38 protein-coding genes are annotated in these 42,160 nt (G+C 71.5%); 18 read left to right on the top strand and 20 right to left on the bottom strand.

What is annotated here, in order from left to right; translation table 11 throughout:
- The 5 genes from ACFY0F_RS38490 to ACFY0F_RS38470 form a co-directional block, all read left to right on the top strand.
- Positions 1–434, top strand: a 434-nt coding sequence (locus tag ACFY0F_RS38490) for a DUF3459 domain-containing protein (RefSeq protein ID WP_388805654.1), incomplete at its 5' end; no start/stop codon positions are given.
- The gene (treS, locus tag ACFY0F_RS38485; RefSeq protein ID WP_388805651.1) at positions 431–2,149 is read left to right on the top strand and encodes a maltose alpha-D-glucosyltransferase; all 1,719 of its coding nucleotides are present in this window, start codon (positions 431–433) and stop codon (positions 2,147–2,149) included. The genes ACFY0F_RS38490 and treS, both read left to right, overlap by 4 nt.
- A gap of 29 nt (positions 2,150–2,178) precedes the next feature.
- A complete protein-coding gene (locus ACFY0F_RS38480; RefSeq protein WP_388805648.1) occupies positions 2,179–3,543 on the top strand; it encodes a maltokinase in 1,365 nt (454 codons plus the stop codon).
- 3 nt (positions 3,544–3,546) lie between these two features.
- On the top strand, positions 3,547–5,748 hold the full coding sequence (gene glgB / locus ACFY0F_RS38475) for a 1,4-alpha-glucan branching enzyme (RefSeq protein WP_388805645.1): 2,202 nt from the start codon (positions 3,547–3,549) through the stop codon (positions 5,746–5,748).
- Between the two features lie 94 nt (positions 5,749–5,842).
- Positions 5,843–6,931 carry a glutamate--cysteine ligase gene (locus ACFY0F_RS38470; RefSeq protein WP_388805643.1) on the top strand — a complete coding sequence of 363 codons (1,089 nt, stop codon included), beginning with the start codon at positions 5,843–5,845 and terminating at the stop codon, positions 6,929–6,931.
- A 21-nt stretch (positions 6,932–6,952) separates the two neighbouring features.
- On the opposite strand, the gene ACFY0F_RS38465 is transcribed toward ACFY0F_RS38470, so the two are convergent.
- On the bottom strand, positions 6,953–7,186 hold the full coding sequence (locus tag ACFY0F_RS38465) for a DUF6480 family protein (protein WP_388805640.1): 234 nt from the start codon (positions 7,184–7,186) through the stop codon (positions 6,953–6,955).
- Positions 7,187–7,338: 152 nt separating this feature from the next.
- Here ACFY0F_RS38465 and ACFY0F_RS38460 point away from each other — a divergent pair, with 152 nt between their 5' ends.
- The 4 genes from ACFY0F_RS38460 to ACFY0F_RS38445 all read left to right on the top strand — a co-directional run bounded on the left by ACFY0F_RS38460 (position 7,339) and on the right by ACFY0F_RS38445 (position 13,691).
- Positions 7,339–9,243 carry an AMP-dependent synthetase/ligase gene (locus tag ACFY0F_RS38460; protein ID WP_388805637.1) on the top strand — a complete coding sequence of 635 codons (1,905 nt, stop codon included), beginning with the start codon at positions 7,339–7,341 and terminating at the stop codon, positions 9,241–9,243.
- A gap of 126 nt (positions 9,244–9,369) precedes the next feature.
- On the top strand, positions 9,370–9,804 hold the full coding sequence (locus tag ACFY0F_RS38455; RefSeq protein ID WP_388805634.1) for an ATP-binding protein: 435 nt from the start codon (positions 9,370–9,372) through the stop codon (positions 9,802–9,804).
- 196 nt (positions 9,805–10,000) lie between these two features.
- Positions 10,001–11,383: an NAD(P)/FAD-dependent oxidoreductase gene (locus ACFY0F_RS38450; protein WP_388805663.1), complete on the top strand. Its 1,383-nt coding sequence runs from the start codon at positions 10,001–10,003 to the stop codon at positions 11,381–11,383.
- Between the two features lie 61 nt (positions 11,384–11,444).
- Positions 11,445–13,691 (top strand): FUSC family protein, encoded by a 2,247-nt coding sequence (locus ACFY0F_RS38445; protein WP_388805631.1) that lies wholly within the window; start codon positions 11,445–11,447, stop codon positions 13,689–13,691.
- Positions 13,692–13,962: 271 nt separating this feature from the next.
- Here the strand turns inward: ACFY0F_RS38445 and ACFY0F_RS38440 are convergent, their stop codons facing one another.
- The 4 genes from ACFY0F_RS38440 to ACFY0F_RS38425 form a co-directional block, all read right to left on the bottom strand.
- Entirely contained in the window at positions 13,963–14,796 is an 834-nt protein-coding gene (locus tag ACFY0F_RS38440; RefSeq protein WP_388805628.1) for a DUF1206 domain-containing protein, read from the bottom strand.
- Positions 14,797–14,924: 128 nt separating this feature from the next.
- Positions 14,925–15,173 (bottom strand): DUF5133 domain-containing protein, encoded by a 249-nt coding sequence (locus ACFY0F_RS38435; RefSeq protein ID WP_388805625.1) that lies wholly within the window; start codon positions 15,171–15,173, stop codon positions 14,925–14,927.
- Positions 15,174–15,234: 61 nt separating this feature from the next.
- On the bottom strand, positions 15,235–16,128 hold the full coding sequence (locus ACFY0F_RS38430; RefSeq protein WP_388805622.1) for a SigB/SigF/SigG family RNA polymerase sigma factor: 894 nt from the start codon (positions 16,126–16,128) through the stop codon (positions 15,235–15,237).
- Between the two features lie 210 nt (positions 16,129–16,338).
- Positions 16,339–16,773 (bottom strand): ATP-binding protein, encoded by a 435-nt coding sequence (locus ACFY0F_RS38425; protein ID WP_388805619.1) that lies wholly within the window; start codon positions 16,771–16,773, stop codon positions 16,339–16,341.
- Between the two features lie 151 nt (positions 16,774–16,924).
- On the opposite strand from ACFY0F_RS38425, the gene ACFY0F_RS38420 reads away from it, so the two are divergent.
- From ACFY0F_RS38420 to ACFY0F_RS38410, 3 genes are all read left to right on the top strand, one after another.
- A complete protein-coding gene (locus tag ACFY0F_RS38420; RefSeq protein ID WP_388805616.1) occupies positions 16,925–17,164 on the top strand; it encodes a hypothetical protein in 240 nt (79 codons plus the stop codon).
- Positions 17,165–17,196: 32 nt separating this feature from the next.
- Entirely contained in the window at positions 17,197–18,687 is a 1,491-nt protein-coding gene (locus tag ACFY0F_RS38415; RefSeq protein ID WP_388805613.1) for an aminotransferase class I/II-fold pyridoxal phosphate-dependent enzyme, read from the top strand.
- 270 nt (positions 18,688–18,957) lie between these two features.
- Positions 18,958–19,413 (top strand): cyclic nucleotide-binding domain-containing protein, encoded by a 456-nt coding sequence (locus ACFY0F_RS38410; RefSeq protein WP_388805610.1) that lies wholly within the window; start codon positions 18,958–18,960, stop codon positions 19,411–19,413.
- 1 nt (position 19,414) lies between these two features.
- On the opposite strand, the gene ACFY0F_RS38405 is transcribed toward ACFY0F_RS38410, so the two are convergent.
- Positions 19,415–20,719: an MFS transporter gene (locus tag ACFY0F_RS38405; protein ID WP_388805607.1), complete on the bottom strand. Its 1,305-nt coding sequence runs from the start codon at positions 20,717–20,719 to the stop codon at positions 19,415–19,417.
- Positions 20,720–20,822: 103 nt separating this feature from the next.
- Complete coding sequence (locus ACFY0F_RS38400; protein ID WP_388805605.1) at positions 20,823–21,437, bottom strand: LysE/ArgO family amino acid transporter; 615 nt, start codon at positions 21,435–21,437, stop codon at positions 20,823–20,825.
- Between the two features lie 107 nt (positions 21,438–21,544).
- Between ACFY0F_RS38400 and ACFY0F_RS38395 the strand changes: the two genes are divergently transcribed.
- Entirely contained in the window at positions 21,545–22,450 is a 906-nt protein-coding gene (locus ACFY0F_RS38395; RefSeq protein WP_388805602.1) for a LysR family transcriptional regulator ArgP, read from the top strand.
- 13 nt (positions 22,451–22,463) lie between these two features.
- On the opposite strand, the gene ACFY0F_RS38390 is transcribed toward ACFY0F_RS38395, so the two are convergent.
- A complete protein-coding gene (locus ACFY0F_RS38390) occupies positions 22,464–23,426 on the bottom strand; it encodes an alpha/beta fold hydrolase (RefSeq protein ID WP_388805599.1) in 963 nt (320 codons plus the stop codon).
- A gap of 259 nt (positions 23,427–23,685) precedes the next feature.
- Here ACFY0F_RS38390 and ACFY0F_RS38385 point away from each other — a divergent pair, with 259 nt between their 5' ends.
- Positions 23,686–23,937 (top strand): WhiB family transcriptional regulator, encoded by a 252-nt coding sequence (locus ACFY0F_RS38385; RefSeq protein ID WP_388805596.1) that lies wholly within the window; start codon positions 23,686–23,688, stop codon positions 23,935–23,937.
- A gap of 57 nt (positions 23,938–23,994) precedes the next feature.
- On the opposite strand, the gene ACFY0F_RS38380 is transcribed toward ACFY0F_RS38385, so the two are convergent.
- From ACFY0F_RS38380 to ACFY0F_RS38345, 8 genes are all read right to left on the bottom strand, one after another.
- On the bottom strand, positions 23,995–24,444 hold the full coding sequence (locus ACFY0F_RS38380; protein WP_388805593.1) for a DUF6098 family protein: 450 nt from the start codon (positions 24,442–24,444) through the stop codon (positions 23,995–23,997).
- 121 nt (positions 24,445–24,565) lie between these two features.
- Positions 24,566–26,383 carry a sensor histidine kinase gene (locus tag ACFY0F_RS38375; protein WP_388805590.1) on the bottom strand — a complete coding sequence of 606 codons (1,818 nt, stop codon included), beginning with the start codon at positions 26,381–26,383 and terminating at the stop codon, positions 24,566–24,568.
- An 86-nt stretch (positions 26,384–26,469) separates the two neighbouring features.
- Positions 26,470–27,168 (bottom strand): response regulator transcription factor, encoded by a 699-nt coding sequence (locus ACFY0F_RS38370; protein ID WP_388805587.1) that lies wholly within the window; start codon positions 27,166–27,168, stop codon positions 26,470–26,472.
- A 265-nt stretch (positions 27,169–27,433) separates the two neighbouring features.
- On the bottom strand, positions 27,434–29,008 hold the full coding sequence (locus ACFY0F_RS38365) for an MFS transporter (RefSeq protein ID WP_388805585.1): 1,575 nt from the start codon (positions 29,006–29,008) through the stop codon (positions 27,434–27,436).
- Complete coding sequence (locus ACFY0F_RS38360) at positions 29,005–29,184, bottom strand: hypothetical protein (RefSeq protein ID WP_388805582.1); 180 nt, start codon at positions 29,182–29,184, stop codon at positions 29,005–29,007. Before ACFY0F_RS38360 ends, ACFY0F_RS38365 begins: the two co-directional genes overlap by 4 nt.
- A gap of 41 nt (positions 29,185–29,225) precedes the next feature.
- Positions 29,226–30,641, bottom strand: a complete 1,416-nt coding sequence (locus ACFY0F_RS38355) for a cytochrome P450 (RefSeq protein ID WP_388805660.1) — start codon at positions 30,639–30,641, stop codon at positions 29,226–29,228.
- 38 nt (positions 30,642–30,679) lie between these two features.
- Positions 30,680–31,798 (bottom strand): alpha-hydroxy acid oxidase, encoded by a 1,119-nt coding sequence (locus tag ACFY0F_RS38350; RefSeq protein WP_388805579.1) that lies wholly within the window; start codon positions 31,796–31,798, stop codon positions 30,680–30,682.
- On the bottom strand, positions 31,795–33,420 hold the full coding sequence (locus ACFY0F_RS38345; protein ID WP_388805576.1) for an NAD(P)-binding domain-containing protein: 1,626 nt from the start codon (positions 33,418–33,420) through the stop codon (positions 31,795–31,797). The genes ACFY0F_RS38350 and ACFY0F_RS38345 overlap by 4 nt, the downstream gene beginning before the upstream one ends.
- Before the next feature lie 237 nt (positions 33,421–33,657).
- On the opposite strand from ACFY0F_RS38345, the gene ACFY0F_RS38340 reads away from it, so the two are divergent.
- Positions 33,658–35,181, top strand: a complete 1,524-nt coding sequence (locus tag ACFY0F_RS38340) for a class I adenylate-forming enzyme family protein (protein ID WP_388805573.1) — start codon at positions 33,658–33,660, stop codon at positions 35,179–35,181.
- A 68-nt stretch (positions 35,182–35,249) separates the two neighbouring features.
- Here the strand turns inward: ACFY0F_RS38340 and ACFY0F_RS38335 are convergent, their stop codons facing one another.
- Positions 35,250–35,984: a L,D-transpeptidase family protein gene (locus ACFY0F_RS38335; protein ID WP_388805570.1), complete on the bottom strand. Its 735-nt coding sequence runs from the start codon at positions 35,982–35,984 to the stop codon at positions 35,250–35,252.
- A gap of 42 nt (positions 35,985–36,026) precedes the next feature.
- Positions 36,027–37,382, bottom strand: coding sequence for a M1 family metallopeptidase (locus ACFY0F_RS38330; protein WP_388805657.1), 1,356 nt, complete (start codon positions 37,380–37,382; stop codon positions 36,027–36,029).
- 236 nt (positions 37,383–37,618) lie between these two features.
- Here ACFY0F_RS38330 and ACFY0F_RS38325 point away from each other — a divergent pair, with 236 nt between their 5' ends.
- Positions 37,619–37,969, top strand: a complete 351-nt coding sequence (locus tag ACFY0F_RS38325; protein WP_388805567.1) for a DUF488 domain-containing protein — start codon at positions 37,619–37,621, stop codon at positions 37,967–37,969.
- Between the two features lie 27 nt (positions 37,970–37,996).
- On the opposite strand, the gene ACFY0F_RS38320 is transcribed toward ACFY0F_RS38325, so the two are convergent.
- Positions 37,997–39,670: an FAD-binding dehydrogenase gene (locus ACFY0F_RS38320; RefSeq protein WP_388805564.1), complete on the bottom strand. Its 1,674-nt coding sequence runs from the start codon at positions 39,668–39,670 to the stop codon at positions 37,997–37,999.
- Positions 39,671–39,719: 49 nt separating this feature from the next.
- Positions 39,720–40,355: a TetR/AcrR family transcriptional regulator gene (locus tag ACFY0F_RS38315; protein WP_388805561.1), complete on the bottom strand. Its 636-nt coding sequence runs from the start codon at positions 40,353–40,355 to the stop codon at positions 39,720–39,722.
- 108 nt (positions 40,356–40,463) lie between these two features.
- Between ACFY0F_RS38315 and ACFY0F_RS38310 the strand changes: the two genes are divergently transcribed.
- Together ACFY0F_RS38310 and ACFY0F_RS38305 are read left to right on the top strand one after the other, a co-directional pair.
- The gene (locus ACFY0F_RS38310; protein ID WP_388805558.1) at positions 40,464–41,096 is read left to right on the top strand and encodes an alpha-ketoglutarate-dependent dioxygenase AlkB; all 633 of its coding nucleotides are present in this window, start codon (positions 40,464–40,466) and stop codon (positions 41,094–41,096) included.
- Between the two features lie 206 nt (positions 41,097–41,302).
- Positions 41,303–41,578 carry a hypothetical protein gene (locus ACFY0F_RS38305; protein WP_388805555.1) on the top strand — a complete coding sequence of 92 codons (276 nt, stop codon included), beginning with the start codon at positions 41,303–41,305 and terminating at the stop codon, positions 41,576–41,578.
- Positions 41,579–42,160 lie beyond the last annotated feature (582 nt).

Here is a 42,160-nt window from a genome sequence, read left to right as displayed (position 1 = left end):
AGAAGTACCAGCTCAAACCCCGCGACTGGGCCGCCGCCGAACGCGAGGGCCGCACCATCGCACCCCTGATCACCCAGCTCAACACCATCAGGCGCCGGCACCCCGCGCTGCGGCGCCTGAGGAACCTCCACTTCCATCCGACCGACAACGACGCCGTCATCGCGTACAGCAAGCGCACCGGCTCGGACACGGTTGTGGTGGTCGTCAACCTCGACCCGCACCGCGCCCAGGAGGCGACGGTCTCGTTGGACATGCCGCAACTCGGCCTGGACCAGCACGCATCCGTGTCCGTGCACGACGAACTGACCGGTGAGACCTATCACTGGGGCAGGGCCAACTACGTGCGCCTCGAACCCGGCCGGGCGCCGGCGCATGTGCTCCATGTCCGGCGACCGTCCGCCTCGCCCCAGATCGGAGGGCCCAGCGCGTCATGACTGTCAACAGCCCCGTCCCGGACACCTTCGAGGACACTCCGGCCAAGGACCGCGACCCGGAGTGGTTCAAGCGCGCCGTCTTCTACGAGGTCCTGGTCCGCTCCTTCCAGGACAGCAACGGCGACGGCGTCGGCGACCTCAAGGGCCTGACCGCCAAGCTGGACTATCTGCAGTGGCTGGGCGTGGACTGCCTGTGGCTGCCGCCGTTCTTCAAGTCACCGCTCAGGGACGGCGGCTACGACGTCTCCGACTACACCGCCGTGCTGCCCGAGTTCGGTGACCTCGCCGACTTCGTGGAGTTCGTCGACGCCGCCCACCAGCGCGGCATGCGCGTGATCATCGACTTCGTCATGAACCACACCAGCGACCAGCACCCCTGGTTCCAGGAGTCACGGAAGAACCCCGACGGGCCGTACGGGGACTATTACATGTGGGCCGACGACGACAAGCGGTACGAGGACGCGCGGATCATCTTCGTCGACACCGAGACCTCCAACTGGACCCACGACCCGGTACGCGACCAGTACTTCTTCCACCGCTTCTTCTCCCACCAGCCGGACCTGAACTACGAGAACCCGGCCGTCCAGGAGGAGATCCTGGCCGCCCTCCGCTTCTGGCTGGACCTGGGCATCGACGGGTTCCGGCTGGACGCCGTGCCGTACCTGTACGCGTGCGAGGGGACGAACTGCGAGAACCTGCCCGCCACGCACCAGTTCCTCAAACGGGTCCGTCGCGAGATCGACACGATGTACCCGGACACGGTGCTGCTGGCGGAGGCGAACCAGTGGCCGGAGGACGTCGTCGACTACTTCGGCGACTTCACCTCCGGCGGCGACGAGTGCCACATGGCGTTCCACTTCCCCGTCATGCCACGCATCTTCATGGCCGTGCGGCGCGAGTCCCGCTACCCGGTCTCGGAGATCCTCGCCAAGACCCCCGCCATCCCCTCCGGCTGCCAGTGGGGCATCTTCCTGCGCAACCACGACGAGCTGACCCTGGAGATGGTCACCGACGAGGAACGCGACTACATGTGGGCCGAGTACGCCAAGGACCCCCGCATGCGCGCCAACATCGGCATCCGCCGGCGCCTGGCCCCCCTCCTCGACAACGACCGCAACCAGATCGAGCTGTTCACCGCGCTGCTGCTGTCCCTGCCCGGCTCCCCGATCCTCTACTACGGCGACGAGATCGGCATGGGCGACAACATCTGGCTCGGCGACCGCGACGCCGTCCGCACCCCCATGCAGTGGACACCGGACCGCAACGCCGGCTTCTCCGCCTGCGACCCCGGACGTCTCTACCTGCCCGCGATCATGGACCCCGTCTACGGCTACCAGGTCACGAACGTCGAGGCGTCCATGGCCTCGCCGTCGTCCCTGCTCCACTGGACCCGCCGCATGATCGAGATCCGCAAGCAGAACCCTGCCTTCGGACTGGGGTCCTACACCGAACTGCAGTCCTCCAACCCCGCCGTCCTCGCCTTCCTCCGGGAGTACGAGGACGACCTGGTCCTCTGCGTCCACAACTTCTCCCGGTTCGCCCAGCCCACCGAACTCGACCTGCGGGCCTACGACGGACGGCACCCGGTGGAACTCATCGGCGGAGTGCGCTTCCCCGCCATCGGTGAACTGCCCTATCTCCTCACCCTCGCGGGCCACGGCTTCTACTGGTTCCGGCTCTCCCGAGTCGCATCCCGCATCGGCCGACGGCGCTGAGCTCGTCGCCGAGGAAAGGACGCGTCACCATGGCGAAGACCGCAATACTCCAGCCGAGAAGCACGGGCATCGAGCAGCGCCTGTCCTCGCTGTGCGAGCTGCTGCGCGACTGGCTGCCCCGGCAGCGCTGGTTCGCCGGCAAGGACCGGCCCGTCACCGAGCTCACCGTGCTCTCCGCGACGGAGATCTTCCCGGGCTGTCTGCACATACTGGTCGACGCCGGATGTTTTCCGGTCCCGGCGCCCGGCGGCGGCACTCCCCCACCCGGTGACTGCTACCAGCTGCTGCTCGGAGCGCGCGAGCACCTGTCGCCGCGCCTCGGCCCCGCCCTCGTCGGCCGGGTGCAGGACGGTCCGCTGGCCGGTCTCACGGTGTACGACGCACTGCACGACCCGCGCTCGGCGGCACTGCTCCTGGACCGGCTGAGGCGCCCCGGCACGGCGGGCCCGGTGCGTTTCGAGGCCGACCCGGCCGCCGAGCTCCCCACCGGACTCGCGCCGCGGCTGCTGGACGCCGAGCAGTCCAACTCGTCGCTGGTGTACGGCGACGCCTTCATCCTGAAGGTGTTCCGGCGCATACAGCCCGGCGTCAACCCGGACCTGGAGGTCCCCCGGGCGCTGGCCGCGCAGGGCTGCGGACGCGTCCCCGCCCCGGTGGCCTGGCTGCGCACGACCGAGCCGTGGGCGGCGACGCTCGGCGTGCTCCAGCCGTACCTGCGCGACGCCTCCGACGGCTGGACGCTGGCCCTGCGCGCGCTCGCCGCGGGCGGGGACTTCACCAAGGAGGCCTACGAACTGGGGCAGGCGACCGCCGACGTGCACCTCGCCCTGGCGTCCGCCTTCCCCGCCGGGACCCACGGCGACATGGCGTGCACCGCGGGGGCGATGACGGCCCGGCTGGAGGCCGCCGCCACGTGCGTCCCCGCGCTCCGGCCGTTCGTCCCCGGTCTGCGCACCGCCTTCGGCGCGCTCGCCACCTGCGACGCCGGGCCGCCCGCCCAGCGCATCCACGGCGACCTGCACCTGGGGCAGGTGCTGCGGGCGGGCCGGGAGTGGTTCGTCATCGACTTCGAGGGTGAGCCGTCCCGCCCGCTCGCCGAACGCCGCGAGGCCCAGTCCCCGGTGCGGGACGTCGCGGGCATGCTGCGCTCCTTCGACTACGCGGCCCGTCAGCGGCGTCCCTGGCGCCCGGAGTGGGCCCGGCGCTGCCGGGAGGCGTACTGCGCCGGCTACGCGGTCCGCGCCGGCTGGGACCCGCGAAAGAAGCACGCGCTGCTGCGCGCCTACGAGACCGACAGGGCGGTCTACGAAGTGCTGTACGAGGCCAGGCACCGCCCGGCCTGGCTGCCCGTCCCGATGGCGGCGATCGAACGACTGGCCGTACGAGGAGGATGAACCGTGGCACTGCGCGACGACTCACTGCCCGAGTCGGCCGGCCCCCGGCCGCTGCCGGCCCCCGCCCTGGACCCGGCCGACCGGGAACGCCTGCTGGCGGGCGCCCACCACGATCCGCACGCGCTGCTCGGCGCCCACCGGACATCCACCGGGGTCGTCTTCCGCACGCTCAGACCGTTCGCCCGCGCGGTGAGCGTCGTACTCGACGGCGAGCGCCACCGGTTGGCGTCCGAGGGGGACGGCCTCTTCACCGCCGTTCTGCCCCTGGACGCGGTCCCCGCGTACACCCTGCTGGTGGAGTACGCGGAGGGCGAGCAGGAGGTGCACGACCCCTACCGCTTCCTGCCGGCGCTGGGCGAGCTCGACCTGCACCTGATCGCTGAGGGGCGGCACGAAGAGCTGTGGCGGGCGCTGGGGGCCGAGCCGATGACCCACCAGGGTGTGGCCGGCACCCGTTTCACGGTGTGGGCGCCGAACGCGCGCGGGGTCCGGGTCGCCGGGGACTTCACCTTCTGGGACGGGACGGCGTTCCCGATGCGCTCCCTCGGCGCGTCGGGGGTGTGGGAGCTGTTCCTGCCCGGCATCGGGGAGGGCGCCACGTACAAGTTCGAGATCACCTCACGGTACGGGCACCGGTTCCTCAAGGCGGACCCGATGGCGCGGCGCACCGAGGTGCCGCCCGCCACGGCCTCCGTGGTGACGGCGTCGCACTACGAGTGGGGTGACGAGGAGTGGCTCGCGCGCCGGGCGAAGACCCCGGTGCACGAGGCGCCGTTCTCGGTGTACGAGGTCCATCTGCCGTCCTGGCGGCCGGGCCTCGGCTACCGGGAGCTGGCCGAGCAACTGCCCGCGTACGTCAAGGACCTGGGCTTCACCCACCTGGAGCTGATGCCGGTCGCCGAACACCCCTTCGGCGGCTCCTGGGGCTACCAGGTCACCTCGTACTACGCGCCGACCGCCCGGCTGGGCTCCCCCGACGACTTCCGGTACTTCGTCGACGCCTGCCATCGGGCGGGCATCGGCGTGATCATGGACTGGGTGCCGGCGCACTTCCCCAAGGACGACTGGGCCCTGGCCCGCTTCGACGGGGACCCGCTGTACGAACCGGGGGACGCACGGCGGGCGGAGCACCCGGACTGGGGGACGTACGAGTTCGACCACGCCCGCACCGAGGTGCGCAACTTCCTCGTGGCCAACGCCGTGTACTGGTGCGAGGAGTTCCACATCGACGGCCTGCGCGTGGACGCCGTCGCCTCCATGCTCTACCTGGACTACTCCCGGGAGCCGGGGCAGTGGGAGCCCAACGTGTACGGCGGCCGGGAGGACCTGGCGGCGATGGCGTTCCTGCAGGAGATGAACGCGACCGTCTACCGCCGGGTGCCCGGAGTGGTGACGATCGCGGAGGAGTCCACCGCGTGGGGCGGCGTCACCCGGCCCACGGACAGCGGCGGGCTCGGGTTCGGGCTGAAGTGGAACATGGGCTGGATGCACGACTCGCTGGAGTACGTCGCCCGGGAGCCGGTGCACCGCAGGTACCACCACCACGAGATGACGTTCTCGATGGTGTACGCCTACAGCGAGAACTACGTGCTGCCCATCTCGCACGACGAGGTGGTGCACGGCAAGCGGTCGCTGGTGTCGAAGATGCCCGGCGACTGGTGGCAGCGGCGGGCGGGTGTCCGCGCCTACCTGGGCTTCATGTGGGCGCATCCCGGCAAGCAGCTGCTGTTCATGGGGCAGGAGTTCGCCCAGGGCGCCGAGTGGTCCGCGGACCACGGACCGGAGTGGTGGCTGCTGGACCCCGGTTACTGCGCCGCGGGCGACCACCGGGGCGTACAGGACCTGGTCCGCGACCTGAACGCCGTCTACCGCTCCACCCCCGCCCTGTGGCAGCGCGACACCGACCCGGGCGGCTTCCGGTGGGTCGCCGTGGACGCGGCGGACGACAACGTCTTCGCCTTTGTGCGCTTCGACACCGCGGGCCGGCCGCTGCTGACGGTGTCGAACTTCTCCCCCGTCGTCCGTCACGACTACCGCCTCGACGTCCCAGCGGAGGTCCCCGCCTGGCAGGAGGTCCTCAACACGGACGCCCTGAGGTACGGCGGCAGCGACGTCACCATCCCGGATCCGGTCAAGAAGGAGGACGACGCGATCCGGCTCACGCTGCCGCCGCTGGCCACGGTCTGGCTGACACCGATGCCGTGAGAGGCCGCCCGAGGTGTCGACAGCTCTCCCAGGGGCATTCGGGGTCGTACCAGCCGCGGCGCCCGGCCGCGGCACGGCAGAGAGGCGGCCCCACGTGCGCACCGTCGGTGTGGAGGAAGAACTTCTTCTGGTCGACCCGGAGAGCGGTGACCCGAAGGCACTGTCGGCCGCGGTGCTCGCGCGTGCCTCCCTGGACGATCCCGGACAGGACGTCTTCGAGAAGGAGCTCTACGGGCAGATGCTGGAGTTCGCCACGCATCCGCAGACGGACATGGCGGATCTCGGCGCGGAGATCGTCCGCTGCCGCAAGGAGGCGGCCCGGCACGCCGGGGAGATCGGCTGCGCGGTCGCCGCGCTCGCCACGTCACCGCTTCCGGTGAGCCCCTCGATCAGCATGAACGACCGTTACCAGTGGATGGCGGAGCACTACGGCATCGCCACCCGGGAGCAGCTCGTCTGCGGATGTCATGTCCATGTGGCAGTGGAGTCCGACGAGGAGGGCGTCGCCGTCCTCGACCGCATCCGGCTCTGGCTGCCCGTGCTGTCGGCGATCAGCGCCAACTCACCGTTCTGGCAGGGCCACGACTCCGGGTACGACAGCTACCGCAGCCGGGTGTGGGGCCGTTGGCCGTCGGCCGGCCCGACGGAGCTGTTCGGGTCCGCGGAGCGCTACCACCGCCGGGTGTCCGACATGGTGGCCACCGGCGCCATCCTGGACGAGGGGATGGTCTACTTCGACGCGCGTCTGTCCAAGCGCTATCCGACGGTCGAGATCCGCGTCTCGGACGTCTGCCTGCACTCGGACACCCCGGTCCTCGTCGCCACGCTCGCGCGCGGCCTCGTGGAGACCGCGGCACGCGAGTGGCGGGCCGGCCGGGAGCCGGCCGATCACAGCGTGAGCGTGCTGCGGCTGGCCGCGTGGCAGGCGGCCCGGTCGGGCCTGGCCGGAGAGCTGCTCCACCCCTCCACCATGCGGCCGCAGCCGGCCCCGGAGGTGGTACGTGCCCTGCTGGGGCACACCGGCGACGCCCTCTCCGACATCGGCGACCTGGCCCGGGCCGAGGAGGCCGTGTCCGAGCTGCTGGAGCGCGGCAACGGGGCCCGCGTGCAGCGTGAGCTCATGGAGCGCACGGGCAGCCTGCGGGACGTCGTCACCGAGTGCGTGCGCCGTACCCAGTCCTGACGCGCCCCGCCCCGAGGACTCTCACAGGATCAGCACCAGGGCATACACCAGGAAGAAGGCCGCGACCAGCGCGACGAGCAGCAGAATCAGGGTGAGCGGGGCCTTCGCCCAGCCCTTGGTCGGGTTGTGCGTCTCCCGGGGCCCGGCCTCGGGCATGCTGCTCTCCGCGGGCGGCGTCTCGCCGGGCGGGACGCCGCCCCCGGGCTCCAGGCCGGTGGTGCGCTCGGGCTCCGGGTCAGGGTTCACATGCGTCATGTCCTCCGAGTCCCCAGCAGACGCCGAGATCATCAGTCGGGCACGACTTCTCCGTTCCCGGCACCAACCGCTCGCACCTGGGCTACATTCGAGCACCGCCGACGACGGGACTCGTCGGCAACATCACTCTCCGTACACACCAGGAGCAGCGCATGCGCGACCCCGCTCTCGGTCCGGCAGCCGCCCCGCCCCTCGTGGGCGGGCTGGCCGACGGCGTCTTCGAGACCGCGGCCCGGACTCCGGACCTGCCGGTGCTCGCCCGCCACCCGGACGGCGCCCCGACCTCCTGGGAGGAGGTCACGGCGGTCGAGCTGCGGGACGAAGTGGTCGACGTCGCCAAGGGACTGGTGGCCGCCGGGATCTCGCCCGGTCACCGGGTGGCCGTCATGGCGCGCACCCGTTACGAGTGGACGGTGCTGGCGCAGGCGCTGTGGGCGGTGGGCGCCGAGGTGGTCCCGATCCATCCGGCGTCCGCACGCGACCAGGTCGAGTTCATCCTTCGGGACGCCGGCTGCGTGGCCGTGGTGGTGGAGGACGAGCAGGGTGTCATGACGGTCGGCACGGTCTGCGCGGTGCTGCCCCGGCTCAAGCACGTGTGGCAGCTGGACGCCGGTGCGCTGGCGCAGCTGGCGAAGCAGGGCGCGTTCGTGTCGCTGACCACGGTGGAGTCCCTGCGCCGGATCGTCATGCCGGACTCCACCGCGGCCGTCGCCTACACCTCCGGCACCACGGGCCGTCCGCAGGGCTGCGCGCTGAGCCACCGGGGCATCGCCTATCCGTGCGACACGCTGCTCGCGGGCTGGGGGCACACGGCGGCGCGCCCGGGCGACCAGGCGTCGGTGCTGGCCTTCCTGCCGTTCTCCCATGTGTACGGGCTCATGATCCAGGTGATGTGCCTGCGCGGCGGGGTCCTCATGGGCCACGAGCCGGAGATGACCGAGGCGGCGCTCGCGTCGGCGCTGAACACGTTCCGGCCGACGTACCTCTACGGCGTGCCGTCCCTCTTCGAGAAGCTCTACAAGAATTTCCTGCGCACGGCGCAACAGGGGGGTCGCGGGGCTCTTTTCGAGCGGGCCGCGCAGACCGCGCGGGACTTCGCCGCGGCCGTGGAGCGGCAGCGGCTGGGCAGGGGAGCCGGGCCCGGGTTCGACCTTCGGCTGCAGCACGCCCTGTACGAACGGACGGTCTACCGGCGGCTGCGGGCGGCGCTGGGCGGCCGGGTGGTGCGGGCCACGTCCGGCGGTTCGTCGCTCAGTCGCGAGCTCTCCCTGTTCTTCGAGGGCATCGGCATCTACGTGCACGACGGGTACGGGCTGACGGAGAGCAGCGGCGGGATCACCATGCAGCCGCTGGGCAGGGAGAAGTCCGGGACCGTGGGACGGCCCCTGCCGGGTACGGAGCTGCGGGTGGCCGACGACGGGGAGATCCTGGTGCGCGGCCCCTCGGTGTTCCAGGGATATGTGGGCGACGAGGCGGCGACGCGGGCCGCGACGCGCGGCGGCTGGCTGGCCACCGGCGACATCGGGCAGCTCGACTCCGAGGGCTATCTGACCATCACGGGCCGCAAGAAGGACGTGATCGTCACCAGCAGCGGCAAGAGCGTGGCACCGGCCCCGCTCGAGGAGCGCCTGCGGATGCATCCGCTGGTCCACCAGGCGGTGGTGGTGGGCGACGACCGGCCCTGCGTGGGGGCCCTGCTCACCCTGGACCCGGATTTCCTGGCGCACTGGCGGACGGCGCTGGCCCTGCAGGGCGACACCCCTGTCCGGGACGTCCGCGAGGACAACGCGCTGCGCGAGGAACTGAACCGGGCCGTCGCCGCCGCCAACAGCTCGGTTTCGCGCGCCGAGTCCATCCGGGTCTACCGGGTGGTCACCGAGCCGTTCGCCCCGGCCAACGGGCTGCTGACGCCGTCGCTGAAGCTGCGCCGGGACGCGATCGTCGAGCACTACGCCGCGGAGATCGATGCGATGTACCTGGCGCGGAGCCGGGTCTCGACGCGGCCCGCACCGGCCGAACCCGCCGACTGGGACGACTCGGACAACGTGTTCCGGTGAGACGGCCCGCGGTGTGACGACCGCGACCGGACGAGGACGCGTACCCGGCCCGCCCCTGGGAACCCAAAGACATGGGAAAGCTGAGGAACGACGACAGCCGCGATGATCCGGGCTGAGGAAGATGTGATGGCTACGGAGCCACGTTGGGACGACACACCGGACTCGGAGGAGACCCACGAGCGCACGGTCTCCTTCGCCGGCGAGCTGCGCAATGTGACAGGTGCGCGGCTCGCCGCCGAAGAGTTCCTGGCTGCCCTGGCGCGGGCGGCGCCGCCGTCGGCCCCCGAGTCCTGGGACGACATCCTGCTGGTCGTGACGGAACTGGCGGCCAACGTCGTCCAGTACGCGCCGGGCCCGTTCGAGCTGCGGATGCGGCGCACGTTCGACGGCGTTCACCTCACGATGCACGACACCAGTACCACCCGGCCGGAGCCGCGCCCGTTCCACCCGAACACGGGCGGCGGCGGCATCGGCTGGCACCTCGTGCACACGCTGTGCGACCAGGTGAGCGTGGTGGTGACGGACACCGGAAAGGACATCCACGCGTTCCTGCCCTGGTGAGCCCCGCGCCGCAAAGTGACGCGGGACCCGGGTTACTCAGCCCGTACCGGGGCATGCTGGTGCCCACGCGTTCGTCTGCCTGCCGCACCTGGCTGGCGTGGCGGCTCGGGGCACGGTGGGATCGATGTGGTGCGAAGCAGCGATCCAGGGGCATGCGAACGGCGTCGACTCGAACCGCCTGGAGCCGCAGAAAGGGATGGACACCGTGACACGACCCAGGATCCTGGTGGTTGGCGCAGGCTTCGCCGGAGTGGAGTGCGTTCGCCGTCTGGAGCGCAAACTCGCCCCCGACGAGGCCGACGTCACCCTGGTGACACCGTTCGCCTACCAGCTCTACCTGCCCCTGCTGCCCCAGGTCGCCTCGGGTGTGCTGACACCCCAGTCGATCGCCGTCTCCCTGCGCCGCAGCAAGAAGTACCGCACCCGGATCATCCCGGGCGGCGCCATCGGTGTGGACCTGAAGGCCAAGGTCTGCGTCATCCGCACCATCACCGACGAGATCGTCAACGAAAGCTACGACTACATAGTCCTGGCACCCGGCAGCGTCACCCGGACCTTCGACATCCCCGGGCTGACCGAGCACGCCTTCGGTATGAAGACCCTCGCCGAGGCCGCCTACATCCGTGACCATGTGATCTCGCAGCTCGACCTCGCCGACGCCAGTCACGACCCGGAGGAGCGCGCCTCGCGGCTGCAGTTCGTGGTGGTCGGCGGCGGTTACGCGGGCACCGAGACCGCGGCCTGCCTGCAACGGCTGACGCACGCCGCCGTCAAGCGCTACCCGCGCCTCGACCCCAAGCTGATCAAGTGGCATCTGATCGACATCGCGCCCAAGTTGATGCCGGAGCTGGGCGACAAGCTCGGCCGCAGCGCGCAGGAGATCCTGCGGCGGCGCGGGATCGACATCTCCCTGGGCGTGTCCATCGACAAGGCGGGCCCGGAGGAGGTCACCTTCACCGACGGCCGCGTGGTGCCCACCCGCACCCTCATCTGGACGGCCGGTGTGGTCGCCAGCCCGCTGATCGCCACGCTGGGCGCGGAGACGGTCCGCGGCCGGCTCGCGGTCACCGCCGAGATGTGCCTGCCGGGCCACGACGGGGTCTTCGCGCTCGGCGACGCCGCCGCCGTCCCGGACAAGGCGAAGGACCAGGAGGGCGCGGTCTGCCCGCCGACCGCGCAGCACGCCATGCGCCAGGGGAAGGTGGTCGCCGACAACGTCATCGCGACCCTGCGCAACCAGCCGATGCAGCCGTACGTGCACAAGGACCTGGGGCTGGTCGTCGACCTCGGCGGCAAGGACGCGGTGTCCAAGCCGCTCGGCATCGAACTGCGCGGCGTGCCCGCCCAGGCCGTCGCGCGCGGCTATCACTGGTCGGCGCTGCGCACCAATGTGGCCAAGACCCGTGTGATGACGAACTGGCTGCTCAACGCGGTCGCGGGTGATGATTTCGTGCGTACCGGGTTCCAGGCCCGCAAACCGGCCAAGCTCAAGGACTTCGAGTACACCGACGCGTATCTGAACCCGGAGCAGGTACGGGCGCATGTGGAGGGCGGCCAGGATGTTCCTCCGCCGGCCTGACCGCCCGGCCTGACGGCAGAACACGGTCCGACGTCCGCGACACGGGAGAGAGCACGGCGGCGTGAGCACAACGGTACGTTCGGTGCGGGCGCGGGCGTGGGACCGGGTCGCGGCGTCCGATCCCGGGCTGCTCCGGCTCACCGCGGGGCTGCGGACCGTGTCCGCCATCGCACTCACGCTGCTCGTGCTGGGTCCGCTGCGGGTGGGTGTGACCCATCTGGTGGCCGGGGCGATGGCGGCGATGGCCGCCACCTTCGCCATCCGTGAGAAGCAGCCGGCCCGGCAGGCCGTCACCCTCGCGCTCGGCCTGCCGGTCGCGCTGGCCTCCGTGTCGCTGGGCGCGCTGCTCAACACGCGGGTGGTGACGGGCGACCTGTTCTTCGTCGCGCTCATCTTCTGCGCCGTGTACGGCCGCCGGTTCGGCGACCGTGGCACCGCGCTGGGGCTCATCGCCTTCCAGACCTATTTCGTCTCCCTGTTCGTGCGCGCGAGCCCCGGCGGACTGCCGGGGCTGTACGGCACGATCGCGGTGGCCTTCGCGTGCGCCGCGACCGCCCGGTTCGTGCTCGTACGGCAGACATCCGCGGGCATCCTGGACCGGCTGCGCCGGGCGTTCCGGGCCCGGCTGGCCCAACTGATCGACGCTCAGGTCGCGTTGCTTGACGCCGGCCCAGATGAGGTGGACAAGGCGCTGGACGCCGTCCGTACCGGGACCGCCCGGCTGCACGAGGCGGCTCTGATGATCCAGGGCCGGCTGGAGGACGGGACCTCCGACGAGGGCGTGGCCCGCATGGTGCAGCGCCGGATCGCGGACGCCGAGATCGCCGCCGAGCGGCTGGGCCTGCTGCTGCTCACCGCGCGCGCCGAGCGGCGGGCGGACACGCTCACCCTGCACCTCCCGGGCGCGGCCGTGCCCTTCACGGTGCGCGAGCCGGTACGGGACGTGGCGCTCGAGGGGTTGCGCCGGGACCTGACGGCGCTGCGCGTGCTGGTGCTCAGGTCGGCCGGCGGGAACAACGGGACGGGCGTGTCACAGGTGCGCAACCGGCTGCTCGGCTATCGGGAGGGCGAGAACCTGCCGCCCGCGCCGCCCGCCGTCCAGGACGTCTTCCGCGGCGTCGGGGAGGCGGCGCGGGCGGTCCTGGGGCTGCGCATCGCCCTGGACGGGCCGCAGGACGAGTCCGACGACAGCCCGGCCACGACCCGCTCGCGCGAGGAGCTGGACGCGGAGGACGCCGCCATCGCCGGCGGCGAGGACGAGCCGCGGGAGGAGGAACGGCAGGACGGACTGCGGCCGACCACACGGGCGGCGGTGCAGGTGTCCGTCGGTTCCGCCCTCGCCATCCTGGGCGGCGAGCTGCTCTCCGCCCACCGCTGGTACTGGGCGGTGCTGGCCTGCTGGATCGTGTTCATCAACACCTCGTCCACCGGGGAGATCCTGGTCAAGGGCTACCGCCGGGTGCTGGGCACGGTGCTGGGCGTGGTGGCGGGGATCGGACTGGCGGGGCTGGTCGGACAGCACACCTGGACGGCGTTCGGGCTGATGCTGCTGTTCATCTTCGCGATGTTCTACACCGCCCCGCTGTCCTACACCCTGATGTCCTTCTTCGTGACGGCGATGATCGGCCTGCTGTACACGCTGCTGAACACCTACAGCACGGCCGTCCTCGTGCTGCGCGTGGAGGAGACGGCCCTGGGGGCCGCCTGCGGGGTGGTCGCGGCGGCGGTGGTCCTGCCGGTGCGCACCGACCGCCGGACCAACGAGCTCCTCGTCGGCGCCCTGGAACGCCTCGCGGACGTGACCCGTGCCGCGGTCGACCAGCTCAGCGGCGGCCCGCCGGCCGACCTGCTGGACATGGCACGGGACCTGGACCAGGCGCTCGCCGACCTTCGTGCGTCCACGCAGCCGTTGACCCATCCGATCACGCCGCTGCGGTCCCGGCGGAACACCGCCCGCTATGTCGTGGCCCTGCTGGAGACCTGCGCGTACCACGCACGCGCCCTGGCGGCCACGGCGGAACTGCTGCCCACCCATCCCTCGATCGCCGCGGACCCCCGGCTGCGCGGGGCGGGGCGGCGCATCGTGCACAACATCGAGACGATCGCCGCGCACGTCACGGACCGGCGGTCCGCCTCCCGGCTCGAGACCGGCCCCAGCATCGCCTCTCTGCTGGAACCCGGCTCCTACCACGCCCCCCGCTACGACCGGGTCACGGACCGGGTCCTACGGCATCTCCAGCGCCTCGACGAAGCGGCGACGGGCCTGGCCCGGCCGCTCGACGTTCCGGTCCCGCAGCCGCAGGACTGACCGCGCGGCGGATCTCCATGCCGGTGCTGCCCGGGTGCGGGGCCGTCACGGGCTCCGTACCCCTGGACCGGATCCGGTCCCGGCCGGGGCAGACACGTTTCCCCCGCCACCCCGGAAGGCTCCCGATCGGCCATGCACCGCCGGAGAGCCGAGCACGCGGCCGGGCTCCCGGAGCCGTGCCGCACGCTGCTCGGCCCGAGCCGCGCCGCACGCTCTGACCAGGCACGGTGTGCAGCGCGGCGTCCAGGACGCCTACGGGCGAGCACAGCGGTCAGGTGCGGATCCAGCGGGCCTCGGCGAAGGAGAAGACGCCGAACAGTGCCAGGCCGGCCGCGACGAGCGCCAGCAGCCAGGGGCCCACCGGGGTGTCGGCGAAGGTGCGGAGCGTGTCGTCGAGGCCCTTGGCCTTGTCGGGCCGGGAGTCGACCGCGGCACGTATCGCGAAGGCGCCCGCCGCCGCGAACACCACACCGCGCGCGACACCACCGGCCACGCCGGTCACGTCCACCAGGCGCCGTGTCGCGGGTGACATCTCGCCCCTCCTGAGCCGGTCGCGGTACTTGCGCCGTGCGGCCTGCACCGCGATCCAGACGCCGCTGACGACGATCCCGACGGCCGCCGCGCCGACGAGCCACTGGCCGGCCGGCACGGACAGGACCCGGGCGGTGAGGTCGCGTGACTGGCTGTCGCTGGACCGTTCGCCGCCCGAGCCGGCCGCGAAGGACAGTACGGAGGAGGCGACGAACCCGTAGAACACGCACCGCACCACGGCCGTCAGCCTCTTCCGCGCCGAGCGGCCGTCCTTGCCCATGGAGCCGAAGAGCGCCTCGGACAGCCGCCACAGGGCCATGCCGACGAGCCCCAGGCCCAGCGCCCACAGCAGCACGGCGCCGAAGGGGCGGTGGGCGATCTCGGCCAGGGCTCCGCTGCGGTCCGCCTGCTTCCTGCTGCCGCCGAAGGCGATCTGCAGGGCCAGCAGCCCCACCAGCAGATAGATCACACCGCGCGCGGTGAGCCCCGCCCGCGCGGCCCATTCGGTCACCGTTCCGGTCGGTCCCGTCCGGGCCCGCACCCCCGCACCCCGTACCACTGCACTCGTGTCCATCTCGACCTCCCGAGCTCCGGATGCCCCCGGGCCGCCCGGGGACACACCTTCGGTGACGACAGAGGGAGCCGCCGGCGCGACCGCGTGCCTGCGGCCGCGTCGGCGGCTCCCTGACGGTGGGGACGGGCTCAGTGCTGCCCGGTCGCGGCCACCGTCACTTCCGGCTGGATCCCTACCACGCCCAGATGCCGGCGGGCGGTGTCCAGGGCGGCTCCCACGTCTCGGGTGCCGGTCAGCACACACAGCGTGTACGCCAGGTCCTGCGCCCGTGCGCCGGATACGGCCGGGTCCTGACCTCCGTGTCGCTCGAGGAGTTCCTCGTACTCCTCGAGGAGGTTTCTTAAGGTCGCGGGATTCGGCCTGAGGGGAATCAGCATCGTTCGAACTCCTTGGTCGCTCGCGTCGCTCGGATGGTCGCTGGCGTCGCTCGGGTTTGACTCACGCCGTGGGGCGGCCGCCGGCACCCCGGCCGCCCTGGCGCCCGCCGAGCGCCTCTTCCCGGATGCGTGCGCAGCTGCGGCTGATGAGCCGGGAGACGTGCATCTGGGAGATGCCCAGCTGGTCGGCGATCCGGCTCTGCGTCATGTCCTCGAAGAAGCGCATGTAGAGGATGGCGCGCTCGCGTTCGGGCAGGCGGCGCAGCCCTTCCTTGGCAGACTCACGGTCCACGACGACGTCGAACGAGGAGTCGGTGGCGCCGAGGGTGTCCGCGAGGCTGTATCCGTCGTCCCCGGCCGACAGTTCGGCGTCCAGGGAGAGCGTGCTGAAGCTCTCCAGCGCCTCGAGGCCGGTGTTGACCTCTTCCTCCGTCAGTCCGGTGTGCGCGGCGAGGTCGGCGACCGAGGGTTCCGGGCTGCCGGGGTTCTGGGTGAGCTCGCGGCGCGCCACGCGCACCCTGTTGCGCAGCTCCTGCACCCGGCGCGGCACCCGGAGCGCCCACATCCGGTCCCGGAAGTGCCGCTTGACCTCGCCGGTGATGGTGGGCACGGCGTAGCTCTCGAACGCGCCGCGCTCGGGGTCGAACCTGTCGATCGCCTTGACCAACCCGAGCGCGGCGACCTGGCGCAGGTCCTCGACGGACTCGCCGCGGTCGCGGAAGCGGCCGGCGATCCGGTGTGCCATGGGCAGCCAGGCGGTCACCAGCTCGTCACGCAGCGCGTCACGTTCCGGACCCTCCTCGAGCTCCGCCAGCCGGGTGAAGAGGGCGGCGGTGTCGGGTGCGTCGTCGTGGGACCGCTTCGGTGCGGCCGTGGTGGCCGAGGGAGCGGCGGGAGAAGGGTCGGCGGAGGGGTGGACGGGCGTGCCAGGACGGCTGGTCATATCGGTGAGCATGCGGAATCGCTCCTGAACTGGTGATTTCAGGGAAATGCCGCGGGAGAGTGGCCCGGATCACTGCGGAGGGGCCGCTGAGCTGGGACAACACTCCCGCTGGGCGCGCCTCCGGTCCGAAGCACGAAACTCCGTCTGCCCTGACCCCGGTGGCCCAAACTCCGGTTTTTCCCTTCGCCGGTAAGAGTTTCCGTGCGCGGGCGTGGACGGGTTTCAGATCAGCGGTACGAGGGCGGTGATCCGCTTGCCGCCGTGGGGCAGACAGGCGACGTGGACGTCGTGCGCCAGTCGGCACACGATCGGCCAGCCGCGTCCGCCGACGCGGGACCTGCCCCGGTCGTCGACGGGTGCGAGGGCCACCGGGAGGTCGTCGCTGCGGTCGCTCACGGTGACGCGCACGTCCCTGCCGACGACGTCGACGGAGAAGTCGGTGATCCCGCCGCCGTGCAGCAACGCGTTGGTGGTCAGCTCGGAGACGACGAGCAGGGCGTCGTCGAGGGCGTCCGTGTCGCAGTCGACGTGCTGGGCCTCGCACCGCTCGGCCACCGCACACCGCACCCTTTTGCGGGCGTCCGCGGGCCGGCACGGCATGGTGCGGCGCGCGTCCGACGGCCCGAGGGCGGATTCGGTCCCGTGCGTCTCGTGCATCCTTTCGCTCCCTGGGTGGTGAGGAGTTGTATCCGGTGCCTGCTCGAGCCGGGGCGTATTGCCCGGCTCTCTCCTTTTTCGGCTGACCTGTCGTGGCACGGCCAAACACGTGGGGGCCCATCGAGGCCGGGTTCGGGGGTACGCGGATGCCATGACGGATGTCGTGGACTCGGACGAACTGCTGCGCCGGATGCAGCGCGCGAAGGCCTGCGCACAAGAGGAGGAGAGGGCGTGGCGGGAGCGTCGTGACGCCCTGCGGGAGGACGATCCAACGGGGGCGCGGGACGCCGCCGTACGGGCGACGGCCTACGAGGTCGTGCTGCGGGTGCTGGACGAGATCCTCACCCCGGGGGCACGTGGGGCCGAGAAGCCCGGCGCTCCCCCGGGCTGATTGACGGTCACCGGTCCGGGCAGACGGGACGCATGTCCGTCGACCACACCGAAGCACCTGTCCTGCAAGCCCTCTCCGACTACCACCGCGAGGGGCGTCTGTCGTTCACCCCGCCGGGGCACAAGCAGGCCCGCGGCGCCGACCCCGCGGTGCGGGAGGTGCTGGGGGACGCCGTCTTCCTGGGCGACGTACTGGCCTCCGGCGGGCTGGACGACCGGCTGGAGCGGGGCCGGGTCCTGGAGCGGGCCGAGAAGCTGATGGCGGACGCGGTGCACGCCGAGCACACCTTCTTCACGACGTGCGGGAGTTCGCTGTCGGTCAAGGCGGCGATGCTCGCCGTGGCGGGGCCGCACGAGCGGCTGCTCATCGGGCGGGACGCACACAAGTCCGTGGTGTCGGGACTGATTCTGGCCGGTATCGAACCGGTCTGGGTGGAGCCGCGGTGGGACGCGGAGCGGCACATCGCGCATCCGCCGTCGGCCGCCGACTTCGAGAGGGCGTTCGCCGCGCACCCGGACGCCAAGGGCGCCCTGATCACCAGCCCGACCCCGTACGGTGCCTGCGCCGACCTGCGAGCCGTGGCGGAGGTCTGCCACCGCCGTTCGCGCCCGCTGATCGTGGACGAGGCGTGGGGTGCGCATCTGCCCTTCCACCCGGATCTGCCGTCGTGGGCGATGGACGCGGGCGCCGACGTCTGCGTGACCAGCATCCACAAGATGGGCAGCGGCCTCGAACAGGGGTCGGTGTTCCACCTGCAGGGCGACCTGGTGCCGCCGGAGCTGCTGAAGACGCGTGCGGACCTGCTGGGCACCACCAGTCCGTCGGTGCTGGTCTACGCGGGCCTGGACGGCTGGCGGCGGCAGATGATGGCGCACGGGCGGGAACTCATGGGCGGCGCACTGGAACTGGCCGAGCGGGTCAGGTCGGCCGTGGAGCAGTTGGAGGGTCTGCACGTCGACGGCCGCGAGGACTACTGCGGGGCGGGGGCGGCCGACGACTTCGATCCTCTGCCGTGTGTCATCGATGTGACCGGCCTCGGGATCACGGGCTACCGCGCGGCGGACTGGCTGCGCGAACACCGTTCCGTGGACGCGCATCTGACCGACCATCGGCGCATCGGTGCCCAGCTCACCCACGCCGACGACTCCGCCACGGCGGACGAGCTGCTGGCCGCCCTGAAGGACCTGGTGCGCGCCGCGCCGGAACTGCGTCCGGCCCCCGCAGTGGACGTCCCGCCCCCGTCCGAACTCCGCCTGGAGCAGGCGATGCCGCCCCGGGACGCGTTCTTCGGGCCCACCGAGAACGTGCCGGTGACGGAGGCGGCCGGGCGGGTCGCCGCCGAGATGATCACCCCGTATCCGCCGGGCATCCCGGCCGTCCTGCCGGGCGAGCGGCTGAACGAGCCGGTGCTGCGGTACCTGCGCACGGGGCGGGCCGCGGGCATGAACCTGCCCGACCCGAACGACCCGGAACTCGGCACCGTCCGGGTGGTGGCGCGGGACGTCCGAGTGGCGAGCACGTGAAACAGGTCACGCGCCCCGCTCCTATTGCACGGATTCGCCCAGGATGGTTTATCGTTCATACATACGTGGACGGGAAGTGGACCAAGACGTCCTTCCCGGGCCACCGCATACGGCCCTGGCTGGCCTCCCCCGTCCAGCCAGGGCTTTCTCCTGTCCGGTGAGCCGTTGTTCACCGGATTCTTCCTTCCTCCGAGGTGCTCCCGGCCGCCGCAGCGGCTGAAATGGGCGTAGGGAAAGACACCCGAACCGTCGCCGGCGAGGAGCCGCGCCATGACCAAAGCGATCAAACTGCTGACCGCCCTGCCGCAGAAACAGCGCGAGCGCCTGATGGAACTGGCGAAGGAGGTCTCCTTCCCCGAGGACACCCGCATCTTCGAGGCCGGCGGCACCGCCGACCGCTTCTGGGTGATCCGCTCCGGCGCCGTCAATCTGGACCAGCAGGTCACGTCCACACAGCGGGTGACCGTGGCCACCCTCGGCGCGGGCGACATGCTCGGCTGGTCGTGGCTGTTCCCGCCGTACGAGTGGGACTTCGGTGCGGTGGCCTTCAGCCGGGTGAGAGCCTACGAGTTCGACGGAGCGGCCGTGCTCGGGCTGTGCGTGGAGGACCCGCTGCTCGGACTGTCCCTGGTGCGCACCGTCGCCGAGGTCCTCGCCCACCGGCTGGAGACGACCCGGGGCAAACTCATGGACCAGTACACGATGCGCCGGCGCGGCGGACTGTAGTTCAGCTGCGGTAGCGGCGCAGTGCCGGTACCGCGGCGGCCAGGGTGAGCATCACCGCGACCACCAGCAGACCGCCGCCCGCCACGGCCGCGCGGGGCCCGAAGACGGAGCCCGCCGTGCCGTGCAGGACGTCCGCCAGACGCGGGCCGCCCGCCACGACCACCGTGAACACGCCCTGCATACGGCCACGCATCTCGTCGGTCGCCGCGGACAACAGGATCGCCCCGCGGAAGACCATGGAGACCATGTCGGCCACCCCGGCCGCCGCCAGGAACGCCGCCGCCACCCACAGGTTCCGGCTCAACCCGAAGCCGGTGACGGCCACGCCCCAGCCGACGACCGCGCCGATGACCATCCAGCCGTGCCGCCGGGCCCGCGAGAAGGTGCCGGAGAACAGGCCGCCGGCCACCGCGCCGATGGGGATCGCGGCGAACAGCAGGCCCAGCGCGAGCCCCTCACCGTACGAGCCGAAGGTCTGCGCGGCGAGCTGCGGGAACAGGGCGCGCGGCATACCGAGGACCATGGCGACGATGTCGGCGAGGAAGGACAGCAGCAGCACCTTGTGACCGGCGATGTAGCGGAAGCCCTCCGCGATCTCCCGCGGGCCGGCGCGGCGCGCGGCCGAGCCGGCCAGCGGCGGCAGGGAGGGCAGCCGGTACACCGCCCACACGGTGACGCACAGCGCCAGCGCGTCGATCAGGTACAGCTCGGGCAGCCCGATGACGGGGATGAGGACACCCGCGAGCAGCGGCCCCACCACCTGGCCGGTCTGCATGACGGTCGAGCCGAGGGCGTTCGCGGCGGGCAGTTCGTCTGCGGGCACCAGCCGCGCTATGGAGGCGTTGCGGGCCGGCGCGTTCAGACCCCAGAACGCCTGCTGCACGGCGAGCAGCACCATCAGCACCGCCACCGACTCCAGCCCGACGAGGGCCTGGAGCCAGAACAGCACCGAGGTGACGGCTATGCCGCTGTTGGTGATCAGGAGCAGCCTGCGGCGGTCCATGGTGTCGGCGACCGCGCCGCCCCACAGGGCGAACACGATCAGCGGCAGCAGCCCCGCGAGGCTCGCGGCGCCGACCCACGCCGAGGACCCGGTGAGGTCGTAGATCTGCTTGGGCACGGCGACGGCGGTGAGCTGGCTGCCGACGGCCGTGACGATGGTCGACGACCAGAGTCGGCGGTAGGCCGGGATCCGCAGCGGGCGGGTGTCCATCGCCCAGCGGCGCCAGCCGCTGCGCGGCGGGGGCGCAGCGGGTGCGGGGGTGTCGGTCCGGGGCTCGGTGCTGCTGCTCTCGCTCGTGTCCACGGGGTTCCTGGGGTCCTGGGGGCTCGTCAGATCTTTGCTTGTTACACCTTTCGGTGCGGGCTTCACTATCCCAGGGCCGGCTGTGGACGCCGAACCGGTTTCCTCAGGCCCCGGCGACGAGCACGGCACCGAGCGCGACCATCGTCGCCGCGACCAGGCCGTCCAGCACCCGCCAGGCCGACGGACGGGCGAGGAACCGGCCGAGGAGCCGGGCGCCGAAACCCAGCGCGGCGAACCAGCACAGGCTGGCGCATGCGGCGCCCAGCCCGAACGTCCAGCGCAGGGACCCGCGGTCGGCGGCGAGGGAGCCGAGCAGGAAGACGGTGTCGAGATAGACGTGCGGGTTGAGCCAGGTCATCGCCAGGCAGGTGAGCACCGCCCGCCTGCGGGAGCCCGCCGCCTCGCCCTCCGCGCGCAGTCCGCCGCCCGGGCGCAGCACCCGGCGGGCGGCGAGGGCGCCGTAGCAGAGCAGGAAGGCGCCTCCGATCAGCCCGACCGCGGTCAGCGCTCCGGGCCATGCCACCACGACCGCGCCGACCCCGCCCACGCCGAGCGCGATGAGCACGGCGTCGGACAGGGCGCAGATCCCGACGACGGCGAGGACCGCGTCACGGCGGATCCCCTGGCGCAGGACGAAGGCGTTCTGGGCGCCGATGGCGACGATGAGCGAGAGGCCGGTGCCGAATCCGGCGGCCGCGGTGGTCAGTGCGTTGGACATGCCGTTGACGCTACGAGTGCGATCACTTAGCGTCGAGCTAAAGATTCTTAGGTAGCCTTAGCTGAACTAATGACGCAACGGATGACGCCAGGGAAGGCAACAGCTCGGTGATGTCCGACCTCCCCCTCGAACAGGTGCGCACACTGCTCGCCGTGGTGGACGAGGGCACGTTCGACGCGGCGGCCGCCGCCCTGCATGTGACACCGTCGGCGGTCAGCCAGCGGGTCAAGGCGCTGGAGCAGCGCACGGGCCGGGTCCTGCTGCTGCGCACCAAACCCGTGAAGCCCACCGAATCCGGCGCCGTGCTCGTGCGGTTCGCCCGGCAACTCGCCCGGTTGGAGCGCGACGCCCGCGGTGAGCTGGGACTGAGCGGAGCCGGGGAGCCGACCCTGGTGCCGGTGGCGGTGAACGCGGACTCACTGGCGACCTGGTTCCTCGGGGCGCTCACCCGGCTCCCCCGGCAGCCGCGGATCTGTCTCGACCTGCGCCGCGAGGACGAGGACCACACGGCCGCGCTGCTGCGCGAGGGCCTGGTGATGGCCGCGGTGACCTCGTCCGCCGATCCGGTGCCGGGCTGCTCGGTGCGGGCGCTCGGCCGGATGCGCTATCTCGCGGTGGCTCGCCCGGAGTTCACCGAGCGGTATCTGCGCGGACCGCTGCGCGAGGTGCTTCCCGGGGCGCCGGTGGTGGTCTTCGACCGGCGTGACGACTTCCAGGACGGCTTCGTACGCAACCTGCTCGGCGGGAGCGGCACCGCGAGCGCCCTGCGGCACTACGTGCCGACCTCCGAGGGCTTCGCCGAGGCAGTCGCCGCGGGGCTCGGCTGGGGCATGGTGCCCGAGCCGCAGGCGACCGCGCTGCTCAGGGAGGGGCGGGTGGTGCAACTGGCGCCGGACCGGCCGGTGGACGTGCCGCTGTACTGGCAGCAGTGGAAGCTGGATTCCCCCGCGCTGGTGGCGGTGGCCCGGGCGGTGGGACAGGCCGCGGCCGGGGCGCTCACGGCCTCGCCCTGAACGGCCGGTGCCTTCACGCGCCCCCGGTCTCCACCGCCCCTCGCAGGGCCTGCGCGACGGGTCCCGCGACGCTCCCCCGGGCCAGGTACTTGGTCGCGGTGTGCGCCCACAGGCCGTCGGAGTCGATCCGCTCGGTCACCGGCCGGCAGCCCAGGCCGTTGGGCAGCACGTCGTCCTCCAGACGGGGGCGTGGTACGACGATGTCGTCGCGGTCCCAGAAGTTCAGCCAGCGCTCCACGCAGCCGGGCACGGCCGGCGGCTGCGGCAGGAGCCGGGGACGCACCACCGCGCGCATCCCGATCGGGGATCCCAGGGTGACGAACAGCGGCACCGGCCCCGGGTGGTGGTGCAGGGCCTCCATGGCGACGACGCTGCCCAGGGAGTGGGCCACCACGACGGTGGGCCGCGCCGCGTCCAGCCGTTCCAGGACACGCTCGCGGATCCGCCGGTCGACGGTCAGCCCGGTGGCGTCCCGTTCGCTCCTGCCCAGATAGCGGGTGACCTGGGCGAGGTGTCCCGCCATGAGCCGGCCGCCGGCCCACTGGCCGGCCCGGCGCAGTCCCGGTAGGGCGAGCAGCGTCGTACAGACGCTCACGATCCGGCGGACCGGTTCGTCGGCGTTCCTGCCCGGGTGCGGCGGGCGCAGTTCGGCGCGCGCGTGTTCCAGGATGCGGCGCTCCCGCGGGTCCGGTCCCAGTTCGAGCCGTACCTCGATCAACTCGTCGAGCAGGTTCCGCAGTTCCTCCGTGTCGGCGGGGTCGATGCCCGCCGCGCCCAGGGGTTGGCGGGCGGCGAAGAGGTCCGCGTAGTAGGCGAACGCCGGCTCGGCGAGGCCGTTCAGGGCGGCTGCCGAGGAGTCCCCCTGGCCGTCGGCCTTCCGGACGCCCACGGCCAGTGCCGCGAGCCATGCGGCGCACTCCGCCCGCGGATCGCGGGCGCCGCCGATCCCGTGCACGAACAGCAAGGCCGGTCCCATGCCCCGTCTTCCCTCCCCCTCGGACATCCGTCCGCCCCCCGATCCCCGGGCAACGAAACGCTGTAGCACGGGAGTTGGCGGCGTACACCCGGGAGGGTCGAGGGTAGCAAAGCGGCCGACATCGTGGACCCGTGCGTGCGAGGCCGTCCGGAACCATGCGACTCTGCTGTTTCACCTGGCATCCACCGGTCACCCGAAGAAGGCGAGCATGTGGCAACACAAGGACGACAAGGACGACTTCGAACGCAGGTGAACTTCGATGGACAACTGGCGCGACCACGCCGCCTGCCGTCACGAGGACCCGGACCTCTTCTTCCCGGTCGGCACCACCGGGCCCGCCGTGCTGCAGGCGCGTCAGGCCAAGGCGGTCTGCGAAGGCTGCCCCGTACGTGAACAGTGCCTGGACTGGGCACTGGACACGAGTCAGACCATCGGGATCTGGGGTGGTACGACGGAAGGCGAACGCCGCGCGCTCAAGCGCCGCGCGGCCTCACGCCGACGCTCCGGCTGACCGGGTGAGCGACTGACCGGCGGCTGACGCCCCCCTGCCCGGCCCGGGTGGGGGGCGTCAGCCGCCGGTGCGGCGCAGGGGGCCCCACGCCCTCTCCTGCCGGGCCACCACCGCCTCCGCCTCCTCGATCGCCTCCGCGGCGATCCAGCACAGGGGCTCGACATGTGCCACGAGCGGCTCGTTGTCCGGGCCGCGGCCGGTCTCCCGGCCCTTGAGGATCCAGGGCCGTACACCGGTGCCCTTCTCCCGGGGCAGGTGCGCGTAGTCGTACAGGCGGCGTGCCACCCACAGCTCCAGGGAGCGGTTCCCCCACCAGTCCTCCACATCGAGCGGGTTGGCGGACAGCCCCGGCATCTCCACACCGGTGAGCTCGTCGGTGCTGGAGGTCGCGGTGAGATCGACCTCGGGGCCGCGTGACCAGCGCACGTAGAGGGCGCGGTGCCGCTCGACCAGCTCGGTCAGCTCGGTGATCCGGTGTACGACCGGCAGGTCGTCCCCAGCAGCCATGGCGTGTCCTCCCGCATCGGCCGTGTCAGCTCCGTCAGGCCTGCGGGGTACCCGTACCGGGCGGATGAAAGCGGAGGTCCGGCGTCGGCCTGACCTCGGCTTTCCTTCCCCTCCCCCACCTTCACCCGTCGACCGGCGGCGGGCTCCCCGGGAGGCGCAGTGTGAACACCGCGCCCGCGCCGGGTTCGCTCGCCGCCTCAGCGGTGCCGCCGTGAGCGGCGATCAGATGACGCACGATGGCCAGGCCCAGTCCGCTGCCGCCGGTGCGTCGGCTGCGGGACTTCTCGGCGCGCCAGAACCGGTCGAAGACGTGCGGCAGGTCGTCCGGCGCGATGCCCGTGCCGGTGTCGGCCACGGTGAAGACGATCTGGTCACCGCCGTCGCCGTCACGGCGGGCGGCCAGGGTGACAGTGCCACCGGCGGGCGTGTGCCGCAGGGCGTTGGAGACGAGGTTGCCGAGCGCCTGGCGCATCCTCACCGGGTCGGCGTCCAGCCATGGCTTGCCGTCCGTCCAGGGCTCGGTGCTCAGCGCGACCCCGGCGGCGTCGGCGGCGACCCGGTGGGCGGCGGCGACCTGCGCGAGCAGCTCGTCGGCGCGGACCGGCTCGCGGTGCAGACGCAGGGTGCCCGCGTCGGCCGCGGCCAGGTCCTGCAGGTCGTCGATGATCCGCTGGAGCACGACGGCTTCCTCGTGCAGCGAGGCGAGCAGCGCCGGATCGGGGTCGACGACACCGTCCCGGGTGACCTCCAGCCAGCCGCGGATGTTGGTCAGCGGGCTGCGCAGCTCGTGCGCGATGTCGCTGACCATGGCCTTGCGCTGGGCCTCCAGCCGCTCACGGCGTTCCGTCAGGTCGTTGAAGGCCTCCGCCAGGATGCCGGTCTCGTCCCGGGTCGTCACCGGGACCCGTACGTGCAGTTCGGGCGGCTGCTGCGCGGCCGCGGTCAGCGCGCGCAGGGGCCGTACCAGCCGGACGGCGACCACGGCGGTCACGGCGACGGTGACGGCCATGACCAGTCCGGCCACGCCGACGATCTTCGCCTTGTTCTCCGAGGACATGTCGAAGCGGGGTGCGGGCCGGTCGCCGATGCCGAGGAACAGCTCCGCGACGGGGGCCACATAGGGCGCGAGCTGCGCGCGCAGCGCACTGTCGGCGCAGGGCTGCGCCTCCCGTACGGCCTTCGTCTTGCCCAGCTTGTCGAACCCGGCCACGACGTACCGGTACGGCTTGGCCGGGTCGGGCGCGACGAATTCCGGTCTGCCGAAGTTGAGGCCACGCCGCTGGAGGCAGGTGCTGGTGCCTTCGGCGAGCGCGTCGATGGCCTTCTTTTCGGTGGGGGTGGAGGTGAGCAGCATGTAGTAGCCGCACTGCTCCGACAGGTCCACCGAACGCGGGAACCCGTCCGAGCCGCTGAGGACGGGGCGTCCGCTCGGGGCCCGCCGGAGCGTTGCCTCGACGCCCTGCCGTTCGTAGCACTGCCGCACCTTCTCCGCGAGCAGTTCCATCTCCTTGCGTTCTCCCGCCGTGAGCCGGTACGGGCCGACGGCGCGCGGATCGACGCCGCTGAGCTGGGCGCCGGGCTCGGTGTAGGTGTCGGTGTGCAGGGGGTCGACCGTGGCGGCGGCGCCGAGGGGCAGGGCCGTGCCGCGCGGCGCGGAGTCGGCGATCGGAACGCGGTCGGGCGTGGTCAGGGCGATGCGCCGGCCCGTTGTCGCGGCAAGGGCGCGGACCGTGCCGTCGACGCCCTTCCAGCTCGGGTGAGTTGCGGCGTAGCCGCTGAGCCGGGCGAGGATCTTCATGTCGGCGGCGAGGTCCTGCCCCTGCTCCTCCCGCAGGGCACTGGTGGTGGTGGTCACCGCCAGCCAGGCCGTGGCCGCGACCGAGCACACGGCGATCAGGGCCGATACGGACAGCAGCCGGACCAGCAGCCGCTTGCGCACGGGTATCCGCCGCTTCCGGGTCGGCCGTCGTTCCCCTGACGGCCGTCGCTCCCCTGCCGGACCTGGCTCCCCTGCCCGACCTCGCTTCACGGGCGGCCGCCGCTGAGCTTGTAGCCCACGCCGAAGACGGTCAGCAGCCGCACCGGATGCCGGGGGTCGGTCTCGATCTTCTTGCGCAGGTTCATGATGTGGACGTCGACGGCGCGTTCGGTGGAGGCCCGGTCGAGTCCGCGGGTGCACTCCAGCAGCTGCCGCCGGGTGAAGACCCGGTCCGGTTCCCCGGCCATGGCCAGCAGGATCTGGAACTCGGCCGGCGTGCATTCCACCAGCACACCGTCACAGCGCACCTCGTGCCGCCGCGGGTCGACGGCGATCCCCCCGGCGCGCACGACGGGGCCGTCCGGGACGTCGCCGGCACGCCCGCTGCGCCGCAGCACGGTGCGGATGCGGGCCATCAGCTCGCGCGGGCTGTACGGCTTGGTCATGTAGTCGTCGGCGCCCAGCTCAAGGCCGAGCAGGACGTCGTCCTCCTCGGAGCGGGCGGTGAGCATCAGCACGGGGATGTCCTCGTCGCCGGCCCGCAGCACCCGGCACACTCCGAAACCGTCGATCACCGGCAGCATCAGGTCCAGGACGACCAGGTCGGGTCTCAGTCGTCGGGCGGCGTCCAGCGCTGCCGCCCCGTCGTGGACCACGGTCACGTTGTGGCCCTCCGCCAGCAGGGACCGGCGTATCAACTCGGCCTGCATCTCGTCGTCTTCAGCGATCAATACATGTGCGCACACCCGGCGGATCCTAATGGTGCGTCATCAGGTTCCGGCTCTTGTTCGGGGCGGGGCGGCCGCAGGTGGTGCAGGTGCCGGTCCAGCACCTCAGCAGGTCCTGAAGGGTGCCGAGGACCTGATGGGGGGCCAGGCCGGCATACGGCCTTCCGTGTCGAGCCGCCTGAGGGTGGGGGGGGAGGGCCAAGAGCGTGACGAGGGTGACGTGGTGATGCCGGCCGGACCATGTGCGGTCCCCGAAGTGGTCCGTCGCGCCGGCCGCCCCCGGTCATGTCGCCGTACCGCCCTCGCCCGGCAGGCGCGCCGTCGCCGTGGTCCAGCCGGAAACAGCCTCGCTGCCGGCCAAGTCGTCTGGTTCGGCGACCAGCGGGGCGGCTCCCTCGGGGCTCTGCGCGACGGCCTGCGGGGTGCTCCCGCGGACGGCGACGGCGAGACCTGCCAGGGCCATGGGAAACGCGACGAACACCGCGGCGGTGCGGACGCCTCCCGGCGCCGCGAGGGCCAGGGTGATCAGGGGCGGGCCAAAGGCTCCGCCGGACTTGCCGATGGCGGCGGCCCATCCGCCGGCAGTGCCCCGGATGGCCACGGGGTAGATCTCGGCCGTATAGGGGCCGATGAGCGCGATGACGCCGGCTGTGCCGACGAACAGCAACATCACGGTGGCCAGCAGGACGGGCCGGCTACCGTCCATGCCGACGGCTGCCAGCGTCAGGAGGGCCGCGACGGTGAGGGCCGCGTAGACGACCATGGTGCCCTTGGCCGACCAGCGCATGTACAGCCATGCGCCGATCGCGCAGGTGGGAATGGCGAGCAGCGACGAGAAGAAGAGCAAAGTGGCGGCGGACATGCCGTGCCGGCCTGCGGACTCCAGTTGGCTGGGCAGAAGGGTGATGAATCCCCAGTAGACCAGGCCCCAGGCCAGCGCGTAGGCGCTGACCACCAGCGTTTTGGCCGTCTGCGGGCGTGCGAACAGGGCAGAGGCTGGGACCTGCTTCGTCCGTGCCCGGCGGGCGGTGAAGGCGGCCGATTCGGGAATCCAGCGGTTCAGTGCGATCAGGATCAGGACCAGGGGGAGCTGGGCGAACCACGTCACGCGCCAGCCGGCCAGCGGAATGAGAACGGCGGCCAGGCCGGAGGCGGCCATGTAGCCGCCGGTGGTGGTGAGTCCGGCCTGCAGGACCATGATGGCCGCGCGTCGGCCGGGCGGCAGGCTCTCGGTCATCAGGGCGTAGACGACCGGCAGCATGCCTCCCGCCGCCATCCCCATGAGGGCGCAGGTGACGAGGGTGCCACCGAAGGTCGGCATGGCGCCGCACACCGTGGTGCCGAGGAAGAGCAGAGAGGCGATGAGGATGGTGGCCCGGCGGCCGATGCGGTCCGCCGCGCGTCCCCAGACGAGCGATCCGAGCACGGTGCCGGTCAGCGCCACCGTGGGCAGCCACGAGACGTCGGAGGCGCTGAGATGGTACTCGGCCCGCAAGCCGGGCGAGATGAACGCCAGGGTGGCGGGCTTCATCTGATCCACCAGAAGTGCGAAGCTCAGGATGGCGATGAGGCGACGCCGGCTCACCGTCGTGGTGCGGGCCGGAATGGGCGCGGCACCGGGACCGGGTGTCCGCGGCTGCACGACCGCGAAGCCGGAGAGCACCACGCCGACCACGATGGCGACCATGGCCGCCCACATCACCGACGACATTCCCATCATGGACATGCGGAAGTCCACGGAGGCGGAGTCGATGAACGTCCACAGGTGCTCGACGACGCCGGCGCAGGTGAGGGCGACACCCGTCCAGAACAGTAACGGCCGGGGTATCAGGGATCCTGGTGGCGCAGACAAGGTCAACTCCTCGCGGAAAGCCGGGCGTGGGGGGTCTTTCGGCCGCGGGCCACCCGGGCGACCGTCTCGCCCGCCACGGGATGCCGGCCGAGATGGGGCGAGAGCCGGCTGGGGAGGCGGCGGACGACGAGGCTGAAAGGTGCGGCCAGGAGGAACGCCGGGCCCGCCTCGCTGGTGGACAACAGTGACTCCTTGATGAGGAATCGGGGGGGATGAGCCGTCGTCAAGCGGTCCGGCCCGTGTACGGGCAGGTGGTCGCAGCCTGGCCCCTCCCTGCCCCGGCCCCCTGCGCACCGTGGTCGGCGGCCAGCGGGCGGCCCTCGGTGTCGTGCCGGGCGAAGTACCTCGCGGCGGGCCTGGTACGGCGGGCGTCCAGCACCATCCAGGTCCCCAGGAGCAGTTGCAGCAGACTGCGTCCGACATCCTCGGCCCGATCGCGGGCAGTCAGTGCGGTGCGCAGGACGCGCCTCGTTCTTTCCGGGACCGGCCGGTCGCGCGGGAAGAGCAGACAGGGGGCGCGGTGCGGGATGGAGCGGGTGTGGCTGACGGACGAGTCGAGCACGTACCGGGCCAGCACCTCACGGGTCGCGGCACGCATGACGACCGGTGCGAGGCGCCAGGCGGGACAGGGCCGGTTGGCGGCCACGCCGAAGGGGATGTGGTGGGCGTCCTTGGCGGAGAGGGCAACCCAGCGTTCCGGGTCGAAGCGCTCGGGATCGGCGTAGCCGGTGGCGTGGTAATCGGGATAGCTGAAGGTGAGAACGGATCCCGCGGGGATGGTGGGCAGACCGTCAAGGGCGATGTCCGCGGTGGTGATGCGATGGGCCACCCCGAACAGCGGGAACAGCCGGAACGTCTCGTTCATGACGCACGACAGATAGCGGTCGTCTTCGGGTGTGGCCGCCGCCTTCGTCTGTACGTCCGGGTGCTGGGCGAGGGCCAGCAGAAGGTGGGCCATCGCCTCCGACATCTGGACGACCGCGGTGTTGAAGAAGGTGCCCTGGAGGTAGAACGCCTGCTGACGGGCGGAGAGTCCGCCGGGCAGTTCGTGCGGTACGTCACCTGCGGCCAGTCGGCGCAGCAGATAGCGGGTCAGCCGGTTCCTGCGGCGCATGTGGCGCAGCCGGGTGCACTTGAGGGCGTTGACCACGTCCTCGGCGTTGGCGACGATCAGCCGCCGGGCCTCGGGCGGACAGGGCTCCTTGAACACCAGCCCGTAGAAGAATTCGGCCCATACCGGCATCATCAGGTCGCGCAGCCGCACGGACTGGATGCGACCTGTGTGCGCCGTCTGCAGAACGCGCCGGGTGGTCCGTGCAGCGGCGTCGTACAGTTCGGCGGACGGGCCGGAGAGGATGGCAAGCGTCCGCCGGGCCACCTCGTCGTAGCGGGCGCCGGCCTCCAGGTGCTCCTGATGGACATCGGCGCCAGGCGCGAGCCAGTACCAGAACAGGTCGGACAGGGCCGCCCCCTTGCTGCGACCCCCGGCGGCGGCATGGCCGTAGACCTCCTGGAAGCGGTCGGGGCCGAAGAGGGCGTTGGGCAAGGTCATTCCCTCGGCGCCGTTGACGCGGGCGAAGATCTTCATCCGCAGGGCGACGACCCGGCCGGGCAGCCAGGCCGGTGAGGAGAGCAGCATCGCGCCACCCAGGGCCAGGACCGCTGCCGTCTTCCGGCTCACGTCCGCTCCCCCGCCCCGGAACGGCGCGGGAATCCGCGCGCGACCACCTGGTCGGCCGTGAGGTCACCGGGCCGGTGTGCGCCGCAGAGGGCAAGCACCCGGCCGAAGTCCTCGCGCAGTGCCGTCAGCATCTCCCGCACACCGTCCTCGCCGCCCGCAGCCAGGGCCCAGAGCACAGGCCGTCCCACACCGACGGCCCGTGCTCCAAGGGCCAGGGCCAGGGCGATGTCGGCGCCCCTGCGCACCCCGCCGTCCATGAGCACCGCCACCCGTCCGGCGACGACCTCGGCAACGGCCGGGAGTGCCTCGACCGACGCCGGAGCGGCATCGAGCTGCCGTCCCCCGTGGTTGGAGACGAGCACCGCGTCCACGCCCTGCTCGACGGCCACCCGCGCGTCCCCGGGATGCAGCACGCCCTTGAGAACGAGGGGCAGCTCGGTCATCTCGCGCAGCCGCCACAGGTCGTCCCAGCCGGCCGGCCACATGGCGATGTCCCGCGTGCTGCCCGGCGGGGCACCGGGCAGGTCCCGCATATTCTCGGCCGCAAGGCCTTCAGGCAGGTCGTGGAAGCCGTTGCGCAGGTCCCGGGGACGCGTGCCGAGGACAGGAGAGTCGACGGTGACGACGAGGGCGGAACAGCCCGCACGCTCGGCCCGGCGAACGAGTTCGGCGGTGATCTCGTGCTCCGGTTGCAGATACAGCTGGAACCAGACCACGGCCTCCGGGTCCGTCGCGCGGGCCGCGGCGACGACGTCCGCGGCGGCGGTGGTGGCGGCCGTACCGGTCACCAGCGGAATGCCGGTGGCGGCGGCGGCGCGTGCGGTGGCCAGTTCGCCGTCGGGATGGGCGAGACGGTGGAAGGCGGTGGGTGATACGAAGAGCGGCGCCGGCCATTCCCGGCCCAGCACGCCCACTCGTGTGCCGCGGTCGCCGCCCCCGCGCAGCACCCGGGGAAGCAGGGCCAGCCGTCCGAAGGCGTCCTCGTTCTCCCTGAGCGCCGTCTCCGTGCCCGCGCCACCGGCGATGAAGTCGTAGTGCTCCGGCCTCAGTTCCTTGCGGGCCAAGCGTGCCAGTTCGGCCGGCCCGTGCGGAGGGCCGGTCTCCGGGCCGGTCATGCCGGGGGCGCGGCGAGTTTTCCGCCGGCCGAGAGGTCGTCCCCGACGGAGAGCCGGGAACCGAGGAAGGACCGCAACGGGCCGACGTGGACGTCCGGGTCGTCCCACTCGTTCTCGAGGTTCTCCGTGATGTGGTGCTCGGCGACGGGCTTGCCGGTGCCGTCCGGCAGGAACTGCCGTACCACGGGGTGGAGATAGCGTGCGTCGAGGCCGCTGGTGTCCTGCTGGGGCGTCCTGCTGACGGTGACGTCGAAGGGGTCGACCTGGTCGTGGTCGGCGCCGTACTCCAGCGTGACGGTGAAATAGGAGGCCAGGGATCCGAACTCGCCCCGGGTGACAGCCTCGTGAAGATGTGCCACCGGAACCTCGTCGCAGTAACGCACCTCACCGTCGGTGCCGACCAGCACCGCGTCGCCGAGGAACCCGAAGAGCTGCCACAGGGCCGAGGTGCGGTTGACCCGCGCGACGACCGCCTCGCTCACGGCGCCCGCGGCGGCGGGCAGGGCGGTGTGCGGCCATTCCCGGTCGTGGTAACGGCGTTCGAGTATGCGACTCAGCGCCTTCACCCCGTACCGGAAACCATGGATGAAACCGCTGGTGGACTTCTTGAAGTCGAGAGACTGGGTGATGGTGCCGGCGAAATAGAGATCGGGCACGTTCACGGATTCCCACTCGTTGGTGAGCCGCGGGAAGCGATCTTTGATGACAAGATCAGGACGGCAGTCGTCGTCGAACATGGAGGCATCGAAACGGAATCCGGTGGCCAGAACAACCCGGTCGTACGGGATGTCCTTCACCACCTCCGCAACACGCGAGAATTTCACGCTCACGACGTAGGTACCGTCGGGTTTCCGTGCTATCCGCAGGATGTCACCGTCGAGTACCGCGTTCTGGGACTTGAGCTGGTAAGTGTCCAGGAAATTGTTGTTGACGGCCCGCAAATGTCCGACGAAATGGGTCCGCCAGGCCAGTTTGAGCGAGCCGGGTCCGGCGACGTGGATGACAGCGGCGGTCTCGATGAGGTTGTCGGCGGTCTCGAACGCGGAATTACCGCGTCCGATGATGAGTACGCGCTGGTCGGTGAAGTCGGCAGGGTCGACGGTCACCGTGTCGTAGCGTTCGGCTTCCTCGGCGCCCTCGATCGGCGGTATGTACGGCTGCGAGACTCCCGTGGCGACGATGACCCGCCGGGCCCGGACAACGTTGCCGTGCTGGTCCGTCGCAGCGAACGGTCCGCCTTGGGACCGGGCGATGCGGACGACGCGGGTGTTGAAGCGAATGTGCAGTCCCTGCGTCCGTGCGAAGTCCGCCAGGTAGCGGACGAAGTCGCCGGCCGGAGGGAAGTACCGCGGGGAGTAGGTGGTGAAGAGCGGACCCCCGTCCGACAGGAGGGAGTTCCAGTCGACCCGCAGGCGCATTTCCGGATCGCTCCAGCCGGTGTGCACCTTGTTGGACGAGATAAGTGTCCGATGCCGGGGAAAACGGGTGAAGAAGGCTCCCGGAGCGTTGCTCTGCTCAACGATGAGGTAATCTCTTCCGTTCTTCTCCAGGAAGTACCCGGCTTGTAGGCCCGCAGGGCCGCCGCCGATGACGAGGTAGTCAACCTGTCCTAAATCAGACATGAGGTCGTCCTGCCTTCCGTGAGGGCGGGAAAGACGGTACTTGCTGTTTAAAGCACAGAGCCACCCCGCCCACATGTGATGTAGGTCACATGCTTCTCGAGGTGGTTCCCTTGTCCTGTCGGTTAACGTGAGGCGTAATTGGCTGGCGAGTACACCCATCCGTCGTTCAGTGTGGTCGATTTCCAGCCATCCACGCCGGATTTACGCCGGTTGTTTCCCGCTCGGAGTGGAGACGAAGTGGACGAAGAGTCCGGGAAAGTCTTTCCTCAAGCGTTTGTCGACGCGTTCCGTGATGCACCCGATCTGCCGGCCTTCGAGTACGACGCACGCCCGGTCACCAGGGGAGAGGTGCTCGTCCTGATCGCCGGATTCGTGCGGGGACTGCGCGGTGCGGGCCTGACCGCCGGAGCCCGCGTGGCCCTGGACACGGGTGTCACACCGGAGGCGTTCGCGGTCCGTGTCGCCGCCCATGTCGTCGGCTGCCAGGTGGTCGGGCTGCGCCCGGGGCTGACCCGCGAGCACCTCCGTGACATCCTCGCCCGCGACGTCGACGCCGTGGTGACGGACGACGCCGGCCGCCGCCCCGAACTGGCCGCCGCGGCGGGCGGAATACCACTGCTGGAGACCGAGGGCGCGCTTCGGCCCCTGGAGGGCTTCGCGCCCGTCCCCGACGACCTCACGCCGCGAGGTGACCGGAAGGGGATCGGCGTCATCCACCTCACCAGCGGGAGCACCGGCCGGCCCAAGGGCACGATGGTGACCTACGGCGCCCTGTCCGAGGGCTGGAGCCTGCAGCCCGCCCGCTGGACCGAACGCACCCGACGCCTCGCGCAGCGGTACGCGCGCTTCCTGCTCTTCGGCACGCTCACCAGCGCCGTCATGTTCGAGCACCTGAGCCTGTCGCTCCTGGGCGGGGGCACCGCCGTCATACCGGGCCAGCCCCTGCGCTTCCCCGACGTGTTCGCCGACCGGCGCATCACCGCCTGCATGACGACGGTGCCTCGCCTGTACGGCATCCTCGACGCGGTGCGCGACCGGAAGGTGGACACGAGCAGTCTGCGCGCCCTCGTCGTGGCCGGTTCCCCCCTTGCCCCGCACCGGCTGACAGAAGCGGCCGAGTTGCTCGGACCCGTGGTCCACCATGCCTACGGCCAGACCGAGACGGGGATGCTCACCGTCCTCGAACCCGAGGAACTCGCTGCCGACCCCGGTCTCGCCGACAGTGTAGGGTGCGCTCTCGACACCGTCGAGATGACCGTGCGCGACCAGGACGGCCGTAACCTGCCCGTGGACCGGACGGGCGAGGTGTGGGTGCGGATGGCGGACGCGTTCTGCGGCTACTGGGACGACCCGCGGGAGACCGCGGAGGTCCTGCGGAACGGCTGGGTCCGCACCCGGGACCTCGGCCGGCTCGACGCGCGGGGGTACTTGCGTCTGACCGGACGCACGCGCGACATAGTCATCGTCGATGCCGTTCTTCACTACGCGGGCCCCATCGAGCGGGTCCTCGCCTCCCACCCCGACGTCGACCAGGCGTATGTCGTCGGCGTTCCGGACGACCGAACCGGCGAGGCGATCCACGCATTCGTGGTTCCGCAGCCCGGAAGTGCGCCGGAGCCGGACGCGCTGCTCAAGCTGGTGGCCCGGGAACTGGGCGCGGCCAGCGTCCCGGCCCGCGTCATCACCATCACCGAGGTTCCCGTCGCCCCCAGCGGCAAGCCGGACAAGGCCGCCCTGCGTGCGTTGCTGGAGTCCCCCTGAGAGGTTCGATTCCACCCGCTGTCCAGGACCAGCCGGCCGCAGCGGCGGCGCCGACACCGCCTGGCCGGTCAGCGGGTGAGCCAGTCGGCGTATCCCATGACGACCACTGGATGCCGGCCGGGGTCGAGGGTGCGCAGCAGGTCCTTCATATGGGCCTTGGCGACGCTGACGCAGCCGTGGGTGGGCCCGCCGTGGTCGACGTGCAGCCAGATGCCGCCGCCGCGGCTCGCGCCCAGGGGACGGCCCCAGTCGAGGGGCGAGGTGCCGGGCATACGGTTGTAGTTGATGGCGATCACGTAGTCGAAGGAGCCCTGCAGCGGCTCGCCCTCGAAGCCGGTGCCGGGTGAACTGAAGCCGCCGGAGCGGGTGTACGGCAGCCGGGAGCCGGGGTCGGGGAGCAGGCCACCGGCGTCGGTGAGGGTGTAGACGCCGAGCGGCGAGCGCAGGTCCCCGGACATGTGGTGGTCGCTCCAGCCCCGCAGGGCGTTGTGCGCGGGCCAGCTCGGGCCCGCCTGCCAGCCGAGGTCGGTGCGCTCGTACAGCACCACGGTGGACCTCGGCGAGTTCCTGCCGCGCCCGGTCACGACGACTGCCTGCCGTGACCGGCCGGGTATCGCGGCCGTCGTTCTCGGCCCGAGGCCGGGTATCCGCTGCGGGGCCGCCTGTGCGGTGACCCCCGGAGCGGGCGTGGCCGCCCCCTTCGGCGCGGTGGTGCGGCGAGATGTCGCCGCGGCACCGCCGCCGCAGCCGGTGAGCAGAAGGGGGGTCGTCAGCAGCGCGACGGCGGTCCTGCGATTGATCATGAATGGAACCTTGGCCGACAGTTGTGAGGAACCGGTCAGCTTCTAGGATCGGTTGGGTTTCCCGGCTTGGTAGAGCCAGGTGTTGAACAACGTGTGGAGGTCCTTGCCGGACTTGTGCTCGGCCAGCCGGACGAACTGGCCGGTGGTGCCGTGTCCGTGGCGGTGCTCCGCCGCCCAGGCGCGCAGGATGCGGAGGAACACCGGGTCGCCGACGGCCTTTCGCAGCTCGTGCAGGGTCATGGCGCCGCGGTCGTAGACGGGGCTGTCGAAGATGTGGGCGCCGCTGCCGGGGTTGCCGGGCGGGAACGCCCACAGGCTGTTGCCCGCCGGGCGGGCGTACAGCTCGTCGAAGGTTTTCTGGGCGCTGTCGCCGCCGTGCTGTTCGCTGTAGAGCCACTCGGCGTAGGTGGCGAAGCCCTCGTTGAGCCAGATGTCCTTCCAGGAGGTGAGCGAGACGGAGTCGCCGAACCACTGGTGGGCGTTCTCGTGGACGAGGGTGCTCAGGGAGGGCGCCCGGTCGTAGAGGGGCCGGGACTGGGTCTCCAGGGCGTAGCCGATGTCGTGCGCGTGGTCGACGATCGAGCCGGCGGCGCGGAAGGGGTAGGGCCCGAAGACCTTGCTCTCCCACTCCAGGACGGACGGCAGCTTCTTCAGGACGGGCGCCGCGGCGCCCGCCTCGCGCGCATCGACGGCGTTGTACACCTGGATGCCGTCGCGGGTGGTGTACTGCTCGGTCTTGAACCTGCCGATGGTGGCGGTGGCCAGGTAGGCGGCCATCGGCTCGGTCTGGCGCCAGCGGAAGGTGGTCCGTCCGTGGGCGGTGGACCGCCCGAGGAGGACGCCGTTGGACACGGCGGTACGGCCCTCGGGGACGGTGATGGTGATGTCGTAGGAGGACTTGTCCTTGGGATGGTTGTTCGCCGGGAACCAGGTCATCGCGCCCTGCGGCTCGCCGGCGAGGAACGCGCCGTCGTCGGTGGGGATCCAGCCGTCGGCGGAGCCGTCCGGGTCGGTGACCGGCCGGGGGGTGCCCTGGTAGGTGACGGTGACCTTGAAGTCCTCTCCCTCGCGCAGGGCGTGGCGCGGGGTGACGACGAGTTCCTGGCCGCTCCTGCTGAAGCCCGCGGTCCTGCCGTCGACCGTGAGGCCGGTGACCGTCAGCCCCTTGAGGTCGAGGTCGAAGCGGGTCAACGGCTGGGTGGCGCGGGCGTTGATGACCGCCCTGCCCTGCAACTCGGAAGAGCTGCTCTTGTATCGGAGCGTCAGGTCGTAGTGCTTGACGTGGTAGCCGCCGTTGCCCGCGAGCGGGAAGTACGGGTCGCCCGCGCCGGACGATCCGGTGGTCCCGGCCGCGGCGGGCCCGGCGGCCGCGACCAGAGCCGCGAGGGCGGCGGGCATGGTGGCCAGCACCGCGCGGCGGCTCAGAACCGCACCGCGTCTGGCGGCGGTCTGCTGTCGGGGTGACGTCACTTGCGCTCCTTGGGGGGTGGCTCGTGATCAATCACCCCAGCCTAGGGACGATCGAGGCGCGGTTCACTCTTCTTCAGGTCAAGTCACGCCGCGTCGCCGACCGGTCGGCGGCGCCCGCCGCAGTACGCTCGCCGCACCGTCCGCGACCCGAGAGGGGCCCCACCGTGAGCGTGCGCGTGCGCCGGATCTACGAACCGCCCGAGCCCGACGACGGTCTGCGCGTCCTGGTCGACCGGCTGTGGCCGCGCGGCGTGTCCAAGGAGGCGGCGCACGTGGACGAGTGGCCCAAGGGCCTCACCCCGTCGGACGAGCTGCGCCGCTGGTACCACGGCGACCAGGGATCGTACGAGGAGTTCCGTGAGCGGTACGAGGCCGAGCTCGCCGCTCCGGAGGCCGCCGAACTCCTCGACCGCCTCCGCGAGTCGGCGCGCACGAGCCCCGTCACCCTGGTCACCGCGTCGAAGAACCTGGAGCAGGGCCACGTGTCGGTGCTGGCCCGGCTCCTTGGGACATGACGTGGCCCGAGGCGCCCTGACGGCCGCTCAGGCGGTCTGCTGTGCCGCGGCGCGTCCCGCCGCCCGGCCCGAGAAGAGGCAGCCGCCGAGGAAGGTGCCCTCCAGCGCGTTGTAGCCGTGGACGCCGCCGCCGCCGAAGCCGGCCACCTCGCCCGCCGCGTACAGCCCGCCGATCGGCTGCCCGTCGGCGCCCAGCGCCCGGGAGTCCAGGTCGGTCTGGATACCCCCGAGGGTCTTGCGGGTGAGGACGTGCAGCTTCACGCCGATCAGCGGTCCGGCCGCCGGGTCCAGGAGACGGTGCGGGGCGGCGACACGGCCGAGGCGGTCGCCGATGTAGCGGCGGGCGTTGCGGATGCCCTGGACCTGGGAGTCCTTGCTGTACGGGTTGGCGATCTGCAGGTCGCGGGCCTCGATCTGGCGCCGTACCTCGGCCGCGTCCAGCAGCGGCTTGTCCGTCAGCCCGTTCATCTTCTCCACGAGCTTCTCGGGCGTGGCGGCGGTGACGAAGTCGGCGCCGTGGCGCACGAAGTCCTGCACCGGGCCGGGTGCGCCCTTTCCGAGCAGACGGTCGCGCAGCACGGCCTTCTTGTCCTTGGCGGTGATGTCGGGGTTCTGCTCGGAACCCGACAGCGCGAACTCCTTCTCGATGATCTTCCGGGTGAGGATGAACCAGGAGTGGTCGTACCCCGCGATGTCCTCGGTGGTGCGCAGGTGCTTCAGGGTGCTGAGGGTGTCGTAGCCCGGCAGGCAGGGGTCGGGCAGACGGCGGCCGAGGGCGTCCAGCCACAGCGAGGACGGGCCGGGCAGGATGCGGATGCCGTGGCCGGGCCAGACCGGGTTCCAGTTCTGCACGCCCTCGGTGTAGTGCCACATGCGGTCCCGGTTGACCAGCCGTACGCCGGCGTCGGCGCTGATGTCGAGCATCCGGCCGTCGACGTACGCGGGGACGCCGGTGACCATCTCGGTAGGAGGCGTTCCGAGCCGCTCGGGCCAGTACCGGCGGACGATGTCGTGGTTGCCGCCGATCCCGCCGCTGGTGACGATCACGGCCTGGGCGGTCAGTTCGAATTCGCCGGCGCGGTCGCGGTTGGAGGCCACTCCGCGCGGTGAGTCGTCGTCGGCCAGGAGGGTGCCGCGCACCCCGCGCGCGGTCCCGTCCTCGATGATCAGCTCGTCCACCCGGTGCCGGTGGTGGAAGGTGAGCAGCCCGTCCCGGGCGGCCTGCTCGGCGTACCGTGCGAACGGCTCGACGACGCCCGTGCCGGTGCCCCAGGCTATGTGGAAGCGCGGTACGGAGTTGCCGTGCCCGTCGGCGCGCAGGTCGCCGCGTTCGGCCCAGCCGACCGTGGGCAGCAGCGTGATGCCGTGCCCCTCGAGCCAGGACCGCTTCTCCCCCGCCGCCCAGTCGACGTAGGCGCGCGCCCAGCGCACCGCCCAGGAGTCCTCGTCGTCGTGCCGGTCGAACTTCGCACTGCCCTGCCAGTCGTTCCAGGCGAGTTCGTAGGAGTCCTTGATGCCCAGGCGGCGCTGCTCGGGCGAGTCGACGAGGAAGAGCCCGCCGAAGGACCAGAACGCCTGGCCGCCGAGGTTGGCGGCGTTCTCCTGGTCGAGCAGGGCGACCCGCCGGCCCCGGCTGGTGAGTTCGTACGCCGCGACCAGGCCGGCGAGGCCCGCTCCGACGACGATGACGTCCGCGTCCATGACGACTGTGTCCTTCCTGGGATGTGCTTCGGAATACGTAGAGCGGGAGTTACCGCAAGGTGCGGCTGCCGTCCGTCAGCAGCGCGGTGAGGAGCTGCCCCAGCCAGGTGCGAGCGGCCTCGACGTCCTTGTCCAGCAGCAGTTGGGTGGTGACGCCGTCGTACGCCGCGACGACGGCGCGGGCGGCGCCCTCGGCGTCGCCGAGCACGGCGGGGAGTTCGGTGTGGCCCCGGGCTCGGGAGAGCCGGTCGGCGATCGCCCGGCGCAGCCGGGTCCGGTGGTCCAGGAGGGCGTGGGCGACGTCCGGGTCGCGGGCGGCGTGCACCAGGAAGTCCGACTTCACCAGCAGCCAGTCCACGTCCAGCAGGAGCACCTCGGTGACCCGGTCGACGGAGGCGGGCACGTCGAGGTCCGGTCCGTCCAGGGCGAGTGCGGCGGCCACCTGCCCGGCGATGACGTCGGCCCGTTCCTGGTAGAGGGCGAAGAACAGCTCGTCGAGGGTGGTGAAGTTGGAGTAGAAGGCGCCCCTGCTGAAGCCGGCGGCCTCGCAGACCTCCTCGATCGACGCCCGGCCGAAGCCCTTGGCCGCGAACACGGCGAAGGCGGCGTCGAGCAGCCTGGCCCGGGTGTGCAGGCGACGCCGGGTGACGCGCCTGCCGGTCGTGTCGTCCACTGCCGTGCGCACCCCCTTTCGATACACCAACGTATCCGATACATCGATGTATCGAAAGCCTCAGAGAGTTCCCGCGCCGATCATGGGAACTGATTTTCGATTAAGCAGTAGGCTGACTGCATGGCCGCGCACCACCTTCAGGGCTCCCTCTTCGACCAGACCGACGAACTGCGGCTCGGCCCCCTCGACGGCCTGCGGCGCACCCAGCTCTCCGCCGGCGCCTGGATCGACGTGCTGCCCGGCTGGCTGAGCGGCGCCGACGCGCTGTTCGAACAACTGGCGGCCGAGGTGCCGTGGCGTGCCGAGCGCCGCAAGATGTATGACAACATCGTGGCCGTACCGCGCCTGCTCGCCTTCTACGGAGCCGAGGACCCGCTGCCGCACCCCGTGCTCACCGAGGCCCGCGACGCGCTCTCCCAGCACTACGCCGGTGAACTGGGCGAACCCTTCACCACCGCCGGGCTGTGCTTCTACCGTGACGGCCGGGACAGCGTGGCCTGGCACGGCGACCGGATCGGGCGGGGCGCCCACGAGGACACCATGGTCGCCATCCTCTCCGTGGGCACGCCCCGCGACCTGCTGCTGCGGCCCGCACACGGCGGCGGCGCGAGCGTCCGGCGGCCACTGGGCCACGGCGACCTCATCGTCATGGGCGGCTCGTGCCAGCGCACCTGGCAGCACTGCATACCGAAGACCACCCGGGCCACGGGACCGCGCATCAGCGTCCAGTTCCGCCCGCACGGCGTGCACTGACCGGCACGGATCACTGGCACCCCGCCGGCCCGACGCACCGACACGGAGCTTGCCGCGGCCGGCTCCCGGAAGGCGGAACAGCACCCCGCCGGGCGCCGGGCCGATGCCACACAAGTTGAGCCAGAGCTCCAGCTCACCGACATGCCCAGTGGCCGAGCACCGGCATAAAAACGCAGGCAAAACGCGCAGTCGAACTCCTGAAGGAGGTGGCCGCCAAAGGGGCCCTCATCCTCCTGACAGCCGGGGGCGCGGTGGTCGTTTACAAAGCCCTCGAGGAGGTGCCCTCGGACACAGTCGCCGACGACGTCGACGGCCGGCTCACCGGGCCCCACATCTACCCTGTGCTTATCGGGCCGGCCCTCAAGCACGGCTTGCCGTACCTCCGTGACCGCTACTTCAAGCGAGCCAATGAGCCCCTCCAGGTCCCGAACACGGCAGACGATCACCGCGGCCCCGGGCCCAGGAACCGCCGCCGCCACTGAAATGTCGCGCCGGCCGCGGACCACAGCAACAGCATCGTGGGCTACTCCATCTACGCGGGCGGACGAAGTGCCGCCTGGCCGTGACCGCCCCGGACATCGCCGTGGCCCGGCGTGAAGACGTCGACGGGTACATTCCGCACAGCGATCCCGGAAAGGCAGTTGACGGCGAGCAGCAGACCGGTGTGTGTCACTCCCTACGCCTGCCGAACCGGCCCGATCGTTGTCCCGTCGAGGCGTGAAAAATCAGCCACCCGCCAGGAGACGGACAGTAGACGAGCAGGAGATGGGCCAGCCCCGCTGCAGGCGTGACCAGGCAACGGGTGAGCTGCCGAACTTAGCCGTATTCAGCCGGCTCGTCCGCATGCCTGGCCGGTACCCGGGCCACCCACAGGCCGAGCCGCCCCGGGCGGTGCGCGGCGAGCCGACCACCGACCAGCCGGCGGCACCGCCCCTCCGGCAGTCCCGGCGTCGAACCTCACGTCGCCGAGGGCGTCAGCACCGCTTCCAGACGAGCCGGTAGGAGGCGCCCGGGACGTCCGTCGAACCCATGGTGACCATGCCGGCGCGGCCACCCGAGCCGGC

The organism is Streptomyces sp. NPDC001544 (assembly GCF_042894285.1).
Lineage (GTDB): Bacteria > Actinomycetota > Actinomycetes > Streptomycetales > Streptomycetaceae > Streptomyces.
The sequence above is the reverse complement of the archived record's forward strand: the minus strand, read 5'-3'. Positions and strand labels throughout refer to the sequence as shown.

What these genes read in the sequence shown, in the direction of transcription:
- treS (WP_388805651.1), top strand. Translation starts at nt 431, where the DNA reads ATGACTGTCAACAGCCCCGTCCCGGACACCTTCGAGGACACTCCGGCC.
- ACFY0F_RS38480 (WP_388805648.1), top strand. Translation starts at nt 2,179, where the DNA reads ATGGCGAAGACCGCAATACTCCAGCCGAGAAGCACGGGCATCGAGCAG.
- ACFY0F_RS38465 (WP_388805640.1), bottom strand. Translation starts at nt 7,186, where the DNA reads ATGACGCATGTGAACCCTGACCCGGAGCCCGAGCGCACCACCGGCCTG.
- ACFY0F_RS38460 (WP_388805637.1), top strand. Translation starts at nt 7,339, where the DNA reads ATGCGCGACCCCGCTCTCGGTCCGGCAGCCGCCCCGCCCCTCGTGGGC.
- ACFY0F_RS38455 (WP_388805634.1), top strand. Translation starts at nt 9,370, where the DNA reads ATGGCTACGGAGCCACGTTGGGACGACACACCGGACTCGGAGGAGACC.
- ACFY0F_RS38450 (WP_388805663.1), top strand. Translation starts at nt 10,001, where the DNA reads ATGGACACCGTGACACGACCCAGGATCCTGGTGGTTGGCGCAGGCTTC.
- ACFY0F_RS38440 (WP_388805628.1), bottom strand. Translation starts at nt 14,796, where the DNA reads ATGGACACGAGTGCAGTGGTACGGGGTGCGGGGGTGCGGGCCCGGACG.
- ACFY0F_RS38435 (WP_388805625.1), bottom strand. Translation starts at nt 15,173, where the DNA reads ATGCTGATTCCCCTCAGGCCGAATCCCGCGACCTTAAGAAACCTCCTC.
- ACFY0F_RS38430 (WP_388805622.1), bottom strand. Translation starts at nt 16,128, where the DNA reads ATGCTCACCGATATGACCAGCCGTCCTGGCACGCCCGTCCACCCCTCC.
- ACFY0F_RS38425 (WP_388805619.1), bottom strand. Translation starts at nt 16,773, where the DNA reads ATGCACGAGACGCACGGGACCGAATCCGCCCTCGGGCCGTCGGACGCG.
- ACFY0F_RS38420 (WP_388805616.1), top strand. Translation starts at nt 16,925, where the DNA reads ATGACGGATGTCGTGGACTCGGACGAACTGCTGCGCCGGATGCAGCGC.
- ACFY0F_RS38415 (WP_388805613.1), top strand. Translation starts at nt 17,197, where the DNA reads ATGTCCGTCGACCACACCGAAGCACCTGTCCTGCAAGCCCTCTCCGAC.
- ACFY0F_RS38410 (WP_388805610.1), top strand. Translation starts at nt 18,958, where the DNA reads ATGACCAAAGCGATCAAACTGCTGACCGCCCTGCCGCAGAAACAGCGC.
- ACFY0F_RS38400 (WP_388805605.1), bottom strand. Translation starts at nt 21,437, where the DNA reads ATGTCCAACGCACTGACCACCGCGGCCGCCGGATTCGGCACCGGCCTC.
- ACFY0F_RS38390 (WP_388805599.1), bottom strand. Translation starts at nt 23,426, where the DNA reads ATGGGACCGGCCTTGCTGTTCGTGCACGGGATCGGCGGCGCCCGCGAT.
- ACFY0F_RS38385 (WP_388805596.1), top strand. Translation starts at nt 23,686, where the DNA reads ATGGACAACTGGCGCGACCACGCCGCCTGCCGTCACGAGGACCCGGAC.
- ACFY0F_RS38380 (WP_388805593.1), bottom strand. Translation starts at nt 24,444, where the DNA reads ATGGCTGCTGGGGACGACCTGCCGGTCGTACACCGGATCACCGAGCTG.
- ACFY0F_RS38355 (WP_388805660.1), bottom strand. Translation starts at nt 30,641, where the DNA reads ATGCTGCTCTCCTCACCGGCCTGGCTGCCCGGCCGGGTCGTCGCCCTG.
- ACFY0F_RS38350 (WP_388805579.1), bottom strand. Translation starts at nt 31,798, where the DNA reads ATGACCGGCCCGGAGACCGGCCCTCCGCACGGGCCGGCCGAACTGGCA.
- ACFY0F_RS38345 (WP_388805576.1), bottom strand. Translation starts at nt 33,420, where the DNA reads ATGTCTGATTTAGGACAGGTTGACTACCTCGTCATCGGCGGCGGCCCT.
- ACFY0F_RS38335 (WP_388805570.1), bottom strand. Translation starts at nt 35,984, where the DNA reads ATGATCAATCGCAGGACCGCCGTCGCGCTGCTGACGACCCCCCTTCTG.
- ACFY0F_RS38330 (WP_388805657.1), bottom strand. Translation starts at nt 37,382, where the DNA reads ATGCCCGCCGCCCTCGCGGCTCTGGTCGCGGCCGCCGGGCCCGCCGCG.
- ACFY0F_RS38320 (WP_388805564.1), bottom strand. Translation starts at nt 39,670, where the DNA reads ATGGACGCGGACGTCATCGTCGTCGGAGCGGGCCTCGCCGGCCTGGTC.
- ACFY0F_RS38310 (WP_388805558.1), top strand. Translation starts at nt 40,464, where the DNA reads ATGGCCGCGCACCACCTTCAGGGCTCCCTCTTCGACCAGACCGACGAA.